Raw genomic sequence first — 56656 nt, 5'->3', positions numbered from 1 at the left:
GGGTAGCTGCCCGACGTGGTGGACAGTTTCACCCCGTTGCTCGGGTTCCAGGAGCCGAGCTGCGGAACCGAACCGACGACGTACACCTCCTGCCCCGGGTCGGTGGAGACGGTCGCGGTGAACCGGGTCGACCCGGCCGGCGGGGACGGGCTCGCGGTCGGCGTCGGCGTGGTGGTCGGCGTCGCGGTAGGCGTCGGGCTCGGGGTGACGCCGTTCAGCCGGGCCTCGACGTGTAGGGCCACCGCCTGGTCGGCCGGAATGGCGGCGCTGAAGCTGCCACCGGTGACGGTGACCGCGCCACCCGGGCAGGCCCCGGTCGACCGGTCGTACGCGCCCCGGCCCACGTTGCAGTAGCGGCCGTCCGGCAGCGAGGTGGCGAAACTGCGGCTCCAGGTGCTGCCGGTGGCGTTGAAGGCGGCGTACCCCCGGTTGCCCCGGGCGAACGCCAGCCGGCCGTTGCCCTCGGTGGTGACCGACCCGATGCCGGTGCCGGCAACCGCGTTACGGAAGCCCGGCATGCCGGCCACCCCGGGGTCGCGGTGCTCGCAGATCCACGCGTCGCTGGCGCAGTCGGTGGCCAGGGTGGTGCCGTTGGGACTGCTGGGCGGGCCCTGCCCGTGCACGGAGCCGTACGCGTAGCTCGACATCAGCTGGGGCCGGCCGTATGGGTGGGCCATCATGAACGTGTCCGCCAGGTAGTAGCGGGCGCCGCTCTTGTAGGTGAGCGTCGGGTTTTCCCGCTGCGTGTCGTGGTTGTCGATGAACACCACCGCCTGCTGTGCGGTCAGCCCGCCGTAGTTGGGCAGGTTGCCCAGCAGGGCAATGTTGCCGTCGCGGAACGCCGAGGACACGGCCCGCTGGTAGTCGAAGTTGGTCACCCCGCCGTACGGGGCGTACGCGGTGTAGGGGATGGTGCCGTCGCCGTACACCTCGTGGAACAGGTCCGGCCGGCCGCCGAAGCCGGGCACGTCCCGCAGTCGACTGATGATGTCGGCCAGGTGCGCCTCCTGTACGTGCTTGGCGGCGTCCACCCGGAACCCGGCGACCCCGAGGTCGATCACCGCGTTCATGTACTTGGCGACCTTTCGCCGCACCTCCGGGTCGGCGGTGTTGAGGTCGGCCAGGTCGAGCAGTTCGCAGTCCTGCACCTCCTGCTTGTTGCCCCAGTTGCTGATCCGCCGGTAGCAGGGCCCGAAATCGGCGTAGCCGTAGCTGTCGCCCGAGCCGTCGTTGAACAGGTTCGGGTAGCTGTACTTGCTGTAGACGGTGCCCGCGCTGCCCGGGCCGCTGCCGGCCGAGCCGGTGCCGCTCATGTGGTTGAGAACCATGTCCACATAGATCTTGACGCCCTGGGCGCGACAGCGCTGGACCATGTCGACGAACTCGGCCTTCGTGCCCCGCCGGGTCTGATCGAGCCGGTACGACACCGGCTGGTAGTCCTGCCACCACGGGTAGGTGGCGCCCTCGGCGCTGGGCAGCACCACGTGCTCCTGCGGCGGGGAGACCTGTACGCCGCCCCAGCCGTTGGGGCCGAGGTTGCGCTCGCACTCGGTGGCGACGGAGTTCCACCGCCACTGGAACAGGTGGACGATGGCGTCGCCGTTGGCGCGTACGTCGGCGGCGCTGGCCGGCCCGGTGCCGCCGGCGACGGTGGTGAGACCGACCGCGACAAGTATCGCGGCCAGGGCCGCGGGGATCGCGGCGCGGGGACGGGGGATACGCACGGTGCCCTCCTCGGGGACGGTCAGGCAGATGTCGGTGACAGCTAGGCTTCCTGCAAGATGTGCAAGAAGTTGCGGTGATTGCGTGACCGTAACAGGAGCATCGATAGTTGGAAACCTGTCTTTCGCCACCTGGTGCAAAGAGGTATCGTCTCTTGCGGCCACCTGCAAGACCTGCAAAAATTTTCGGCTCTGGTTCCGGAAGTGGCCGGCGAGCGTCCCCGAGCGCCACCGCCGGTGGCTTACCTATGCTCGACCCATGGAACTGCGGATCTTCACCGAGCCCCAGCAGGGTGCCAGCTACGACGACCTGCTCGCCGTGGCCCGGCGAGCCGAGGAGACCGGCTTCGGCGCCTTCTTTCGGTCGGACCACTACCTGAAGATGGGATCGGGCAGCGGCGAGCCCGGCCCCACCGACGCCTGGACGACGCTGGCCGGGCTGGCCCGGGACACCCGATCCATCCGGCTCGGCACGCTGATGAGCGCCGCGACGTTCCGGCTGCCCGGCCCGCTCGCGATCACCGTGGCCCAGGTCGACCAGATGAGCGGCGGGCGGGTCGAGCTGGGCATCGGCACCGGCTGGTACGACGCCGAGCACCAGGCGTACGGGATTCCCTTCCCGCCGTTGGGTGAGCGGTTCGACCGGCTGGACGAGCAGCTGGCGGTGATCACCGGTCTCTGGCGCACCCCGCCGGGCGAGACGTTCGACTTCACCGGCCGGCACTACCAGGTCAGCGACTCGCCCGCGCTGCCCAAGCCGGTCCAGCGCCCGCACCCGCCGATTCTGCTCGGTGGCAAGGGCGCGAAGCGTACGCCGCAGCTAGCCGCCCGCTACGCCGACGAGTTCAACCTGCCGTTCGTCTCGATCGACGAGACGGTGGCCCAGTTCCAGCGGGTCCGTGCCGCCTGCGTCGACATCGGCCGCGACCCGGCCCAGCTGACCTGGTCCAACGCGCTGGTGCTCTGCTGCGGCAAGGACGATGCCGAGGTGGCGCGGCGGGCCGCCGCGATCGGCCGCGAGCCGGACGAGCTGCGCGTCAACGGCCTCGCCGGCACCCCCGCCGAGGTCATCGACACCATCGGCCGGTACGCGGAGATCGGCAGCCAGCGCCTCTACCTCCAGGTGCTCGACCTGACCGACCTGGATCACCTGGACCTGGTCGCCACCGAGGTCATGCGGCAGCTCTGACCTGCCGACGCGGGAATGCCTCGCCGCGCTCCGCCCGTCGCGGTCCGGCTCCGTGTGTCGCGGCGCGGGCCCGATCGCGGGCGGGCGAGGCGGGCCGGGCGACGGGTCAGACCCGATGCTCCTCGCGCAGCACCGTGTCCAGTTGGCCGTCCCGGTCGCGGTCGAGGTAGGTGACGTCCGGTAGCCCGTCGCCGTCGAGGTCGAACTGCACCTGGTCCGCCACGCCGTCGCCGTCGAAATCGGTGACCACCTGCACCGAACCGTCCATGTGTCGGGTCACGATCGACCGGGCGCCGGTCTCGACCCGGGGCGGCGGGCCGGGGGTGGGCGGCGGTGCCGGCACCGGTTCCGGGGTGGGGCTGGGCTGCGGATCCGGCTGGCTCGCCCACGGCCCGGCGTCGGACCAGGTGACCGGGGAGCCGTCGACGGTGCCGGCGAAACCAGTGGCGGGTTCCACGCCGCTGCCGGCCGGGTCGATCTCTTCCTCGGAGGGATACACGTCGCCGCGAGGGGCGGGATCACGGTAGCTGCTCATCGGCGTAGGGTTCCCCGACGGAGCCGGCGGTAACCGCTGGCGGGCAGAGGGGGTCGGGAGTGTCGACGCACCGCAACTGGGCCGGCAACGTCGAGTACGCAGCCCGGGCGTACCACCGTCCGTCCTCGATCGACGAGCTGCGGAAGTTGGTCGCCGGCAGTGCCCGGCTCCGGGCGGTGGGCAGCGGACACTCCTTCAACCGGCTCGGCGACACCACCGGCGACCTGGTCACGCTGACCGGGCTGCCGGCCACCCCGCAACTGGACGAGCAGCGGCGGGTGGTGCACGTGCCGGCCGCGCTGCGCTACGGCGACCTGGCCACCTGGCTGCACGAGCGCGGGTACGCGCTGGCCAATCTCGCCTCGCTGCCGCACATCTCGGTGGCCGGCGCGGTCATCACCGGCACCCACGGCTCTGGCGAGACCGTCGGCAACCTGGCCACCGCCGTCGCCGGCCTGGAACTGGTCACCGCCGCCGGTGACCTGCTCACCGTGGACCGCACCGACCCCGATTTCACCGGTATGGTGGTCTCCCTCGGCGCGCTGGGCGTCGTCACCCGGCTCGCCCTGGACGTGGTGCCGACCTTCGAGGTACGCCAGTACGTCCGCCTCGACCTGCCCCGCGAGGCGCTGGACGCGGCGCTCGCCTCGGCGTACAGCGTCAGTGTCTTCACCGACTGGCGCTCGACGCGCGGTACCCAGGTCTGGCGCAAGCAGCTCGCGGACCAGCCCGCGCCCCCGGCGGGCTGGCTCGACACCACGGCCGCCGACCGGCCCTGGCATCCGGTGCCCGGCATGCCGGTGGTCAACTGCACCGAGCAGCTCGGCGAGCCCGGCCCCTGGCACGAGCGGCTGCCGCACTTCCGGCTCGGCTTCACGCCGAGCAACGGCGACGAGTTGCAGTCCGAATACCATCTGCCCCGCGCGGCGGCCGGCGCGGCGCTCGCCGCGCTGGACGAGGTGGCGCACCTGATCGCCCCGGTCGCGCAGACCAGCGAGCTGCGCACCATCGCCGCCGACGGGCTGTGGCTCAGCCCGCAGTACGACCGCGACAGCCTCGCGGTGCACTTCACCTGGATCGCCGACGCGGCGGCGGTACTGCCGGTCCTCGCCGAGGTCGAGCGGGCACTGGCCCCGTTCGCGCCCCGGCCGCACTGGGGCAAGGTCTTCACGATGCCGACCGGGACGATCGCCGCGACCTACCCCCGCTGGACCGACTTCGCCGCGTTGGTCAACCGCCTCGACCCCAAGGGAAAATTCCGCACCGAGGAACTCGACAAGCTGTTTCCCCGCTGACAACGACCCGTCGTACCGACGCGGTGCGGCCCGGTGGACGTGCCCGGACCTCGAACTAGGATCAGCCCACGTGCGCTGAGGCTGTCGGCATGCACATGCCTGCGGTCAGCGGCCGGTGGCGAGCTGGTCGCGCATGCTGCTGCGCTGGACGGCACGGCTGATGTCGCTGGGGGAGACGATGCCGACCAGGCGGCCGTCGGTGACCACCAGCGCCCGGCCGTCGGCACAGTCACTGAGTCGGGGCAGCAGGTCGGTAAGCGGCTCGTCGGGGGAGGCGAGCACCAGGTCGTCGGCACGGCAGGCCACCGCCGCCAGGGTGGTGCTGCCCCGCTCGCCGGACGGCACGCCGCGTACCCGGTCGAGGGTGACCAGCCCGACCGGCCGGCCGTCCTCGGTCAGCGGCAGCGCCGTGTGCCGGTACGCGAAGAGGTAGTTGTCCACGAAATCGGCCACCGTCAGCTCACCCGAGGCGGTCTGCGGCTGCGGGGTCATCACGTCGGCGACCCGGATGCCGCGCAGCGCGTCGCCCACCCGGGCCTGCCGCTCCTCCATGGTGGCCGCGCCGATCAGGAACCAGCCGATCAACGCCAGCCACAACCCGCCGACCCCGGTGCCGGTGAGGAACCGCCACAGGCCGAACCCGATGAGTGCCAGGCCGAGGATCCAGCCGGCTCGGGCCGCCACCACAGTGGCGCGGGTCCGGTCGCCGGTCGCCTTCCACACCGCCGCCCGCAGCAGCCGCCCGCCGTCCAGCGGTGCCGCCGGCAGAATGTTGAACACCGCCAGCAGCAGGTTGATGCCGCCGAGCCAGGCCATCACACCCAGCAGTAACCCCTCGACCCCGGCCAGGGCGAGCAGCGTCGCGATGGCGCCGAAGAATACGCCGATGATCAGACTGACCAGCGGGCCGATACCGGAGATGCGCAGCTCGGCACCGGGGGAGCGGGCCTCGCCGCGCAGCTCGGCGACGCCACCGAAGAGCCACAGGGTGATCCCCTGCACGCCCAGACCGTTGCGCTTGGCCACCACCGCGTGCGACACCTCGTGGGCGAGCAGGCCGAGAAAGAAGACCACCGCGGCGGTCAGCCCGGCCAGCAGGTACGCGACCACGGACCGGTCCGGGTACGACTCCGGGAACAGGTTGGCCGACAGCCCCCACCAGATCAGCGCGAAAATGACCAGGACACTCCAGTTGACCCCGACCGGTACGCCCGCGATCCGCCCGAGCCGGAAACTCGCCCTCATGTCTCGGTCATACCCCCGTAGCCCGTGCCCATGCCAGGGCCGGACGTCACCGATCCGCTGCCCTGACCGTTTGTCAGCAGTCTGGCTGTTATCGCCTACCCCGGTTGCTTCCACCGTTGCTTGAATGGCGGGATGGGGATCGAAACCGCTGACGTGTTGGCCGACCATGCCGACGAACTGGCGCGGTCGGAACCCTCCTCCGCGCGGGCGCTGAAGGCGGCGCGCTCCGGCAGCCCGATCACCGCACAGGAGTACGCGCTGCGCTGGTGGGGGGTGTGCCGGTCACTGAAGGTCTTCCTCTACACCGCCAGGGCCGACGATCTCGCCCAAGCGGTGATCGCGGGGCGCCGTGCGGACATCGCCGACGACCTCGATCAGATGATCCACCGGGCGACCCGGACTGTCGCGGTGTTCGAGCGGCACGCCGCCGACGGCGTCTTCGAGGCCAGCGAGCTGGCCCAGGTGCTGCGGATCGTCAGCCGACTGGGCGGTTATCCGGGTCGGTGCGAGCCGTCAGCTGGGACGGCATAGCCGAGGGTGGTAAGCGCTCGGCGAAAGTCCTGCTCCCGGTTCATGGGTACGGCCAGGTGCCGGTCACCGACCAGCCGGCACAGCGGCCGTAGCTTCCGGTCGTGGCTGATCAGCATGGCCAGGGCCGGGTCCGCACAGGCGATGAGGCGTACCGGCCCCAGGTCGGTGAGCCGCCCGGCCCGCTCGGCGATCTCATCGAACAGCGTCAGCAGCGGCCCGGGCAGGTCAGGTTGCGCGGCCCGCTCCCGCAGAAATCCGGCGAAGTCGTCCGGCTGCCGCCCGGCGTCGACGGCGACGAGCAGACTCTCCCGGCTCACTGTCCAGACGTGGTCACCGGTACGGCGGGCGTAGCTCTCCAGCACCAGCAACTCGGCTGGGGAAAGCCGGCCCACCGCCACCACGTCGAGGTTGGGCAACACCTTCACGGTACGTTCGGGTGCCTCCGGCTCCGGTGGCGTGTACTGCTTATGCACGCCGAGCACGTAGGCACCGAGGTCGTTGAGGCGGATCGCCCGCAGCCCGTCGTACCGGCTGAGGGCGTCGAGATAGTCGGCACCCCAGTTCCCGTGGTAGTCGTCGCGGGCGCCACCCGGCTTGTCGTAGGCGACGTCGATCAGGCCCAGCGTCGCCGCGTACTCGAAGAGCACCGCCAGGGTGTAACGGCCCTCCAGCAGCTCCCATTCGCCGAACCCGGCGTAGCCGAGGCTGCCGTACTGCGGATCCTCCAGGTACAGCTTCCACAGTGCCCGCTCGCTGCGCGCGACCCGCGGTGACCAGGCGGTCTGCTTCATCTGCGCGAAGAGATCGTCCACGTCGACCCACTCGCCGACAGGTTGGGCCGCGAGCGCCTCGGACACCTTCTGCCGCCGTGCCTTCGGCGCGGTCAGCACGTTGGCGGCACGCTGCCCCTTGATGTTCTCGACCCGGCTGAACTCGTCGATCAGGCCCTTGGTCAGCCACGACCGCCACAACGTCTGCACGACTGCGGCGGCCGGCTTACCGAGGGCGGCCCGGCCCTTCGCGGTCAGTTGCAGCTTCCCGCTGGTGATCTCGGCGAGACCGCCCGCCTGCACCAGCAGCGGCCAGGCGAACGCGGCGATCGGCTCGTCCGGATAGAAGTCACCCGAGGACAGCGTCTTGGCCACCTCGACCACGGTGGCCGCTGCCGGCCGCCGCGTCTTCTCGCTGCACCGCAGCCGTCCGGAATCACACAAGCGCAGCACGGCGTGCACATCGTCGGCCGCGTACCGCTCGGTCCGGCGGACGAACCCGGCCACCTGCTCGACCACCAACGTTCCTCCCCAGGTTGTCGTCAGAGCAGAGTCGGGACGACGGTGAAGTGGTAGTTGTCGCGGCCGACCGTCCGGTCGAGGGTACGCATGATCCGCTCTGGGTTGTCGTGCGGGCCTTGGTGGAAGAAGGGTTTGCCGTCGAGGCCGAAGGTGATCCGGCTCGGCGGCTCCCAGGTGCCAAGATGCGGTGCGGCGCTGTAGAAGTCACGATGCGGGTCGAAGCCGAGGTCGCGGGCGTAGTCGACAGCGCCGAAGATCAGGTGCCGGGCGAGCTCGATGGGAGCCTGGAGCGGCGGCGTGTCGTAGGCAGAGAAGAACTCGGCCACAAAATACGGCACCTCGTCGGGATCGGAGGTGACCGGTGGCAGGGCATTCTTCACGCCGAGACAGTAGGTGTCGACCAGGAAGCCGCAGGTGCTCACCGCGTCGCCATCCGCCCGGGCGACCGCCACGCTGACCAGACCGGCACCCATCGCCATCGGCGGCAGCTCGGCGTCGTCGACCCAGTCCGCCGGTCGGTCGGCCACGCGGAGGCCGTTGCTCCACTGCCGGCTGACCCAGCAGCCAAGCAGCGGCAGCTCCGCCGGATGCACCCGCCCCGGCCGTACGACATCGACGCCCCGCACCAGCCGGGTGACCACCGCACGGGTGACCCCGAGATCGCGGGCGATCTGCTTGGGCGTCTTACCGGCGGCCCGCAGTGCCTGCGCCCGTTCCTTCAACTCCTTCGATTCCACCCGCGCCATCCTGCTGTCGTCCCGCCCTACCGTCAACGCCACCACGCGGGGCGTCAGGACGGCTGCTCTGGCGAGACGGTGACGTGCTGTTGCGCCGCGACCGGGCGGTCCGGTAGCAGCAGCAGGATGGCCAGCGCCAGGTTGCCGCCGAGTGCGATCACGTTGCCGATCTGGTCCGCTGGTGGGTGGACCTGCAAGTGCAGGGAGTGCCAGAGAAAGTGCACCGCGGTGAAGATCAGCCAGGCACCGCCGGCCATCCGCAGCGCGGACGGCGTCGGTCGCCGCCAGGCCATCACGCTGAGCACGAGCAACGCCAGATGGAGGGCACCGACGTCGCGGGTCAAATGCTCGTTGTACGGCCCGAGTGCGGAGACCCGCATCCGGATCTACATGTACTCCGTAGCGGTTTGTTCCGCCTCGGCCACGAAGGCGTCGAGTTGCTCCTGCGTCAGGTTGGCTTCTTGAAGGAAGTGGGTCAGGACGATCAGCTCCGCACCGAGCGCCACGTCCGGCGCGATGTTGTCGGCTAGCTCGGCTTCGCCGAGGGCGGCACGGATCAGCCCCTCCATTTCAAGCGCGGGAAGGCTGTCCCCCTCCTCGTAGCTGGCCCGGGCGGCGGCCACGAACTGAGCGACGTCGGCGGGGGAAGCGCTCGGTCCGAAGCGTCGGTTGACAGCGATCGCGAAGGCGGCACCGATCACCTGGAGACCACCAGCCCACTTGGCGCGGTCAAGATCCGCAATGAGGGAGTCGGTCGTGTCCCAGTCACTGCGGGCCATTGCCTGGATCAACTCACCCAGCTTCGTCACGACCACGTCTCCTGATCCCGGCTGGGCGGTCAGATCGCTGTATCCGGGCCCGGATGCTAGACCCGGCTGGCGAGAGCTGCTGCCTCGGCCAAAAGTTGGTCTAACTCATCGTCGGAGACGGTGCCAGCGCCCAGGGTGTGCAGGATGGTCAAGCCCTGGATGCGGCCGGCAATAGTCGGGTCGATATCAGTGTCAATGCTCGGGTCGAGAGCGGCGCTGATCAGCTTCTCCGCGCTCATCGCGTCGGTACTGGGTCCGCCGGTCGTCGTGCTCCGCATCTCACTGACGAACCGGATCACCTCGTCCGGGCTCGCCCCATTGGGGAAGCGGCGGTTCACGGCGAAGTAGAAGACAGCACCGAGCAGCGTGCCGAAGCCGTCCCAGCCCTGGGCATCGAGCCGGGCCTCGATGCGGTCGTTCTCGGCGTGCTCGCCCTTCACCATGGTGCGGATATAGGCGATCATCTCAGGACTGATCGTCACGACGCTTCCTCTCCCGATGCTTCTTGGTCATGTTCCACAAGCCCTTGACCCCGACGACCACCGCGCCGGCTGCCATGATGACTGAGGTGACCGGGTGCTCCAACTGCGGGCGATCCGCGGGCGCGGCGGGCTTCGGCTGAGTGGTGGAAGTCGATGTGCCGCCCGGACCTCCTTTGACATCCCGGACAAATTCACGGAACGCCGTCGTCGCGGCCTGCTCGGCGTTCTGGAGGTTGCCTTCCGTCTCGTCGGCCTTCTTGACATGACGTCGGAGGAAAGCTTCGGCGCGACTGCCTCGCCCCTCCGACTCGCCGACCAAGCGCTCGCCGGACGGCGATGCGTCGCCAGCGTCCGCACGGACGGGGACGGAGCCAGGCGCGATCACGTTCGCATAGGTAGCCAGATGCCCGGCGGCATTGCTGGTCAGCCGGCCGAGCCGACCTGCCCTGTCGGCGGCCGTACGACAGTGCGTCACCGCCGCTCGGGAATCCGGCTGTTCCGTGCCCTGGCTTGCCTCCACGTATCGGCTGTGGCCCTGGTCGATCTCTTCCTGAGCGTGCGCGGCCGTCACAGCGAGCGTGTCGAGCTGCCGGATCGCCGTGGCGAGCTGGGCTACTACCTCGGCGACAAGGCTGCTCATCCGAGGGCATCCATGAACGCGATGGCGCGCTTCTTCGCGACGCCGATGTTCCGCAGCGTCAGCTCCACTTCGCGTGTTGCGGCGGCCAGCGCGCGGCGCGCCTCCTCGGCCTCCGAGTGTTGGCTGTCGTGCAGGGTGGCCAGGGTGAGGCTCTGTGCCTCGGCCAGGGTGGTTGCGATGCGCTCGACCGTCGCCTTCGCCTGGTCAAGCGACCGGGTACCGTCCCGCAGGGTCGCCTTGACGTCGCCGATGCTCACGGTCAGCCCAGGACGTTGATGTACTGCCGGGCGGCCTGGGTGCTGCCTTGAAGCGTCGTCGCTGCCTCGATCAGCCGTTGCTTGCTCTGCTCGGCGCGGGCGATGGCCTCGGCGATCGACGGATGTCCGGTGCCGGCGGCGACCGCCCGCAGCCGGGCGAGTACCTGCTCGGTGCCGTCGATGGCCGCCCGGATCTGGTGGGTGGTGGCATTGCTCTGCTCGGCTGCCTGGGCGAGCGCGGCCTTCACTTGCTCAATGCTGGCCATAGCGTCCTCCCCGACCGCTGCCGGTGCCGACGAACACCGGCCGATGTTCATGAATCCGTGGCGGGACGAACACTATCCGAGATGGAGCAGAGTCGGCAGCCCCACGCACGACCGGTCGGCTGCTGGCCGCGCAACGGCGAGCGAGACCCTGAGTCTGGACGACCCCAACCGCAGTGTCGATGTCAGTTGCTGAACGCGCCCTGCTTGACGCCCGTCACGAAGGCGCTCCAAGCCCTAGCGTTGACCGACAGAACCGGCCCGCTGGGATTCTTGCTGTCTCGCAAGCCGACTGATCCTGCGAGGTTGTCGGCGACCTCGACGCAGTTTCCGCCGTTGTTGCTGCGGCTGGACTTGCGCCAGACGGCACCGGTCTGGTCAAGCACGGGAATACTCCTCTGCGATCTGCTGGATCAGGTCCTTGGATCTTGACTCGTTCAGGGCGCGACTCGTCATGTCTGCCCAGATCATGTTGTAGGCCGCTGTCTCGTGAGGCTTGTCGAGGTAGATGGCTCCGGTCGCGGCGTCGAGATACGCCACGGGTGGCTCGATCTCCCGGTCCTGGCCGTCTCTGGGGAACTCCAGAAGTGAGAACGCTCCGGCCATCGCGCCCGCATGTAGTCCGGCAGAAAAAGCTAGAACTTGGATGGTCACGTTGGGTAGCTCCGCAGCCTTGGCGATCTGGTGGAGTTGCTCGGCCATGATCGTCGCGTTGCCCACGGGGCGGCGCAACACAGCCTCGTTGATTATCACGCTGAGTTGCGGAGGCGAGAAGCGTGTGAGGAGGCTCTGCCTTTCGACGCGGAGCTGAACAGCCCGACGCTGCTCTTGGTCGTCCGCCGCGTCGATCGCACCGCCCGGCATCGTGAAGACCTGCTCGGCGTAGGCGCGAGTTTGAAGCAGGCCCGGTACCAGTTCGGCCTCGTACTGGCGGATACTGGACGCCGCCGCTTCGAGACCGATGTAGAGCTGGAACCAGCGTGGTAGGCCCGCGCCGATGTAGTCATGCCACCAGTTCTTGTTCTCCCGCGTCGCCGCTGTCAGAGCGAGCAGGAGTTGCCGATCGTCGCTGGACGCGCCGTAGAGGTCAAGCATCTGCTGCACGTCAGCCTGGCGGAAGCGAACGTGCTCGGCGCCGTTCTCGATCCGATGCAGCGTGGCGCGTGCTCGGTCCAGCCGCTCCGCGGCCTGCTCCATAGTGAGCCCTGCTGCCTTGCGCAGCGACTCAAATTTACGGCCGATCTGACGCCTCAGCATCGTCGATCCTGTCACTGACTGTGACACTGTCGCCCTCCGGTGGCTGGGATGGTTCGACATCCTTTCGCCCAATTGAAGCCACCGAGTGTCTCACAATCAATAGACACAACACTGTAAGTAAGTTTCGATAGCGAGATCGCTCACCGAACGCCCCTATTGCGACATTGCAATTGAGTCCTCCCGGTGCTTCACTCTGTCCACGGCCACTGTGGAACCGCTGCTCAGCGGCCATGTCTGCCCTGTTGCCGTACTGCCGATGAGGGCTGCGGTGGCAGGTGCCGGGCGGGTCCGTCGGTGCGCGGCGGGCCGATGGGCCCGCCTTCCACATCGCCTACGCCAACGAGAGCGAGGTCTGTCATGCGCATCCCCTTCCGGCGTCGCCGGCACGACCCAGGGCACCGCGGGCGGCCCGAACCTAGCCATGCCGCGCGGCCCGGCAACCAGCGTGACGAGCGGCACGAAACGGGCACCTGTTACCGGGCGGCGACCTACCGGCCGTTGCGGCCGTGGCAGGTGCGGGATCGGCGGTTCCGGCTGGGGCGGCGGGGCTACGACCCGGTGGAGGTGGTCGCGTTCCTCGACCGGGTGGCCGGTGACCTGGAAGCCGCGTACCGGCAGGTGGCGGCGGCCGACCGGGAGTCGGCGCGGGTCCGGGAGGCGCTGCGGCGGTGGCAGTCCGAGCAGGCCCAGGCGCGGCAGGCTCGCCTCAACCAGCCGAGCGTGGGCCAGGCTGACCCTCATCAGCGGCCGGCGAACCAGGGACGCCACAGGTGAGCGGGCGGTGGGTGGTACACCTGCCGGTGGCCGCGTCGGATCTGCTCGCGGCGCAGCGGCTGGCCCGGGTGGTGGCCCGGTGGGCGTCGGTGCTGCCGCCGGCCGACCCGGGAGAGACCACCGTGTCGGCCGAGGACGAGCAGGGCGTACGCCATCGGGTCTTCTGTGACCTGCTGCTGTCGACCGGCCGGCGGTGCCTGTTGCGGGCCGACCACGACGGCGACTGCGCCCGGCGGTTGGGCGGTGGTCGCCGATGACGGTGGTCGACTGCGACGAGTGCTCGGGGCTGGGCTTCCTGGTGCGGCGGTGCTTCTGCACGGACGGCGGGGACCGGCTCGTGGTGGAAGGGAGCGAGCATCGGGACGAGGCGTACGCCGATTGCCAGGTCTGTGGCGGTGACGGCAGCGTCGCGGAGGCGTGCCACAGGTGCGGGCGGGGTGGGCGGCGGCGGGCGCAGCTCGTGGTGACAGTGGTCAACCTGGACACCGGGGCGGCGGCGTCGCGGCGACTGGTACCCGGCGGGGCGCTGCCGCCGGTCGACGACGAACGGGTGCGGCGGGCCCGGCCGGTCGTCGCCGAGCTGGCCGGCCCGGTCGGGGTGCGTGGGCTGCGTCCGCGCTGGGGTGGGCGGGAGTTGGACGACACGCTCGGTTGGTTGCCGAAGACGTGGCGGCCCGACCTGCCGGAACGGCAGCGGTTGGCGATGGAGGCGGCGGCCCTGGTCGGGCAGGACTTCGACCCGTGGCGGGTCTACGTGGGACGCAGCACCGAGCTGCCGCCACCGCCTGATCCGGGGCGTGAGCTAGCCCGACTCTGCGGCCTGGCCGACCTGCTGCACCTCGACCTCGTGGTGGACGCCCGTCGCCGGCACGACTGGTTGACCTGGCAGATCCGCTACGAGCTACCCGGCTCGCCGGTGCCGGACGAGGACCGGGTCATCGGGTCCGCCGACCTGGCGTCGGTGGCCGCCGCCACCACAGTGGTCAGCGCCATGCACGGGCTCGACGAGCGGGGACGGCATGCGCCCGCGTACACGGTGCTGCCGGTGCCGGCTGCCGGCGTACCCCCGGCGGTGGACCTTGGAGGGCTCTCCCGGAAGATTCTCGCGGACCTGGTCGGGGACGCACCCGGGGCCCAGGCGATCTGGCGCGACGGGCGCTGGTGGCACACCCCGCTCTGCCCGGCGGGCAGCGTCGAGAAGCTGCATGAGCGGGACACCGGCCAGATCGTCAGATACGTGCGGGAGACGGTGCGCCGGGTCACCGAGCCACCCGACCCGGCCTGGTGGGGCGAGCCGATCGAGCACCGGCCCTGCCCGGACTGCCGGCCCGGCACCCGGCTGCGCCGCTGCCACTGCCGGATCGGTGCGTCCGGGCCGGACCCGCAGTGTCCGCACTGCTCCGGGGCCGGCTTCGCGCCGTCGGGCCTGGCCTGCTTCACCTGCCACGACGGCGGCCGGATCCCGGCGGCGCTGACCGTCACCGTGACCGACCTGAGGCGGGTCAGCCACGAGACGTGGCGTCCGGTGCCGGGGGAGCCGGCTCCGGTGATCGGCCACCAGCCCAACGGCACGCCGGTGCACCAACTGGGCGGGCGCTGGCGGGTGGCCCGGCACGCCGGCACCTTCGGGGTACGTCCGGCCGACCTGACCCGCCTCGACGAGGGGCAGCCAATCGACCAGGACCTGCTCGACGGCACGGTGACAGTCTTCGATCCCGCCGTCGAGCCGGCCCGCCAGCACGTCGAGCGGATCGGCGGCGGGCTGCCCGGGGCGCGGCTGTTCGTGCTGGCCGCCGCACCGGACGTGCCGCCGCTTACCGACCTGCTGCGGCTCGCCCACGCGCTCGACCTGATCGCCGTGCTCACCTACTGCGACCACCGGCTCGACGCGGGCGACCCGACGAAGATCCAGGGCGAGCGGTGGGATGTCCGGCTGCTGGCGCGCGACGCCGAGGTGGGGGCGGAGTTTCCGTTCTGCGCCAGCGTCGAGCTGGCCGTGGCCCGGTGCGTCGAGTACCTCGACAGTCACCTGCTCGCCGCCGTGCCCCGGGAGCCGGACCGGCCGGTACCCGCACCGCAGGCGGCCCCATCACCGCCGGTGCCGGACCCGACCGTTCCGCTGCGGCGGGTCGGCCGGCACTATGCCGGGCAGCCGGTGGTGGCGTCGTTCGACCGGACGGGTTGTCGGCTCTGGCTGGCCGAGGGCGCGTCCGTTCAGCCGCTGGCCCGAGCGGCCACGCTCGACGACGCGGTCGCTGCCCTGCGGTTGTGAGTCGTCGGATGATCGAGCGGCTGTTTCCCCGACCACGGCCTCAGGCGGTGGCGGGTGGGGTGGGCAGTTCGTCGACGACCACCACCGGCGTGCCCGGACGCAGTTTCTCCAGCAGCAGGCGCTGACCGGTGGCGGTCAACCGGATGCAGCCGTTCGTGGTCTGCTGGCCCAGCTCACCGTCGTGGTACCAGGTGTGGATCCCGATGTGGGCGCCGCGCAGCCCGGCGGGCACCGAGTCCAGGTCGTCGGGGATCGAGCCGAGGGCGTAGATGTCCACCCCGCCGTAGACCGACTCCGGTGGTGGGGTGCGGCCCAGCACGAAGGTCCGGCCGAGTGGGGTTTCCTGGCCACGTTGGCCGAGGCTGATCTGCCAGGACTGTTGGGCGGTGCCGTCGCGGTACCAGGTGAGCCGGAACGGGGTGCGTTCCACCACGATCTGGTCGTGCAGCGCGACGGTGCGGAAGCCGCCGGGTGGCAGCCAGGCCAGTTTGCGGTTGGCCGAGGGAAGCAGCACCGCCGTCCAGCCGGACTCGCGGCGGGCGATCGGCACGGTCAGCTCCACCTCGCTGATCGTCGGCATCAGGAACGCCAGCGGGCGGCCACCGGGCGCGTCGTACGCGGCGATCCTCCGGGTCGGGTGCAGGCCCCGGGTCAGCGGTGTGGTGTCGAGGGCGTCCGGGTCGTCGGGGAAACCGGCAGGGGCCGGGTCGTAGTCGATCTCCGGTAGCCCGTCGGGCGCCGGTGCTGCGGGCAGCACCCGCTCGGCGTCCGCCGACGGCGGCACCTCCGCCGTCGGCGTCAGCGCCTCACCGGTGGGCCCGGCGACGGGAGTCGCCCCGGGCGTCGGCGTCAGCGCCCATCCCGTGTACGCGGCCCCACCCATCAGCGCCGCCAAGCCCACCCCGACAGCGACCCCCCGCCGCCCCCGCGACCCCAGAAACCCCAAAACCCCCACCTACCCACAATAACCCTAAACAACCCCTTCTACCCCCTTTCCCCCTCACCCCAAGCGTGATCATGAGGTTATTGCCCTTTTTGATCTCCAATCTGGGCAATAACCTCATGATCAACGCGGGCCCCCGGGCCCTCGGGAGGAGGGTGGGTGGGGTGGGTGGGGTGGGTGGGGGTTAGGGGAGGCGGGCGTTTTGGTGGAGGGCTATGGCGTCGTGGGCGGGGATGTTGGCGGCGAACCAGCCGTTGGCGTCGACGGTGACGACCGGTCCGGAGCAGGTGCCGTTGGTGAAGGTGCCGTGGATGACGTCGCAGTAGCGGCCGGCCGGGAGTCCGGTGTAGTAGGAGCGGCCGTTGATCGCGGAGCCCTCGTCGTTGATGGTGATGAAGCCCCGGCCGGTGCGGCTGAAGGCGATGTGGTTGTTGCCGTTGTCGTACCAGTTGCTGACTGCGGCGCCCTCGGTGGCGTTGCGGAAGCCGACCATGTTCGCGATCACCGGCCAGCGGTGTTCGCACTCCCAGCCGGAGTAGCAGACCGTGTTGCGCGTCTTGTTGTTGCCGTCCGAGGGTGGGCCGGCGTCGCGGCTGCTGAAGGTGTAGCTCGACATCACCGTCGGGGAGCCGTACGGCCAGGCCAGCATGAACGCGTTGGCCAGCGCGTAGATGCCCCGGTCGCGGTAGGTGAGCACGCCCCCGTCGTCGCGCTGGGTGTCGTGGTTGTCCACGAAGACCGAGGACACGCCGCTGGGCAGGTGGCCCCAGCCCTCGCCGAAGTTGCGCAGGTACGCCAGCCGCTCGGAGCGGAACACCCGGGCCAGGTCCTTGCCGTAGCGGAACTCGTGCACGTCACCGTTGCCGGTGTACTCGTTCGGTGTGATCGGCTCGCCCGCGCCGTAGATGACCTCCTGCACGATGTATGCCGACCGGTTGAGCCGGCTGCGGATGTTGGCGATGTCGGCCGCCGGCATGTGCTTGCTGGCGTCCAGCCGGAAACCGTCCACTCCGAGCGACAGCAGGTCATTGAGGTACGCGGCCAGCCGGGAGCGGACGTAGTCGGACTCCGTCTTCAGGTCCGAGAGGTTGACCAGCTCGCAGTTCTGCACCTCGTAGCGGTCGTTGTAGTTGGCGATGTCGTTGTTGCCGTTGCGCCCGCAGTAGTGGAAGTCCTGCGACTGGTAGATGCCGGGGTAGACGTGGTGCTGGTAGGTCGAGCCGGCCCAGCCGGTCCCACCGTTGTCCTGGCCGGACATGTGGTTGATGACCGCGTCGACGATCACTTTCACGCCGGCCGCGTGACAGGTGTCGACCATGGACTTGAACTGCGCGCGGGTGCCCTTGCGGGACTCGATCCGGTAGCTGACCGGCTGGTAGGCCACCCACCACTGGTTGCCGCGTACGTGCTCCTGTGGTGGTGACACCTGGACGAAGCCGTAGCCCTTCGGGCCGAGGGTGCTGTTGCACTCGCTGGCGACCGAGGGCCAGTTCCACTCGAAGAGGTTGGCGATGACCTTCTTGCCGCCACTGGGGGTGGCGGCCGCCGGGGGTGCGGTCGCCACGCCGGGGGCGAGGAGCCCGGCGATCAGGGCGAGGGCGACGATCGCCGGGCGGAGTCGACGTCGATGCATCGGGTGCTCCAGGGGTGCCGGGGGACGGGGGAAGTGGTGCGGGCTGCCCGGACCTTGCAACCGGGACTGAAAATTTCAGAAAGGTTACAAGCCGATTTCAACGTCTGTCAATGTGCTGGTGTGGACGGTCGGCGGCGGGGCCGCTATACGCGCCGGGTGGCGGGGCGGTTCGACAACTCGCCGAGATTTTTTCTTACGACACTGATCCGACTGGAGCCGCGCTGCGTACTGGAGTGGGGAACAGGGTCGGCCGGCGGTGCGCCGCCGCGAGACGATCGAGGAGCAGATGGTCCGGGCTACGCAGAACGAGAAGGCAGCTGCCGTACGTACCAGCAGCAGCAGTCGAGGGATCCGCGTCCGGTCCCGCGGCCAGATCATGGCGCTTTCCGCGTCCGGGCTCGCCGCGTTCTGGGCGTTGACGATGCTCACCGGCGCGGGTCAGCAGATGTACGCGATGGGCTTCTTCTTCACCGAGTTCTTCGCCGGCGTGATCGCGCTGGTCGCGTTGAGCCTCACGGTGATGATGGGGCTGCTCGCCACCGACCGGCTGGTGCTGCTCATCCGGCACCGGGTGCTGATGCAGTCCGCGCACCGGGCCACCGGCATCCTCGGCGTGGCCGGGCTGGCCTTCCACGTCATCACCAAGATCGCCAGCGGCCGGGCGGGGATGACCGACGCCGCCGTGCCGTTCGTCGGTGGCCGGGGCCTCTACATCGGGCTGGGCACCATCGCCGCGCTGCTCATGGTGGGTGTGCTCTGGACCGGGATCATTCGGGCCCGGTTTGCCGACGTCGGCCCGAAGTGGGTGTGGCGTGCCCTGCACTCCATGGCGTACGTCTCCTGGCCGTTCGCCATCTTCCACGGTCTGCTCGCCGGCCGCCCGCCCGCCACCTGGGTGGGGCTGAGCTACTTCGCCTGCGCGCTGCTGGTCGTGATCGCCCTGATGGTCCGGCTCTCGGTCACCCTGCAACGGCGCAGCCGCGAGCGGCAGCAGGCCGCCGTCCTGAACGAGGTGATGAGCGGGGCCAAGCCCACCGAGGAGACCCGGGGCAAGTCCCTGCTCGGCACCCTGACCGGCCGGCGCGACGAAGCCGACGACGGTCGGGAGAAGCGGGTCCGTCGCGACACCAGTTGGGCCGACAGCACCTCCGGTACCTGGGCCAGCCCCACCATCCGGCGCAACGACCCGGAACGGTTCACCGTGCCGGTGGTTCCTGAGCCGGGCACGTTGGGCGAACCGGTCCGGTCCGGCCGGGATCGTCGCGACGAGGAGTTCGAGCCGGTCGTCCGGCGCGCCTCACGCCACGAGGAGGAGGAACTGGAGCGGGTGGTGCGCCGCGAGACCGAGGTGCTGGAGCCGGTGGCGCGCCGGCGTCGTGACGCCGAGCCGGGCAGCCGACGTTCCGCCCGCCGCGGCGAGGAGCAGGAGACCACCGGGCGGCGTGCGGCGCGGGTCGAGGAGGAGCCGGTGGCCCGCCGGTCGCGACGCGACGAGGAGTCGACCGGCCGCCGGTCGCGGCGCGAGGAGGAGCGCGAGCCGGTGGGCCGTCGTGCGTCCCGTCGCGACGAGGACCTGATGGAGTACGAGGAGCCGGTGCGACGCCGCCGCCGCGACTCCGACGACGAGGAGGAGTACGGCCGTTCCCGCCGGTCCCGGACCGACAGCCGGTACTCGGCCGCCCCGCAGCGGATGGAGGACGAGCCGGAGGAGCCCTGGGACAGCCCGCGCCGGTGGGAGTCGACCGCCTCGACCTCGGCCGACCCGATCTCCGGTGCACCCATCTCCGGCTCGCCGATCTCCGCCGCGCCCCGCAGCGGTGGTGGGCGGCACAGCGCCGAGGACGACCTGCCGGAGGCGGAGGCTGACTACTGGCGTCCTCCGGCCCGGTACGCCCCGGAGGACGACGTGGCGGACGACGACACCCCCACCCTGGTCGACCTGGCCTCGCGCCGGGCCCGCCGGGCCTCGTCGGCGGAGAGCCGGCGCCGCCGCCGGGCCGACCCGGACTCGGTCGACGGCGCCTACTGGGCCGGGCTGCGGGGCGAGGCCAAGTGACGATGCGGACCGCCGTACCCCCGGTGGCCGCCGTCGGTGAGCCTCGGCTCACCGCGGGGTTCGCCGAGTTCGGCCGGCTTGACCTGCGCGCCCACGAGCTGGTGCACGGCCCGATCAGCCCGATGGAGCCCTCCGGGCTGCTGCGCCTCGCCGAAGGCATCCAGCTCAAGGGCAAGGGCGGGGCCGGCTTCCCGTTCGCCCGCAAGCTGCGGGCGGTGCTGGAGTCCTGTGAACGCCAGGATCTGCCGCCCGTGGTCGTGGTCAACGCCACCGAGGGCGAGCCGGCCAGTTGGAAGGACAAGGTCCTGCTCACCCGGGCACCGCACCTGATTCTCGACGGTGCCGCCCTGGCCGCGTTCGCGTTGGACGCCGAGGAGATCGTGCTCTGCGTGGCCGACGACCTGGTGGGCCGGGAATCCCTGTTGGAGGCCCTGGACGAGCGGCGGATGCCGGCACCGACAAGCGTCGTGACGGTGCCGCACCGGTTCATCAGCGGTGAGGGCGGCGCGCTGGTGAACGGGATCAACGGCCTGCCGCACATTCCGCCCGGCACCAAGAGGCGTTCCAGCGACTCCGGCGTCGGCGGGATGCCGACCCTGCTGTCGAACGCCGAGACGTACGCCCAGTTGGCGATCGCCGCCCGACTCGGCCCGTACGAGTACGCGGCGCTCGGCACCGACGACGAACCCGGCACTGTGCTGCTTAGCGTCACCGGCGCGGCGAAACGCCACGCGGTGGTGGAGTGCGCGGCCGGCACCCCGCTGGCCGAGATCCTCGAACTGTGCGAGGTGCCGGACGGTCCCGGCATCCTCATGGGCGGCTACCACGGCAAGTGGATCACGAGGGAGGCGGCGGAGCAGGCCGAGGTCTCCCGCAAGGGGCTCGCCGCGGTCGGCGGCACGCTCGGCGCCGGCATCATCGTCCCGCTGGCCAACGACACCTGCCCACTCGGCGAGGCGGCGCAGGTGGTCCGTTACCTGGCCGGCGAGTCGGCCGGGCAGTGCGGCCCGTGCAAGCGGGGTCTGCCCGACCTGGCCCGCGCCGTCGATCTGGCGGTTTCCGGCAGCGCGCCGGTCGAGGTCGTCCGGGCCGCCGCCGGCGACGTCAAGGGGCGCGGCGCGTGCAGCCACCCCGACGGTACGTCCCGCTTCGCGCTCTCGGCGATGGAGGTCTTCGCCGACGACCTGAAGAAGCACACCACCGGCGAGGGCTGCGGACGGCGGGTCAAGGGCATGATGGGTCTGCCCGGCGCTCCCGACCCCGACCCGCAGAAGCTGGTCCTGGACTGGTCCCGCTGCGACGGGCACGGTCTCTGCGCCCACGTGGTGCCGGACTTCATCCGGCTGGACCAGAACGGATACCCCGCCTTCCCGCCCACCCCCGTACCGACCTGGCTGCGGGAGGGCGCGGTGAAGGCGGTGAAGGTCTGCCCCGCGCTGGCGCTGCGGTTGACCGAGGCCTGAGCCGCCGACCGGGGCGGTGCGGCCGCCCGGGCGGGGGCGCGCGAACCGAAGGAGACGCGGATGGGATCGCTTTCGACGACGAGAGGGTCCGCCGGGGCGGTCACCGCCGCTCTGCTCGCAGCCGTGCTGGCCACCGCCGGATGCGGCACCGGTCCGGACGCCGAGGCGGCCCCGCAGGCGGGTGGCTCGGCGTCCGCCTCGTCCCCGTCGACCGGGTCGGTCAGCCCGGTGCCGGACACCTTGCGGTTCACCGGCACCACCCTGGACGGCGTGGCCTTCGACGCCGCCACCCTGGCCGGCCGACCGGTGGTGCTCTGGTTCTGGGCGCCGTGGTGTGCCACCTGCGCCAGCCAGGCGTGGACGATCGCCGAGATCGAGCCCGGCTTCCGGGAGACCGTGCCGATCATCGGCGTCGCCGGGCTCGGTGAACGCAAGGCGATGACCGACTTCGTCACCGAGTTCGAGCTGGGCCCGATGCCGCAGATCGAGGACCACGCGGGGGCGATCTGGCGGCGCTTCGAGGTCGTCGAGCAGAGCACCTTCGTCATCATCGACCGCGACGGCCGGATCATCCACCAGGGTTGGCTCGACGGCGAGGACCTCACCCGCCGAGTAACCGCCCTGGCCGCCTGACGCCCCGCCCCCTTGCCTGCCCCCCTTGCCCCGTCCCGTTGATCATGAGGTTAGCGGCATTATTGATCTCTGAAACTGCCGCTAACCTCATGATCAACACGAGTGGGTTAAGGGGTTAGGCGGTCGGTGTTGAGGCGGGGGCGGAGGACTTCGGGGACCAGGACCGAGCCGTCGGGCTGCTGGAACTGTTCCAGGATGGCCGGGAGGAGGCGGCTGGTGGCCAGGGCGGAGCCGTTGAGGGTGTGTACGAAGCGGGTCTGCTTGCCGCCCGGCTCACGATAGCGGATCGCCGCCCGGCGGGCCTGGTAGTCACCGCCCCAGGAGACCGACGAGACCTCCTTGTACTTGCCCGTGCTGGGCATCCACACCTCGATGTCGAGGGTCTTGCGCATCGACGCGCTGGAGTCACCGGCCGCGAGCAGGCTGCGCTGGTAGTGCAGACCCAACCCCTCGACCAGGCTCTCCGCGTGGCTGACCATCTGCTCCAGCGCCGCGGCGGCCTGCTCTGGCAGGGTGAACTGGAAGATCTCCACCTTGTTGAACTGGTGACCCCGCACGGTGCCTCGCTCGTCGGAGTGCGAGCCGGCCGCCTCGCGCCGGTAGCACGGGGTGTACGCGAACACCTTGAGCGGCAGCTTCGCGGTCTCCAGGATCTCGTCCTGGTACGCGCCGAGGATCGCCGTCTCCGCCGTGGGCAGCAGGAACTGCCCGCGCGGCGCGGACTGCTTGTCCAGGTGATAGACGTCGTCGTAGAACTTGGGGAACTGGCCGGCGGCGAAGCCGGCGCTGTCCAGCAGCAGGTGCGGCGGCAGGAGGAACTCGTACCCGGCCTCGATGTTCCGCTCGATCAGCCAGTTGATCAGCGCCCACTCCAGCCGGGCGCCCAGCCCGGTGTACATCCAGAAGCCGGAGCCGCCGAGCTTGACGCCGCGTTCGTGGTCGACCAGACCCAGCATCCGGCTCAGCTCGACATGGTCGCGGACCTTCTCGATGGCGGGTGGCGCACCGAAGGTCTTCACCACCCGGTTGGCCTCCTTGCCGCCGGGCAGCACGTCCTCGGCGGGTAGGTTGGGCAACTCGCTCATGGTGGTACGCAGCCGCGTCTGCACCTCGTCGAGTTCCGCTTCCAGCTCGGCGACCTGCTTCCGGCCGTCGTCGGAGGTGACCTGCGGTTCGACACCGGCCCGCTTCGCCTGCGCGTACGCCCGCGCCTCGGCCTTGCGGCGCTGACGCTCCCCGTCGATCTCACTGATCAGCCGGCGGCGCTCCCGGTCGAGCTGCTGGATATCGTCCAGCGCCCGGTCGACCTCGGCGGCGTCGAGCCGCTTCGCCAGCGCGGCCGCCACCGCGTCGCGATCCTTCCGGATCAACTCCATGTCGAGCATGCTGCTCCGTACGCCTCCGTCCGGGCTCGGGTGGACCTCCAGATGCTACCGTCGCGCCCGAATCGCCCCGCCTCCCGCACCCGAACCACCCCGGACCGGCGGTCTCCGACGTCCGAGCCGGACGGACGGTCGCCCCGGTCAGAGCCGGATCGGCATCAGGATGGAGAAGGCCGCCGGATCGTCGGGCCGGCGAATCGCGAGCGGGGTGACCGGGCCGTCCAGCTCCAGCACCAGGCGCCCATCGCCCGCCGCGCGCAGTGCGTCGAGCAGGTATCCCCCGTTGACGCCGACCCGCAGTTCGGCGTCGGCCCGACCGGCCGGGTCGTCGGCCAGTTCGTCCGGGCCGAGCAGACGTAGTGCGTCCCCACCGCCCAGCCCCAGCACGGTCACCGGCAGAGGGCCACCCGCATGTTCTCGGGTCACCGTCGGGGTTCCCGACCGTAGCGCGGCGACCAGCCACGGCGCGTCCACCGGCACCCGGCGGGCCGGCCCGCCGGTCGCTGCCGGCAGCAGGGGGCGGTAGTCCGGAAAGTCGTACGGCAGGGTCGTCACCCGCAGCCGACGCCCGGCTACGTCGGCGACGGCCTGTCGTCCGACCAGGGTCAGCCGCACCTCGCCGGTGGCCGCCGCGCCGGACAACCGACGCAGCCGGTCGACCGCGGCCACCGGCAGCAGCGCACGCACCGCCGGACCGCGCACCGTCGCACCGGCCGTCGCCACCGCCAGCCGGTGCCGGTCGGTCGCCACCAGCCGCACGCCCTCGTCGGTCACGTCGAGCAGCACGCCCGCCAACCCCGGCAGCGTCGGGTCGGAGCCGACCGCGAACCGGACGGCGTCCACGGCGGCGGACAGCTCATGCCCGGTCAGAGCGAGTCGAGTGGCCGACGGGGGTTGGTCGGCGGCGAGCAGGCGGCGGATCCGGTCCGCCTCGCGGCGCGCCTCGGCCAGTCCGTCGGCCAGCCGCCCCAGGTGCGCGTCGAGCAGCCGGTGCACCATCGGGGGTTCCGCGCGTACCGCTCGGGCGATCTCGGCGACCGGCAGGCCGATCCGACGTAGCCCGGCCACCAGCCGGGCCGACGCCACCTGATCCTCGGCGTACCACCGGTATCCGGTGACCGGGTCGACCAGGGCCGGGACCAGCACCCCGGCGGCGTCGTAGAACCGCAGCGCGCTCACCGTCAGCCCGCTGGCCCGAGCCAGCTCGCCGATGCTGCGCAGGTCACTGTTCACGACCCGATCCTGCCCCCTCGACCTGGTCGAGGGTCAAGCCACCGGCTCCTCCTTCAGCACCCGGAAGGTGATGCCGGCAGCGGTGAGTCGGTGCAGCAGCGCGTCGCCCATCGCGGTGACCGGCGTGACCTGACCGGCGGTGGCCGGCAGGTCGTCGCAGGCCAGACAGAGCGCCGACTCGGCGAGCATCTTCGCGGTCTCGTCGTAGCCGGGGTCGCCACCGGCCACCTCCGTCACCACGCGACGGCCGTCGCCGACGCCGACGAAACGAACCGTGAACCACGACTTCGTCCGCTGCTCGGCGCTGGGGCCCTGCCCGGAGGCGAGCCGGCCGAGCAGCCAGCGCCGGGTCGGCGGCAGCTTCACCAGCCCGACCACGGCACCGAGCCCCGCACCGGCGGCCAGCACCGTCGGCAGCCGCCGTACGGCCGCAAAGTGCCGGTACCGGAAATCCGGACCATACTCGGGGCGGGCCGCCGCCGAGCGGCGGACCACCTGCGGGTCGATGGTCGGCAGCGGCACCGCCCAGACCGGCAGGTCCCGCGATCGGGCCAGCCTGCCCGGCACGGCCCGGACCCGCCGGTCGGTCGGGCGAGGCTCGGCGGCGCGGCGTTCGCGGGCCGCCCGCGACGCCTCGGCGGTACGCGAGAAGGCGGTCAGCGCCGAGTGGTACGTGCCGGCGGAGAACCGGCCGCCCGCCCGCACGTACCCGTCCACGGTGATCGCGGCGTCGGCGGGCAGTTGCTTGATCGTGAACCAGACACCGAGGTCGTGCGGGATCGAGTCGAAGCCGCAGGCGTGCACGAGCCGGGCGCCGGTGCGCACCGCCTCGGCGTGATGGCGCAGATACATCCGGTCGACGAACTCCGGTTCGCCGGTGATGTCGAGGTAGTCGGTGCCGGCGGCGGCGCAGGCGGCCACCAGCGGTTCGCCGTGGTGCACGTACGGACCCACGGTGCTGGCCACCACCCGGGCGTCGGCGGCCACCGCACGCAACGAGGCAGGGTCGGTGACGTCGGCGGTGAGCAGCGGCAACCCGGCCAGCGCCGGATCGATGGTGGCCACCTGGTCGCGGACCGCGGCCAGCTTGTCGGGGTTGCGGCCGGCGATCGCCCAGCTCAGCCCCGGCGGCGCGTGCCGGGCCAGGTAGCGGGCGGTGAGCCCACCGGTGAACCCGGTCGCCCCGAACAACACCACGTCGTACGACCGTTGGGCAGCCATCCCGCGATCATGCCACCGCCACCGCCGATCCGCCCGTTGCCGGTCAGTGCGGAGTGAACACGGCGCGGAGGCACTCCTCGGGCCGGTCCCGGAACAGGGCGTAACCCTCTGCGGCCCGCTCCAGCGGGAAGTGGTGCGTGGCCAGGTGCTCGGTACGCAGCTCGTCGCGGGCCATCCGGTCCAGCAGCATCGGGATGTGCCGCTGGCCGTGCTGGCGTCCCCCGCGCACGGTCAGTCCCTTGTGCACGACGACGCCGGCCGGAAAGGCGTCGACATGCCGGACGCCGCCGTTGAGGACGAAGACGCTGCCACCCTTGCGGCAGGCGTACACTGCCTCCCGGACCGCCTCCGGCACCCGAGCGCGGCCGGTGAACCGGTCGGCGAGTGAGCGGTGTTCCCCCGCCGGGCCGCCGACCGCCTCGACGCACACGTCGGGTCCCCGCCCACCACTGAACTCCCGCAACTGCTCCGCGACATCGGTGTCCCGCCGGTCGATGGTCTCTGCGCCGACGTGCTGGCGCGCCAGCAGCAGCCGCGTGGGGTGCCGGTCGACGATGACCACCCGCTCGGCGCCGAGCAGCCAGGCGGCCCGGGCGGCCAGCTGACCGACCGCACCCGCGCCCCACACCGCCACCACGTCACCGGGCTGCACCTCGCCTCCCTCGGCACCCAGCCAGCCGGCCGGTGCGGCGTCCGAGGCGAACACGGCCCGGTCGTCGCCGACGGACTCCGGCACCGGAAACGCCCCGACGTCGGCGTACGGCACCCGGACGTACTCGGCGTGGCTGCCGGCGAAACCACCTGCGGCCCGGGGCTGGCCGAAGCAACCCGCCACCGGGTGCCCCCACTCCGCCTCGCTCGCGGTCGGGTCGCTGCTGCCGTTGTCGCAGCACGAGGGGAGCCCGTGCCGGCAGTACCAGCAGGCGCCGCAGGCCACCGACGCGCCTACCACCACCCGGTCGCCGATCCGGTGCCGGCGTACGCCGGGGCCGGCCTCGACCACGTCGCCGAGGAACTCGTGGCCGAGCACGTCACCTGCGGCCAGGCCCGGCGCCTGCCCGGTGAGCAGCGGCAGGTCGGCACCGCAGGTGGCGCTGCGCCGCACCCGGACGATCACGTCGTGGTCGTTACGCAGCTCCGGATCGGGCACCTGGCGGACGGCCAACTCGCCACCGGTGGTCCAGCACAGCGCTCTCACCGTGGCGGCCCGTCCGTTCGCGACGGGAAGCTGTGGGTCGACGCCACCGGCCCGCGCTCGCCGGGTGTCCGGTCGACGCGCAGCACCTCGCCGGTCTCGGCGAGCTGTTTGACCTGCCACAACGCCTGCCGTACCAGCAGGCCGGGATCGTCGCCGAGCAGGTGCGCGGCGAGCCCGGGCCAGGCCGCGTGCGGCCGTGGCCGGGCCGCCAGTTCGGTACCCCGGCCACCCGGCGCGCGCGCCACCGCGACCTCGACGGCACCGTCGAGGCGGCGGAGCGGCACCGGCCAGGCCCCGGTGGGCAGCACCTGCTCCGGCGGCCGGTCGACCGTCACCACCTGCCAACCTCCCGGGTATCGAGCGTGCCGGGTCCGCCGCCGGGTGACAGCGGTGCGTGCGGCCCTGGCAACCGTCACGCCGAGGGCGCCGGCCACCGCGACAACAGTCCCGACCTGTCCCACTCGTACCTCCGCTCCCGCTTGCGCACCGGGTGTTCCGTCCCGCCGAACGGCGTCGGTGGGTGCGGATTCGCGACGCGTCTGCCCAGCTCATCGCCAGCCTCGCCGCGGGCCGGGTGAACCCGGTTCCCCCAGAAGGGGTGAACCGGCGAGGGCCGGGTAACCGCCCGCCGCAGGACCGGGGGAGGGAGCACGCGTCCGTGGGGGTGGGCCGGATGCCGGATGACCGCAGCACCGTCCGGGCCGACGTGGCGGTCCGCGCACCGGGCGGCCCACCCCTGCTGGCTTCCCGCCTCGCGCCCGCCGCGCCGGGAGAAGCGATGGTGCTGCGGCCCCGGCTGGCCCGGTTGCTCGACGAGGCGGTGACCCGCCCGGTCACTCTGCTGCGGGCCCCCGCCGGCTGGGGTAAGACCACGCTGTTGGCCACCTGGCGACGGACGCGGCAGGAGGCCGAACCGCAGGCCCCGGCGCCGGCCTGGGTGTCGGTCGAGGCGGGTGACGACCCGGACCGCCTCTGGTCGTATCTGGGTGCCGCGTTGCGCGCGGTCGTGGATCCGGCGCAGACACCGCTGCCCGACCGGGCACCGCGACCGGACGAGTTGGAGATCGTCGCCGCCGCCCTCGCCGCCCGGGAACGGCCGGTGGTGCTGATCGTGGACGACCTGCACCGGATCACCGAACCGGCGGCGCTGGCCGGTCTGGAGTTCCTGCTGCGCCACAGCGAGCAGCGGCTACGGCTGGTGGCGGCCGGACGGACCGGTCCGCCGCTGGCGGTGCACCGGCTGCGACTGGCCGGGGAGTTGACCGACATCGGCCCGGACGACCTGGCGTTCACCGGCGACGAGACCGCCGACCTGCTCACCGCGCACGGGGTGGCGGTGCCGGCCGCCGCGGTGGCCCGGCTGCGGCAGCTGACCGGGGGATGGGCGGCCGTGCTGCGGATCGCCGCCCTCGCCCTGCGCGACCAGCCGGATCCGGAACGCTGGATCGGCGAACTCGGCGCCGACCAGCCGGAGATCGCCGGCTACCTGCGAGCGGAGCCGCTGGCCGGGCTGGAGTCGACGGACCGTGAGTTGCTGCGCCGTGCGGCGGTCGTCGATGCCGTCTGCGCCGGCCTGGCCGCCGCGCTCAGTGGGGACGCGGACGCCGAGGAGCGCCTGCGCGCTATCGCCCACGACAACGGTCTGCTCCACCACGACGGCAGCCGGCCGGTGTGGTATCGGTGCCATCCGCTGCTGGCCGACCTGCTGCACCGCGAACTGGTCCGGCTGCCCCCGGCGGAGCTGCGCGACCTGCACCTGCGGGCGGCCGGATGGTACGCCGGCAACGGCCGACCGGCGGCCGCGTTGCGTCACGCGCTCGCCGCCGGTGACTGGACCTCCGCCACCGATCTGTTCGTGGTCCGGTGGCCGGAACTGGTGCCCTACGAGCGACCGGCCGGCGGCGGGCCGGTGCCCGCGCCACCCCCGCCGGAGGCGGTGGAACGCGACCCGGAACTCGCGCTGGCCTGCGCCGCCGAACGGGCCCTCGGCGGCGACACCGGGGCGGCCGAGGCTTTCCTGCGGCTGGCCGGCGGGCACACCCGCCGGCTGCCGCAACCGCGTCGGTCCCGGTTCGACCGGCTGGTCGCCGCGGTCGAACTCACCCTGGCCCGACTGGCCGGCGACCCGCAGCCCGTACGCGACGCCGCCGCCCGCCTGCTCGCCACGGACGGTGGACACCCGACCGGCGACCCACGGGCCGCCCACGCCGGTGAGGACGCCGACGTGCGGGCCGTGGCCGGCACCGCGCTCGCCCTACTGGTGTTCGACGACGGCGACCTGACCGGGGCGGCGAGCGGCTTCGCCGAAGCGCTGGCGGCCGCCCGGGAGGCGGCACGTCCGCGCACCGAACTGGTCTGCGCCAGCCGGTGGTCCCTGGTGGCGGCGCTGCGTGGACAGCTGCGCGCCGCCGAGGAAATGGCCCGGGCGGCGTTGGCTCTGCCGTCCGGTCAGGGCTGGGCGGCGTTGCTCGACTGCGGGTACGCGCATCTGGCGCTGGCCGTCGTGGCGCTGCACCGGAACCAGCCGGCGGAGGCCGAGGCGCACCTGGGCCTGGCCGCGCCGGCTGGAGCGGAACCGGTGCCCGTCGCGGTGGCCGGTTGGTGCCGCGCCTACCTGCGCCTCGACGAAGGGGAGCCGAGTGTCGGCCACCGGCTGCTGGTGGAGGCCCGCACCGGGTGGGGTACACGCGGCGGTGAGCTGGGTTCGTGGCTGCGCGCCGCCGAACTGGATCTGCACAGCGCGCGGGGCGATGTGCAGACCGCCCGGGAACTGGCCGGTGAGCCGTCGTCCGGTCCGACGACAGGTGCGGCGGCGGCGGCGCTGGCCGTCGCGGCGGCCCGGACCGAACTGCGGGCCGGTGACCCACCTGCCGCCGACCGTCTGCTGCCGGACTGGACCGCCGCACCGGCGGCCGACTGGCCGCTGCCGGTACGCCTCGACGCCGCGCTGCTGGCCACGGTGCTGGCCATCCGCGCCGGTGACGACCGTCGGGCGGGCCGGCTGCTGGAGCAGGCGCTCGACCTGGCCGCACCGGAGGATTACCGTCGCCCGTTCCGGCAGGCCGAGCCGGGACTGCGGGAACTGCTCACCGCCCACCTCGACTCCGGCACTGCCCACTGGCCACTGGTGAGTGACCTGGTACGCGCGGTCGACGCACCGCCCGGTGCGGTCGCCACGGGCACTCCCGACGCGGCGGTGCCGCCGTTGGACGAGCCGCTCACCGAGCGGGAGCTGACGATCCTGCGCTACCTCCAGAGCATCCTGTCCAACGTGGAGATCGCCGCCGAACTGTCGGTCTCCGTCAACACGGTCAAGACCCATGTCCGCAACATCTACCGCAAGCTCGACGCCACCCGCCGTCGCGACGCCGTCCGCCGCGCCCGCCAACTCCACCTAATCTGACCAGCCCACCCCCACCCGCCCTCCTTCGCGTTGATCATGAAGTTGTTGTCGCGCCACCCCGCGGCGGGGCACAACAACTTCATGATCAACGAGGGCTCAGGGGTTGGCGGTGTCGATGGCGGTGAGGAGGGTGGGTGGGGCGAAGTCGCCGTTGTGGCGGATGTCGTTGATGAAGAGGGTCGGGGTGGCGTCGACCCCGCTGCGGATGGCGCCGACGAAGTCGTGTCGGATCCGGTCGCCGTGGGCGTGCCGTCCGATCTCCGCCTCCACCTCGTGGACCGGCAGGCCGAGCTGTTCGACACCGAGCGTCAGGTGCACCGGATCCAACTGGTCCTGGTGCTCGTAGAGCCAGTCGTGCATCTCCCAGAACTGACCCCGCCGCCCGGCGGCCTCCGCGGCCTCGGCGGCCCGTTCGGCGTACGGGTGGATGTTGGTGATTGGGAAGTGACGGTAGACGTGGCGGACGGTGTCGGCGCGCTGCCGCAGCGCCTCCGTCAGATTGGCGTGGGCGAGGCCGCAGAAGGGGCACTGGAAGTCGCCGTACTCGACGATCGTCACCGGCGCGTCCAGCGGACCACGGATGTGGTCGTGCTCGGTGACGGGTGTACGGAGTCGCGCAGTGACCTGTAGGGGTGTGGTCAGCTGATCGGTCATACCCCCCAGCCTCGGACCGGGTCGGGTGAGCGCGACTCACCCGACCCGGGTGGTTCCGGCGACTCAGCGGAGCACCGGGGCGACCGCGATGTGGTTCTGCACCTCACGGATGCCGGGGGCGGACCAGACGACCCGCTCCACCTCGGCGCGTTCGGGCATCGAGTGCACCAGTCCGCCGAGCAGCACCGTGTCGCCGTGTACGCGTACCGTCACCTGTTCCGCGTCGGTGGCCCGGTTTCGGGCCAGCGCGTCGACGATGCGCCGGGCCAGCAGGGCGCCGTCCGGGCGTACCGACGGCCGGACGCTCATGCCGTTGCTGACCCCGAGTACGCCCTTCAGTTGGCCGACGGCCTGTTCGGCGGCGCGGCGCTGGTACTCCCACTCGACCTCGCCGTGCAGGGTGACCCAGCCCTGGGAAACCGTGACGTCGAGCGCGTCGACCGGCACGAACGCCTGCCACTGGAGGGCGTGCTGGACCGCGGCGGCGATCTCCGGGTCGGTGCGTTCGGCGCCGGTCACCAGTCGCACCGCCAGGTCGTTGGCCACCGCCCGCACCTGAGCGACCCGGTGCGCGGCGCGCTCGGCCGCCCACTTCTTGGCGTAGCTGTCCACCCGCCCGGTCAGCGTGACCACGCCCTCGGTGACGGTCACCCCGATCTCGTGCGGCCGGACCCGGGGCTCCCAGTCGAGTTCGTCCAGCACCGCGGACTGGATGTCCTGGTCGGTGCGGTTGATCGTCGAGATGCTGGCCATCGGTCGCTCCCTTCTCACCGTGCTGGCGCGGACCGGCGAGCCGGCACGCTAGGTGCCGGTCGGCGGGTCCGGCACGCCAGGTCCGCCGCGACCGAGCCTGGTGACCATCCGGGTGAATTGGCCTCACCCGGATCGGACGAGGTCGGCAGCCCTGACCGGCGCTGCTCGGAAGGTGCCGGCGGGTGCAAGGGTGACCGCGACGACGGGCCCCGCCCGACCGCCTCGGTCGGTGGGGCCCGTCGTCGCGGAGACCGTCAGCTGACGGGATCGGTCGGGTCGGCGGGGGAGTCGGGTCGGTTCACGTCGACGAACTCGATGTCCTCCAGTGCCCGGTCACGGCTGCCGGCGGCGCGTGCGGCGGTACCGGCGGCCCAACCGACCGCGGCACCGACCAGGGCGGCGCCGATCAGCAACGTCCACGGCAGCGCCGGGCGGCGTCCGGCGAGTGCGTCGAAGGCGCGGCTGGCCCGGTGACGCGCCTCCTCGGCGGCCGACTCGACCAGGTCACCGGCGTCGCCGGCGAAACCGGCGGAGCTGTGGCGGGCGGTACGGGCGGAGTCGCGGATGCTGTCGCCGGCGTTGTTCACCGCCGAGACGAGGTGTTGCCACGCCTGGTCCGCGATCCGCTCCGGCTTGCTGCGGCGCTCCAGCAGATGTGTTCCGAACATGTGGTTCCCTCCTCGACAGTGCCGGAGCCGGTGCACGCATCAGCTGTCGGCGGCGTTGTCCGGCCGGTGGCGGTTCGCATCGAGAGGCTGTGCCCACACCGACCCGGACGCAAACCATCGAACCACCCGCCCCGACCGGAAGGGCAGGTGCGTCCCCGGGCGTGGTTCAGGCCGCGCCCGGTTCGCCGCACCGGGTGGGGTCAGCGGACGACGACCGCCACCACCGCGGCGCGGGCGAAGTCGTCGTCATCGTCATCGTCGTCGTCACCGTCACCGCCGCCGAACCCGCAGGCCAGTACGAGGGCTAGTAGGGCACTGACACCGGCGAGCGCGGCGAGTCTGCGGAGCATGATGTCGTCCTCCCGTCATAGGGGTCACCCGTGATGCTAGGCACACCGTGCCACCGTCGCGCGTCCAGCGCAGGTCAGGGCCGGTGCTCGTGGGCACGCCGGCAGTGCTGGAAAACGACGGGGATGGCGTCGGCCCGCTACGCTGGTTCGGCGGCGTCGGCGGCAGCCGAACGCTGAGTGATAAGGCCAATAAAGTTCGGATGTGGGTGATTTGTCGTGCCCGGATCCGTGAATTGCTCATCCCGAGGGGTGGCGACCGAGGTGCTTGAAGGAATACTGTCGGTCGCGGCCCGCGTACTGATGAGGCGCCCGTCGTACGGGCGAGTGGAGGTGCTCGCGTGAGCCTGTCGATCCTGCAGACGGTTCGGCCCGGTGGTGTCATCGAGATCGTCCCTCGGGGCGAGATCGACGTCGACACCGCGTACGAGGTGAAAGAGGCAATCGCCGAGGTGCTGGCCAAGGGGCGGCCGGCCCGGATCGAGCTCAACATGCGGCTGGTCACCTTCATCGACTCGGTGGGCATCAGCGCGATGGTCGCCGGATTCCAGACCGCCGAGGTCAGCGGGGTGAAGCTGGTCGTCACCGAGCCGAGCCGGTTCGTGCACCGGCAACTCTGGGTGACCGGCCTGCTCGGTCTCTTCGGCGCGCCCGAGCCCTACTACGCCGGGGCGGCCACGGCGCCCGAAGTGCTCCCGGGCGCCTGACCGCCGCGACGACCGCAGGGCCCTGGTCACTCCCCGTCGAGGCCGGACAGATCCACGTCGGCCGCCTCGGTGACCGCCCGCACCGCGGTCACCGAGGCATAGCCGTCGGCGAGCAGAGCCAGATCTGTGCCGGGCTGTACCGCCTGTCCCGGCTCCTCCAACGAGGTGCGCACGAAGCCGTGCCCGGACTCGGCCACGGTCATCTGCACCTGGCCGAAAGTCGCCAGGGTGGCCTGGCGTACCCCGCGCAGCCGACCCAGCGGTAGATCCGGCGCGTTGACGTTGAGCACGCTCTCCGTCGGTGCGGCGGTCAGCCGGGGCAGCAGATCCAGGGCGACGCGGGCGGCGGTGGCCCAGTTCCGTTCGGCGTCGCGTACCCGGGCGGCAGCCGCCACCGCGGCACCTCCGCTGGCCGCGGTGGCCTCACCGGCCGAGAGCACGTCCAGCGACACCGCCATCGCCCGGCAGCCGTTCGCCGCGGCGGTGAAGGCGGCCCCGACCGTGCCGGAGTGCAGCACCGCGCGCCCCGCGTTGGCGCCCCGGTTGATTCCCGACAGCAGCACCGACGGCGGCGGTCCGAAAGCGCCGTGTACGGCGATGAGCGCGATGAACCCGGGCGAGCCACCGACGCCGAACGCCGGCACCCCGTCGAGTTCCGGCAACGGATGCTCGCGGACCACCACGTGCCCGTCCTGCTCCACGGCGCTCATCGCGGCGCTGGTGCCGCTCGCCTCCTCCAGCGGGGCAGCCACCACCACATCCAGGCCCCGGTCGACGGCGGCCCGGGCCAGCGCCTGGATGCCCGGCGCGGCGATCCCGTCGTCGTTGGTGATCAGCACCCGTAGCGTCATCAGCCACCCGCCCGTTGTGCCAGTTCGTCGGGGGTGGTCCGCTCCTGGGGACGGCCGCCCGCCGGTTCCAACCGGACCCGGTCGACGAGGCCGTTGATCGAGTCGAGGCGGCCGGTGCCGAGGCCGTGTCGGGTGACGTTGAGCGCGCCGGCCGCCGCGCCGGTTCGGATCGCCGTGCGGACATCGCCGCCCTGGGCCACCACGGCGGCCACCCCGGCGGTCATCGAGTCGCCCGCCCCGCGCGGATCGGCGGCCTCCAGTCGTGGCATCCGCACCTCGAACACCTCGCCGTCTACCAGCGCCAACGCGGGCTTGTCGGCCCGGCTGACCACCACGTTCTCGGCACCGGAGGCGTGCAGGTCGTACATCGCGCGGGTGAGTTGTTCCTCGTCGTCGCCGTCGGCCCGCCGGTCGGCGATCAGCTCCTCGTGGCTCACCTTGAGGAAGAAGACGCCGCTCTCCAGGACGGCCGCGAGGTGCTCGCCGCAGAGGTCCACCACCACCCGGCCACCGTTGGCGCCGAGATCGGCGGCGAAGCGCCGGTAGAGGTCCGCGGGGACCAGGGACGGATGGTTCGGCCCGCTCAACACGCTCACCGGCGCGCGGAGGCCCTCACCGAGCGCGAGGTTGTACAACTCGTCCAGCTCGTGCCGGCTCAACGGCTGGCCGATGACGTCTACGATCTCCCGACGGGTCCCCTCGCGGCGGTCGTGCACGTACCCGCCGGTGCCGCCGGAGTCGCGGGCCACCACCTTGAGGTCGACTCCCTCGCTGACCAGCAACGGTTCCAGGACCTGCCCGACCTCGCCGCCGAGCGCCGCGCAGAGCACCACGTCCACGCCGAGGGACAGCACCATCCTGGCCTGCCACACACCCTGCCCGCCCGGGTGCAGGTGCAGTTCAGGCGCGTCGCTCGGCTGGTCGATGGTCACGGTCAGCAGCGGGGTCGGTGCGAAAATCATGACGCGGCCGGTCACGACCGCACCCCGTTGTCCGTACCGCCGCCGGGTCTGGCGATTCGCTCGTTCATGGCGTTCCTCCCGTTAGCGGACAAATACCGCTTCCTGGTACGACGGTAACCAAGGAGACGCGTCGATGCGCGCCGAAGGGACGGTGCCCCGCCGGCCGACGGGAAAACGCAATGCCGGGTGAACCGCTCGTGAAGAGCGGTTCACCCGGCGCGACGAGGAGGTCAGTACACCGACAGGTGCACGTGGTTGGTGTGGTCGCTGGACGGGTCACCCCGGGCGCCGCTGTAGGATTTCCAACCGCTGCTGGGCAGCCAGATCTGCCGGTACCAGATCACGTAGAGCACCGCGAGCCGGTCGGCGTTCTTGACGAAGTACGCCGCCAGGTTGTTGCCGTAGGTCCGGTCGCCGCCGGTCGCGTCCCCGCCGAAGCCGTTCTTCTGGGCCGCGAAGTCGCAGGCTCGGCCCTTCGGGTGCTCGCCTGAGCCGCCGGAGCGGTAGCAGGAGACGTACCGGGTGAAGCCGGCCGACTTGGCCTGCTTCAGCGCGTGCAGGGTGCGTGGGGTGATGCAGCCGTTGGCCGGGGTCGGGTCGTTGACGCTGCACGACTCCGAGGGCCACGATCCGTCGGAGTTGCGGGGGGCGGGCTCGGCGGTGGGGCTCGACCCGCTGCTGCGCGACGGTGACCGGGCGGCCCGCTCGGCGGCCCTGGCCCGTTCGGCCGCCTCGTCCCGCTCGATGGCCACGGTCAACGCCCGCTCGGCCTGATCCTTGCGCTTGGCCATCACGGCCACCTGCTTGCGTTGCTCCTGGATCTCGACGTCCAGGGCCTGCTTGGTGGCGCTGACCTCGTCCCGGGCCGCCTGGAGCTCGCGCAGCGCGCGGTCGGAGTTGGCGGCCACCGCGTCCAGGGCCGCCGCCCGGTCCATGAAGCCGGCCGGTGACCCGCTGTTGAGCAGCGCCGACGCGGCGCCCAGCCGCCCGTTGCGGTACGCCTGCGCGGCGATCTCGGCGACCTTGGTACCCCGCTCGGCGACCTGGCTCTCGGTCGTCTTGAGTTGCTCGGCGAGCGTCTTCTGGCGTTTCACCGAGCGGTCGAGCGCGGTCCTGGCGTCGAGGTAGCCCTTGCTGGCGGCCTCCAGTTGGGCCCGCAGTGCCGGGGTGCCGCCCTCGTCGTCCACGTCGCCCGGTGCTGCCGCCCGCAACGGCTGCGGTGCCGCGGCGGCGGGGGTGAAGGGGGCCAGCGCGACGCCGAGGGTGAGGGCGAGCGCGGCGGCGATCAGGGCCGCCGTACGGGCGGCCGGTCTTACCGTTGCCACTGCTGGCATGCACATGTCCTTCCGTCAGCCGCCGACCGGGTTAGCTGACGGGTTCGGGACGGAAGATCCCTACCGCTGGCGCGGATACACCCCAGGAACATGGTTCCCCGGTTCGCCCCTGGCGGGCGATTAGGCGGCGGTCGCCGCCGGCACCGGTGGGTGCCGCCTGGCGGAGGCCGGGTCCGAGCCTACCGGTGCCCAGGTGACCGGTGCAGCTGCTGTTACTGCTGGTGTTCGGTTGTTGACTAGTAGAACAGAACAAAAGCGGACAAAAGGCCCTTTTTCGATTCTTCCGGTCACCACTCTGCCGCCCCGCAGTGCCCCGGATCCGATCGCGGCTCGATCTGGAGGGTCGCGTGCTCGATCTGGAAGTCCTCGTGCAGCGCCGCGCGGGCCGCCGCCAGCACGGCGCCGACGTCGGCGCCCGGTCGCACGGTCAGGTGCGCCGAGGCGACCTCCATGCCGGAGGTCAACGTCCAGACGTGCAGGTCGTGGACGCCGGCCACGCCCGGGACCGCGGCCAGCCGGTCGTACACCGCGGTGACCTGAAGGTGTTCCGGAGCGGCCTGGACCAGGATGCGTACCGCGGCCCGGCCCAGGCGCCAGGTCCTGGGCAGGATGAACGTGGCGATCGCGACGGCCACCAGCGGATCGGCCCACCACCAGTCGGTGACGGCGATCAGCGCGGCGGCCGTGATCACGCCGAGCGACCCGAGCAGGTCCCCCAGCACCTCCAGGTACGCCCCGCGCAGGTTGATGCTCTCCCGTGCCCCGGGACGCAGGAGGGCGAACGCGGCGACGTTGGCGAGCAGGCCGAGTGCCGCCACCACCAGGACCGGGCCGGCGAGCACCTCGGGCGGATCGCCGAATCGGCGTACCGCCTCGACCAGCACGTACACCGCCACGCCGGAGAGCAGGACGGCGTTGCCCAGGGCCGCGAGCACCTCCAGTCGGTAGAGCCCGAAGGTGCGTTGTGGGTCCGTGTCGGCCCGCCGGGTGGCGGCTACGGCCGCGAGGGCCATCCCGATGCCCAGCACGTCGGTGAACATGTGCCCGGCGTCGGAGAGCAGGGCCAGCGAGCCGGTCCGCAAGGCGGTGACCGCCTCAACCACCATCAGCGTGCTGAGCAGGGCGAACGCCGCCCACAGTCGGCCGGAGTGGCGATGCGCGGCGTTCGACACCGCAGCATGATGGTGGTCTTGGCCGGCGCCCACCCGAACACCTTGCGTGGTCCGGCGGGCCGGGGACGCAACTATGCCAACATCGCTATAAGTGCAATCGTCGGGCTCGCGATCTCAACCGGTCGGGTCGACGGTGGTCAACCGCTGGGTGGCCCGGGACAGCGCGACGTAGAGGGTACGGACACCGGAGCCGGGCTCCGCGCGGATCTCCGTCGGGGCGACCAGCACCACACCGTCGTACTCCATGCCCTTGGCCTCCAGGCTGGTCACCACCTGCAACCGCTGCCCGCCCAGCGCCCCCAACCAGGCCGCGACCTGGTTCCGCCGGGGCACCGGAGTGATCACGCCGACGGTCCCCTCGACCTCGCCGAGCAGGGCGCTGCTGGCCGTCACGACGGTGGTCTCCAGCTCGGATGCCGGCACCTTGAGCTGGAGCGGGTCGATCCCGGTGGAACGGACCGCGGTGGGCAACGCGAGATCCGGGTACGCCCGCCGGATCTCGGCCGCCGCCACCGCGAAGATCTCCGCCGAGTTGCGGTAGTTCGTGGTGAGCGTGAACCGGTGCCGGCGGCGGCGTCCCAGCGCCTGGTCGCGGGCCCGGGCCAACTCCTGTGGATCTCCCGTCCACGCGGTCTGCGCCGGGTCACCCACCACCGTCCAGGACGCCAGCCGCCCGCGTCGGCCCACCATCCGCCACTGCATCGGTGAGACGTCCTGGGACTCGTCGACCACCAGATGGGCGTAGTCGCGGTAGTCCTCGGGACGTTCCCGGGCGGCCTGCCGGGCGGCCCGCTGCCGGTCGGCGTGGGTGCTCAGCTCACGTACCCCACCGGCCAGCTGGAACGGGTCGCGCTTCGGGCGGGCGGGACGCATCGGCTTGCCGAGCAGCGCGTCCAACTCGTCCAGCAGCGCGACGTCGGCGACGGTCGGGCCGGCCGTGTCCAGCCCCCGGTACGCCGTACCGAGCAGCCGGATCTCGGCACCGGAGAGCAGGCCGCCGGTGTAGCGACGCAGTCGCTGCGGATCGGCCAGCCAGGCGAGCACGTGCCGTGGGTGCAGCCGGGGCCACCACGCCTTGAGGAACTCGCGGAAGTCCGTCCGGTCGATCAGCTCGTCCTCGAAGGCACGCTGTTCCGGCAACCCGGCGATGCCCAGCCGGCGAGCCTGCGCCCAGAGCGCGGCGAGCACGCCGTCGAAGCCGGCCCGACGCACCTCGTTGCGCCGGGCGCCGCGAGGCAGCGCGCGGTCCCGGATGGCGTTCAGCTCGGTCCGCTCCAACCGCAGCAGCGCGCCCCGGTACAGCAGGCGCAGCTCGGTCGGCGAGTCGGGGACCGCGTCCCGGGCCGCCCGTTCCAGCACCCGGCGCATTCGCAGCGAACCCTTGATCGCCGCCACCTCCGGCGGGTCGGTGCGGGTGGCCGCCAGCCCGGGGAACAGGCTGCCCAGGGAGCGCAGGGTGGCGGTGTCCTCGCCCAGCGACGGCAGCACCGAGGCGATGTACTCGACGAAGACCGAGGAGGGGCCGATCACCAGGATGCCGCCGCCGGCGTACCGGCTGCGGTCGGCGTAGAGCAGGTACGCCGCGCGGTGCAGCGCCACCGCCGTCTTGCCGGTGCCCGGACCACCGGAGACGAGGGTCACTCCCGAGCCGGGGGAGCGGATCGCCTCGTCCTGCTCGCGCTGGATGGTGGCCACGATGTCCCGCATGCCCCGACCGGTGGTCCGGGACAGGGTGGCCAGCAGCGCACCGTCGCCGACCACCGGCATGTCCGGTGGGGCCGCGTCCGGGTCCAGCAGGTCGTCCTCGATCCGGGTGACCCGCTCACCGCTGGACTGGATGGTGCGGCGCCGGACGACGCCCAGCGGCTCGGCCGGGGTCGCCCGGTAGAAGGCGGCGGCGGCCGGGGCCCGCCAGTCCACCACGAGTGTGGTGGCGTCCTCGTCGCGGATACCGAGTCGCCCGACGTACAGGGTCTGCCCGTCACGCAGGTCTAGTCGGCCGAAGACCAGCCCCTCGTACTCGGCGTCGAGCAGGTGACGTCGCTGCGCGGCGTGGAAGACCATGGCGTCCCGCTCGACCAGCGCACCGAAGTTGCCGACCCGGGCCAGTCGGTAGCCCTCCCGTTCCGCGCGGACCGCGGATCGGCGCAGCTCGGCCAGTCGCGCGTACACCCGGTCGAGATGCCGTTGCTCGGCGGCGATCTCCTGATCCAGGGTGCTCTGGTCCACCGCTCGCTCTCCTCGTGACGCCGCCCGGCCAACCGCACGAGATTACGCCCCGCGCCCGACCTGGCCGGAACGGCACTGGGCGGGGCACCGTCAGGGGCGGACGTGCTGTCGGGCCGGGAGGTCATCCAGGACCCGGCGCAACACGCCGGCCAGGGCGGCGTTGACCTCCTCGGGCCGCTCCATCATCAGCATGTGCCCGGCACCGGGACAGACGGTCAGCTCGGTGGCGGGCAACGCGGCGGCGATCGACTCCGCGCACGGCGGCGGGGTGAGCCGGTCCCGGTCGCCGACCAGCGCCGCCGCCGGCAGGTGAGCCAGCGCGGTGAGCGTGGCCAGCCGGTGCTGGGTGCCGATGGAGGCGCGGAACCCGCCGATCGACCGCAGCGAGGCCCGGGCCACCGCCGAGGTGACCAGCCGGATGTCCGTGGCGTCGCAACGGTCCCCGAACAGCATCCACCGGATGCTCGGGCGGAGCGCGCGCAGCAGGGCTCGGGGCGGTCGCCAGGCGCCACAGCGGGCGAGAACCCCGGCGCCGGTGGTTTCCGCAAGTCGGATGATCCGGGCGATTCGGGGAGAGAGGCCGTAGACGGTGTGGGTGTGCCCCTCGGCCGTGGTGGAGACGAAGACCAGACCGGCGGTGCGTCGGGAGAAGTGGTCCGGGTGGCGGTGCGCGTACTCCATGATCGTCATGCCGCCCATCGAGTGACCGACCAACACCACCGGACCGGTGGGCGCCACCGCGTCCAGCACCGCGGCCAGGTCGTCGCCCAACTGGGCCAGCGTGGCCGTGGGCAGCGCCATGCAGCTGGACCGGCCGTGTCCACGCGCGTCGTAGGTGACCACCCGGACCGAACCGAACGTCTCGCGGAGGGCGGTCAGCTGCCGGTGCCAACTGCGCCCGTCCAGGGTCCAGCCGTGCAGCAGCACGGCGGTCACCTCGGCGTCGGTCGGGCCGGCGGTCTCCACGTGCAGGCGTACGTCGTCGCCCAGCCGTACCTCGGTCGGCTCCGGCATCGCCACCTCCCCACGGCGCACGGATGCGTAACACCGGGGATACCCGGTGGTAACACCGGCTACCCGTCATGACAACACGCCAACCGGGGTGTTGAGAAGATCTCGTCGATCGGCTCCGCCCGGGCGACGGCCCGGCCAGGCTGAGGACATGGCAACCACGGAGGGCGTACCCGCCGGCTCCGCGCTGGCCGGTCAGGCCCGTGCGGGCACGCCACGCGCGGCTCTGGCCGAGTTGCTCGCCGGCAACCGGCGCTTCGTCAGCGGACAGCCGGTGCACGGTCACGACGTGACCGCGGCGGCCGCGACCGCCTCCGGCGACCAGCAGCCGTACGCCGTGGTGCTGGGCTGCATCGACTCGCGGGTGCCGTTGGAGGCGATCTTCGACCAGACCTTCGGCTCGATCTGTGTCATCCGCACGGCAGGGCAGGTGCTGGACCGGGCGGTGCTGGGCTCGATCGAGTACGTGGTCGAGGTGTTGGGCGTGCCGCTGGTGATGGTGCTGGGCCACGAGCGGTGTGGCGCGGTGCAGGCGACCGCGGAGTCGCTGCGTACCGGCCGGCGTCCGGGTGGCGCGTTGGCCCATCTGGTCGACCGGATCGCGCCGGCGGTCACCGAGGCGGGGCTGGACGAACCGAACCTGCTGCCCCTCGCGGTCCGCCGGCACGTGGTCCGTACCGTGGCCGCGCTGCGCGCCGACCCGAGGCTGGCGCCGCCGGTCGCCACCGGCCGGGTCGCCGTCACCGGCGCCGTCTACGACCTTGGCACCGGCGAGGTCGCCCTGCTGGACCCGCCGGAACGGGCGTGAGACGGCGAACGCCCGCCGGGCGAGACCCGACGGGCGTTCACAGGTGGTACGGAGAGGGCACCGTGGCCCTCGGCCGATCAGGCCTCGAAGACGCCGGCCTCGACCAGGCGCTTCTCGGTGGCGTCCCAGCCGTCGCCCGGGTGGGCGGCGTTGAGACCGTTGAGCTCGGCGCGGATCTTGGCGGCGTGACCGGCGGCGGCCAGCACCCGGATCTCCTCGACGAAAGCCTCGGAGTCGGTGCGCAGGTGCGCCGTCTTGCCGTTGGTGAGGTTCCGCACGTAGGCGTGCTTGCCGCCGTTGAGCGGGATGACGTACTTGAACTCGCCCAGCACGCTGAGGGCGCCACCCTGGCCAGCCTGGCCGGCCCGGACTGACGCGCGCGCGGTCTTAGAGGTGTTGCTCGCCACGGAGGTACTCCTTGCAAGACGTACGGAGGACGGAACGTCCGGGGGCTGTTGCGGGCGCCGTGGAAGGCGAGACCCGCGGAGGCTTACGCGGCACAGGCCGCCGATGGAACTGTACACGACCCACGATGCCGGCTGGTCATCGCGGCGTCACGAGGTGGAACCCCGATCACCTGTCCGGGTATTCCGGGCGGCGGATTTTCCGATTCCCTGGCGTACCATCCGTCACAGCAGTCATCATGTGTTCCACAAGCCCGGATCGGGCGAGGTCGTAGGGGAAGACGCACCTCGCACTCCGGGAGGTCACCGTGCCAACGCGTGGCGTCGTATACGTCCACTCGACCCCGCTCGCCGTGTGCTCGCACGTCGAGTGGGCGATCGCGCGCGTCCTCGCCGCGCCGGTCAACCTGCAGTGGACGGCTCAGCCCGTCGATCCCGGCGCCCGCCGGGCCGAGTGCGGGTGGTCCGGTAGCCCGGGAACGGGCGCCGAGTTGGCCGCTGCCCTCCGGCAGTGGCCCATGATCCGTTTCGAGGTCACCGAGGAGCCCAGTCCCGGGGTCGACGGCGAGCGCTTCATGCACGTGCCGGGCCGGGGCCTGTTCCGGGCGACCGTGGGCGCCGCCGGGGACATTCAGCTCGGCGAGGATCGGCTGCGCAGCATCATGGCCGGCGCACGGGCGCCGGAGGCCCTGGCGCACGCCCTCGACAAGGCGCTCGGCACCGCGTGGGACGCCGAACTGGAGCCGTACCGCCACGCCGGGGACGGCGCACCGGTGACCCTGCTCACCCGGGTCGGCTGACCGGGCGCGTGGGCAGAGGTCAAGTTGCCCGGTACGCGGTGAACTGGTGGGATGGTCCGCGTGTCGACTACCCCTCGGCGCGTCGCCACCGCGCTCGTCCTGGTGACCGCGCTGCTAGTCGCCGGCTGTTCCGAGGCCGGCCAACGCCCCTCGGCGGGCCCCGCCTCGACCCCGGTCACGGAGCCCGCGCCGCCGTCGAGCGCCCCACCCGAGGACCCGGCCACCCGGGCCGCCGCCCTCGTCGCCGAACTCGCCGACGAGGACCTGGTCGGCCAGGTGCTGATGCCGTACGCGTACGGCGACCACGCGACGAAGGTGTCGACCGGTTCGGCGGCCGGTAACCGGGCGCTGGCCGGAGTGGACACACCCGCCGACATGGTCGAGAAGTACCGCCTGGGCGGGCTGATCCTGGTGGGCTTCAGCGCGGACGATCCCACCCAGGGCAACCAGGAGACCACGAACGTCGACAACCCGAAGCAGGTCCGCAGGCTCACCACCGGGCTGCGCGAGGCCGCCGGGCGGCTGCCTGCCGGCGCGGCACCCTTCCTGATCGGCACCGACCAGGAGTACGGAGTGGTCACCCGGATCACCGACGGGGTCACCATGTTGCCGAGCGCGCTCGGCGCCGGCGCCGCCGGTGACCCGGACCTGACCGAGGCCGCGTGGCGGGCCGCCGGCACCGAGCTGACCGCCATGGGCATCAACGTCGACTTCGCGCCGGTGGCCGACGTGCTGGTGACCCGCAGCACCGTGATCGGGTCCCGCTCGTTCGGCGCGGATCCCCAGCAGGCGGCCGACCAGGTCGGCGGCGCGGTACGCGGGTTGCAGAGCGCCGGAGTGGCCGCGACCCTCAAGCACTTTCCGGGCCACGGCCACAGCGCCGTCGACTCGCACAAGGATCTGCCCCAACTGGCCCAGTCCCGCAGCAAGCTGGCAGCCGAGGCGTGGCCGCCGTTCACCGCCGGCATCGAGGCCGGCGCGCTCGCCGTGATGTCCGCCCACCTCGACGTGCGCTCGATCGACCCGGGGGTGGCCGCCACGTTCTCGTACAAGCTGCTCACCGAGGTGCTGCGTGGGGAACTCGGCTTCCAGGGTGTGGTGATCACCGATGGGATGAACATGCCGCCGGCCCGGCGCTTTCCGCCCGGTGAGGCGGCGGTGCGGGCGCTGAAGGCCGGCAACGACCTGATCCTCATGCCGCCGCACGTCGGCCAGGCGTACGAGGGGCTGCTGACCGCGTTGCGCGACGGCACGCTGCCCCGCAGCCGGCTGGTCGAGGCGGCCACCCGCGTGCTGACCATGAAGTTCACCCTGGGCGACCGATCCGCACCGGAGTTGTCCGTGCTGAGCGCACCGGCGCACCGCGAGGCGGTCGACGCGCTGGCCGCCGGCGCGGTGTCCGTGCTGCGCGGCCGGTGCGACACCACCGGCGTCGGTGGTCCGGTGACCGTCACCTCGTCGGGCGGGCGGGCGCACACCCGGGCGGTGTTGACCGAGGCGCTGACCTCGGCCGGCGTGAAGGTGGTGCCCAGCGGTGGCACCGTCGTGCATCTGGTCGGCTACGGCGACGGCTCGCAGGACCTGCGGGCCGACGCGGCGGTCACGGTCGCTATGGACACCCCGTACGTGCTGGCCAAGGCGAAGTCGGCCACGCTGCTGGCCACCTACTCGTCGAGCCGAGCCTCGATGACCGCGCTGGCCGAGGTGCTTGCCGGCAAGGCCCGCCCGACGGGCCGCTCCCCGGTCAAGGTCCCCGGCCTACCCCCCACCACCTGCCCAGCCTGACCCCACCCGCGCTCCTGCACAGTTGATCATGAGGTTAGCGGCAATAGTTGATCTTCAAACTGCCGCTAACCTCATGATCAGCAAGGGCTGAGGGGGGTGAGGGGGGCGGCTCAGGGGCGGGTGAAGACGAGTGCCACGTTGTGACCGCCGAAGCCGAACGAGTTGTTCAGCGCGGCGGGCACGTCCATGTGCCGTGCCTTGTTGGCCGCCACCTCCAGGGTGAGACCGTCGTCCGGGTCGTCCAGGTTGATCGTCGGCGGCACCACGCTGTCGCGGATCGTCAGGATGGTGGCGATCGACTCCAGCGCGCCGGCCGCGCCGAGCAGGTGACCGGACATGGACTTGGTGGCGGTGAGCACCGGGTGGTCGCCCAACGCGGTCCGCAACGCGGTGATTTCCGCCAGGTCGCCCACCGGGGTCGAGGTGGCGTGCGCGTTGACGTGGACGATGTCGGACTTCGCCACGTCCGCGTCGGAGATCGCCTTCGCGATCGCCCGGATCGCGCCGGCACCCTCCGGGTGCGGCTGGACGATGTCGAAGCCGTCGGAGGTGATGCCAGCCCCGGCGAGCCTCGCGTACACCCGGGCACCCCGGGCGGCGGCGTGGTCGGCGCGCTCCAGCACGACGACGCCCGCGCCCTCGCCGAGCACGAAGCCGTCGCGGCCCTTGTCCCACGGTCGGGAGGCCCGCTCCGGCTCGTCGTTGCGGGTCGACATCGCCCGCATCGAGGAGAAGCCGGCGATCGGCAGCGGGTGGATGACCGCCTCGGTGCCGCCGGCCACCACCACGTCGGCGCGGCCGGCACGGATCATGTCCAGGCCGAGCGCGATCGCCTCCGCGCCGGTGGCGCAGGCGCTGGCCACCGAGTGCACGCCCGCACGGGCGCCCAACTCCAGGCCGACCCAGGCGGCCGGGCCGTTCGGCATCAGCATCGGGATGGTGTGCGGGGAGACCCGCCGTGGACCGGACGCCTCCAGGATGTCGTCCTGGGCGAGCAGGGTCAGCGCCCCACCGATGCCCGAGCCGACGCTCACCCCGAGCCGCTCCGGGTCGAGCCCGGAGTCGGCCAGGCCGGAGTCCGACCATGCCTGATGGGCGGCGATCAGCGCGATCGCCTCGGAACGGTCCAACCGGCGCAGCTTCACCCGGTCCAACAGGCCGGCCGGATCGACCGCGAGTTGGGCGGCGATCCGGACCGGCAGTTGCGCGGCCCACTCCTGGGCGAGCGGACTCACCCCGGAGCGGCCGGCGAGCATGGCGTCCCAGGTCGACGCGACGTCCCCGCCCAGCGGGGTGGTCGCGCCGAGCCCGGTGACGACGACGTCGATGCGACTCATGATCAGGACTGCGCCTCGATGTAGCTCACGGCGTCCCCGACGGTCTTGAGGTTCTGCACCTCGTTGTCAGGGATCTTGACGCCGAACTTCTCCTCGGCGGCGACCACGACCTCCACCATGGAGAGCGAGTCGACGTCCAGGTCGTCGGTGAAGGACTTCCCCTCGGCCACGTCGTCCGGGTTCACCCCGGCAACCTCTTCGAGGATCTCGGCGAGGCCGGCGGTGATCTCGTCACGGGTCATTGCGGTTGGTTCCTCTCATCGGGTTCTCTCGACGGGGCGGCGACGCCACCCGTCGCTCCTCGGCGCCGCGCGCCGTGGGGGTATCAGGGGCAGCGGACAACCTGACCGGCGTAGGTCAGGCCGCCACCGAAGCCGAACAGCAGCACCGGTGCGCCCGAGGGCACCTCGCGACGCTCCACCAGCTTGGACAGGGCCAGCGGAATGCTGGCCGCGGAGGTGTTGCCGGATTCGACGATGTCCTTCGCGATGATCGCCTGGCCGATGTTCAGCCGCTTCGCGATGCCGTCGATGATCCGTGCGTTGGCCTGATGCGGGACGAAGGCGGCCAGCTCCGACGGGTCGACACCGGCCCGTTCGCACGCCTGTAGGGCGAGCGGTGCCAGCGCCGTGGTGGCCCAGCGGAAGACCGTCTGACCCTCCTGGGCGACGTACGGCCGCCAACCCTCGATGCGTACCGCGTCGCCGCGCTCCGGCACCGAGCCCCACACCACCGGGCCGACCCCCGCCGGCTCGTCCTCGGGGGCGGCGGTGACCACGGCCGCGCCCGCGCCGTCGCCGAAGATGATGCAGGTGGATCGGTCGGTCCAGTCGGTGAAGTCGGACAGCTTCTCCGCGCCGATCACCAGGGCGTTGCGGGACGCGCCCGCGCGGATCGCGTGGTCGACCGTGCCCAGCGCGTACGCGAAGCCGGAGCAGGCGGTGTTCACGTCGTACGCCCCGGGAACGTTGATCCCCAGTTTGGCGGCCACCCGACAGGCCACGTTCGGGCTGCGGTCGATCGAGGTGCAGGTGGCGACCACGATTAGGTCGATGTCGGCGGCGGTCAGGCCGGAGTTCGCCAGGGCCTTGTCCGCCGCGGCGGCGGCCATGTCGGCGACCGTCTCGTCACCGGCGATCCGGCGGGTCGCGATGCCGACCCGGTCCCGGATCCACTCGTCGCTGGTCTCCACCAGTTGGGCGATCTCGTCGTTGGTCACCACCCGGGACGGCTGGTAGTGCCCGAGGGACAGGATCCGGCTGCCCGTCATGACGAGGCCTCCCCAGCGTCGGTGTTGTCGCGAGACGTGTGCGGACTGGTTCCGTTGACCGTGCCGTGCCGGGCGATGAGCTCCTGGGCGGCGGGCAGGTCGTCCGGGGTCTTCAAGGTGACGATCTCCGGCGCGCCGGCACCGGCAAGCTCGCGCTTGACCAGGCCGGCGAGCGTGCCGGCGGGCGGCAGCTCGATCACGCCGGTCACGCCGAGACCGGCGAGAGTGGCCATGCACAGGTCCCAGCGGACCGGGGCGGTGACCTGGCGGACCAGCCGTTCGAGCAGCTCGCGGCCGTTGTCGACAGCTGTCCCGTCGAGGTTGGACAGCAGGATGCGGTCCGGATCGCTCGGGGTGATCCCGGCGGCGACGGTGGCCAGCGCCGCCTCCGCCGGAGCCATGTACGGGGTGTGGAACGCGCCGGCCACCTGCAACCGGACGACCCGGACCCGCTCCGGTGGCTCCGCGGCCAGCTTCTCCAGCCCGTCGAGCGCGCCGGCGGCGACGACCTGGCCCTTGCCGTTGCGGTTGGCGGGGTGCAGCCCGTGCGCGCTGATCGCGGCGGTCACCTCGTCGGCGTCGCCACCGAGCACGGCGACCATGCCGGTCGGCTCCAGCGCGCAGGCGGCGGCCATCTCCCGGCCGCGTACGCCGGCGAGGGTGATCGCCGCCTCCGCCGGTAGCGCCCCGGCCAGCGCAGCCGCGCCGAGTTCACCGACGCTGTGCCCGGCGGTCACCGCGACCTGGCGCATCGGCAGCTGCGCGGCGGCGAGTAGCGCGGCGGCGACCAGCAGCGGCTGGGTGCGCGCGGTGTCCCGGATCTCGTCGGCGTCGGCGGTGGTGCCGAGGTGCACCAGATCGACGCCGGCCAGCTCGGACCAGGAGCGCAGTCGAGCCTCGGCGTCGGGCAGGTCGAGCCAGGGGGTCAGAAAGCCGGGTTTCTGGGAACCCTGGCCGGGGCAGAGTACGGCGAGCACGTCTATGACTCTCCTGGATACCCATGGGTTGCGCTGTGCCGGCTGGCACCAAACCGCACTAGGTCAGTTGGAGGGATCCTACAAAGACTGACGCTGGTCATCACCATGCTGTGATCTTTTACTGACTGGTGGGGCCAATGTCTGGGTCGGTACCACCGGATCGAGCCGGCCGACCGTCAGCGCGACCCGCAACGCGAAGGCGTCCCGGGGCGCCAGGGGGCTGAAACCGGTCACCTCGGAGATCCGCCGCAGCCGGTAGCGCACCGTGTTCGGGTGCACGTACAGCGCCCGGGCAGCGCTCTCCAGCGTGCCACCGGCGGCGAAGAAGGCGTCCAACGTCTCCAGCAGCTCACCGCCCGCGCGGACCAGCACCGCGTACACGTCGTGGCGCAGCCGCCGACGGGCCTCGGCGTCGCCCGCCAGGGCCCGCTCGGGCAGCAAATCACCGGCGTGCACCGGGCGCGGCGCCGCCGGCCAGGCCGGGGCGGCCCGGTATCCGGCCAACGCCGCCCGGGCCGACTCGGTCGCCTCGTCCAGGCTCGGCACCGCCGGACCGACCACCACCGGTCCGTCGCCGAAGGCGGTGAGCAGCTTGCCGGTCGCCGCGACCGGGTCCGCCGCCCCGCCGAGCACGATCACCAGGCGGTCGCCGTGCACGCCGCCGATCACCTCGACCCCGATCCGTCGAGCCTGCCGATAGACGGTGTGCAGAACCGCGGCGACCTCGCCGCCGGGGGAGGGACCGACCGCGACCGCCACCGGTGGCGCGTCGGTCCAGCCGAGCGCGGCGGCGCGGCTGGCCAGCACGTCCGGCGAGTCGCCGCGCAGCAGCGCGTCCACCAACAGGGCCTGCAACCGGGCGTCCCAGGAACCGCGCGACTCGGCGGCCCGGGCGTAGACCCGGGCGGCGGCGAAGGCGATCTCCCGGGAATACCGCAGCACCGCCTCCCGTAACTGCGGCTCCTCGCCCGGGGCGGCGAGGTCGCTGACCTGCTCCTCGACCACGTCGATGGTCACCTTGATCAGGGCGACGGTCTGCTGGAGGGTGATCGAGCGGGCCAGCGCCTGCGGCGCGGTGGCGAACACCTCGTCGGAAACCTCCTGGGTGCCCTCGGCGGCCCCGCCGCCGGAGCGCAACCACTGGACCAGTGAGCGGGCGCCGGCCTGGGCCACCAGCATCACCCAGGAGCGCTGATCGGCCGGTAGTTCCCGGAACCAGGGCAGGGTCTCGTCCATCCGGACCACGCTCGCGGTGGCCAGCGCACCGGCCGCCCGCTCGATCCGGCGCAGCGTGGCTGACAGGTCCGTGCCCCCCGACTCGCTCACCCGCCTAGCCTGACATGCGCTGACCTGGCCCTCGACGGCAGGCGTCGGCAACGGCACCGCCGGCGGGTCAACCGGTACGCGCTGCGCGGCCGGTCAGAACCGGCCAGTACGGTGACAGGGCACGTCGGGTGGGCGCCGGCGGGTGAGGGCGAGCGTGAGGAGACGCCGATGGCGTACGGGGAGGCCGACCACGGCTGTGCCCAGGGGGAGCCGTGCCGACCGGGCCCGCACGAGCAGCCGGCCCTCGCCAAGCACCACCGTCGGCAGCCCGGCCTGGCGCATCCGGTCGAGCCGGGCACCGGTCGGATGGCGGAACGTCCCGAGGACGATCCGGCCGCCGGCCGGCGCGGTGGCGAGCCACCGGTGCCCCGCCAGCGCGCCATCGAGCCGTCCACGGCCGCGCAGAGTGACCCGACCGCTGGCGGGTGCCGCAGTGACCTGCCCGGCTGGGCCGGTGCGCACCGGCACGGTCCGGTTCGCCCAGCCCACCGCAGCCTGCGGCGGGAACGCCCGCCGGGTCGTTGGTGCTGAGCGGCCGGGTAGGCAAGCCAGGCTGCTGCGGCGCGTCCGCCCGGCGGACCACGAGCCCGCGCCGGGAGGTGGCGTCAGCGGGTGCGGCGACGGATCAGTAGGGCGATCCCGGCGAGCCCGAGGGTGATCACCAGCACCACCGCGACGTTGAGCAGGAGCAGGCGGCGCAGCTCGCTGAACGCCTCGTTGATGTCCTGCGCGGGGTTGAGCGCGTCCTCCGGAATGATGCGCTCACCCCCGCCGGCACCCCCGCTGACCGCCTCGTAGGTCCGTTCCAGCGGCACACCGGCGGTGCGCAACGTCTCGGACATGCTGACCCGTCCGAGGTACCAGGCCGCGCTGACCTTCCGGTCGGGCTGCTTCGCCGGGCGGTACACGCGCGGCCCGCCGACCGCCTTCGGGTACAGGTCGTAGGTCTGCTTCGGAGCGTCACCGGCCAGCACCAGGACCGTGTACTTCGGACCGAGGTCGTCCTTCTTCGGGCCGCCGGACTGGCGGACCAGGCCCTTGTGGTTGACCTGCTCGATGACGGCGACGACATGGCTGGGGTGGGTGTCGGCGCGCAGGCGCAACGGCTCGGCCAGCCCGTGCCCGGTGATGTCCACCCCGGCCGGTGGCGTCTTCGGTGCCGCCCCGGCCGCCTCGGCAGAGGTGAGCGACAGCAGCAGCGCCGCCACCGCACCTGCCGTCGCCCCGGCCAGTCGCCTCATCCGTCGGACCATGCCGCCTCCTCGCCCCGTTCGATGGGTGGCCGTGCTGCAGGGGTCACACACGTTGGAAGGCCGACGGTGGTGACCGTGCCCACAGGACAGGTACCCACTCAAAGACTCCGCGGAACGCCGATCGGTTGCAGCTGATGGAACACTAATTGGAACTATCTGCGATTGCGACTCGATGAACGACCAGCCGCGACGCAGTGGGCGGATTTTAGCTTTGCGGAGGCCATGATGGGGGGCAGGGTAGCGCGTTCGACACGTTCCTGGGCAGTGGTGTTGGGCGTGGCGTTCGGCGTGTCTGAGCGCGGACGGCCCGGCGGGTCCGCCGCGAGTCAGACCAGGCGGACCCGGGCCGCGCGCATCCGGGTCAGGGCGCGCTCGCGCCCGAGCACCTCCAACGACTCGAACAGCGGCAAGCCGACGGTACGGCCGGTGACCGCGACGCGCACCGGCGCCTGGGCCTTGCCGAGCTTGAGGCCGCGCTCCGCGCCGACCGCCTCCAGCGTCGCCTTGAGCGTCTCCGCGTCCCACGAATCGACCGCCTCGAAGGCGGCGATGGCCGCGTCGAGCAGCTCCGCCGACCCCTCCTTCATCGCCTTCGTCCAGGCCGCCTCGTCGATCAACGGGGACTCGACGAAGAGGAAGTCGACGTTCGGCACGATCTCGCTGAGCACCGCGATGCGGGTCTGCGCCAACGGGGCGACCGCGGCGAACACAGCCGGGTCGAACTCGGCCGGCTGCCAGGGCGGCGGCGCGATGGTGCCGGTGCCGGTCAGCCAGGGCTGGCACGCCTCGACGAACTCCGCCACGGGCAGCGCCCGGATGTACTCGCCGTTGAACGCGCGCAGCTTCTTCTCGTCGAAGAACGCGGGAGACGGGTTGACCTCCGTCAGCCGGAACTCGTCCTCGATGACCGACCAGGGCACGATCTCCCGGTCACCGGAGGGTGCCCAACCGAGCAGCATCAGGTAGTTGCGCATGGCCTCGGCGAGGTACCCCTCGTCGCGGTACGCCTCCAGGGCGACCTTGTCACGGCGCTTGGAGAGCTTCTGCCGCTTCTCGTTGACCACCACCGGCACGTGCGCCCAGATCGGTGGCTTCACCCCGAGCGCGTCCCAGAGCAACTGCTGTTTCGGGGTGTTCGGCAGGTGCTCCTCGGCCCGGATCACGTGCGTGATCCCCATCGTCATGTCGTCCACGACGTTGGCCAGCAGGAAGACCGGAGAGCCGTCCCCCCGGGCGATGACGAAGTCCTCGATGAGCTTGTTCTCGAAGGTCGGCTCGCCCCGGATCAGGTCGGTCACCACCGTGGCGCCCTCGTCGGGGGTGCGGAAGCGCAGCGCCCGGCCCTCACCGGGCGACAGCGCCCGGTCGCGGCAGTAGCCGTCGTAACCGGTGTACTGGTTGCCGGTGCGGGCCTGCACGGCCTCGCGGGTGCAGTCGCAGTAGTACGCCCGACCCGCCTCGTACAGCCGCCGCGCGGCGGCCCGGTGCTCACCGGCGTACGACGACTGGAAGTAGGGCCCCTCGTAGCTGCCCCGTTCGATGCCGATCCAGTCCAGCGCGGAGAGGATGCCCTCGGTCCACTCCGGCTTGTTGCGGGCTGCGTCGGTGTCCTCGATGCGCAGCACGAACACCCCGCCCTGCTGCCTGGCGTAGATCCAGTTCTGGAGTGCCGAACGGGCACCGCCGACATGGAACATACCGGTCGGGGAAGGGGCGAAGCGCACACGTACCGTCACGACCTCCAGCCTACGGCGACGCGCTACCGCATTCGGCCAAGGGGTACGCCTCAGGGCACCGAGCGGATCCTCAGGACCAGGACGCTGCCGAGCAGGGTCACCGCGGCGGTGGTCGCGTAGAGCGCCGGATATCCGCCCAGGTGCACCACGATCGGGGCGGAGACGGCCGGACCGAGCACCTGGGGCGCGGAGTTGGCAATGTTGATCACACCGAGATCCTTGGCCCGGTCGGTGGCCCTCGGTAGCACCTGGGTGATCAGCGCGGCGTCGACCGACAGGTACACCCCGTAGCCGGCGCCGAGGACCAGCGCGGCGACCACCGCCACCGGCCAGGTGGGGGCGGCGGCCAGCAGCAGCGCCGCCGCGGCCATCACCACGCCCGCGGCGATCACGAAGACCTTCCGCCGGCCGGAGCGGTCCGAAAGCCGTCCGGCGATGACGGTGGTGGTCATCAACCCGGCGGTGTAGAGCAGGATCAGCACCAGCAACCCGCCCTCGGGGTCGGCGATGCGGACCTCGTCGGTGAGGAAGTAGAGCAGGTAGAGGGTGCCGAAGGCGTTGCCGAGCTGGACCAGGAACCGGGTGATCCAGGCCCAGCCGAAGTCCGGGTACCGGCGCGGTGAGACCCACATCCCGGCGAGCAGGCCGCGCAGCGCCGGCCGGTGCGTGCGGGGCAGCGGGTCGTCGGTGGTGCGCAGCGCGAACGGCAGGGCGAGCAGCAGGACGGCGGCGGCGACGGCCAGGTAGCCGGCGGTGTTGCCGGTGACCAGGACGGTGACCAGGACGACGCCGAGGACCAGCCCCAGCGCCTGCGGGATGCCGACCCAGCCGGAGACGCCGCCCCGCTGCGCGACCGGAACCCGGTCCGGCACCGCGGCGGTCAGGCTGGCCAGCATCGCGTTGAAGCAGACCTGCGCGGCCACCCAGCCGACGGTCACCCCGAGCACGGTGCGGGCCTGAGCCAGCAGGGCCAGCGCCAGCGCGCCGAGCACCGCCCCGCCGAGGGTCCAGACGTGCCGACGGCCGAACTCCCACCGGCCCAGTCGCAGGCAGGTGCGGTCCGACAGGGCACCGGCGAGCGGATTGGCTAGCACCGCCGCGAGGGCGCCGAAGCCGGTGACCACGGCCAGCATGGTCTCCTTCTCCGTCGGTGCGATCTGCCCGATCTGCTGCGGCAGCAGCACCTGGATCGGGGTGAAAAAGGCCATCCAGACGCCGAGGTTGGCGGCGAACAGTAACGCGATCCATCCGCGTCGGACCGGCACGGTCGGCTCGGCGAGCGCGGCCGGCAGCGAGGCCGGCGTGGGGTCGACGGTGGTCACCGAGGTTCCCGCCGGGCGGTCGCGATGACCTCGCGCAGCCAGGCGTACGAGGATTTGGGCGTGCGCTGCCCGGTGTCGAAGTCCACGTGCACCAGGCCGAATCGCTTGGTGAAGCCCTCGGCCCACTCCCAGTTGTCCAGCAGCGACCAGACGAAGTAGCCGGTCACGTCGACCCCGTCGTCGATGGCGGCTCGGACGGCCCGCAGGTGGCCGTCCAGGTAGGTGATCCGGTCCGGGTCGGGCACCTGCCCGTCGGCGTCGGGCGCGTCGTCGTAGGCGCAGCCACTCTCGGTGACCTGGATCGGCGGCAGCGCCAGGCCGTAGCGGTCACGCAGCCAGCCGAGCAGCTCACGCAGTCCCTCCGGGACCACCGGCCAGTCGAAGGCGGTACGCGGATAGCCGGTGAGCGGCACCAGCTCGAAGGGCAGCGGCGATCCCTCCTCGGGGGCGCGTACCGCGGTGGGGTTGTAGTAGTTGACGCCGAGCACGTCGATCGGCGCGGCGATCACGTCCAGGTCGCCGTCACGGACCACGGCGGTGTCGAAGTCCAGTTCCGCCGGGTACCCGCGACCGAGCAGCGGGTCGGTGAAGAGCCGGTTGTGCAGGGCGTCGTAGGTCGCTGCCGCGGCGGCGTCGGCGCGGCTGCCCCCGACGACGCGCACCGGGGAGTAGTTGTTGGCGATGGCCACCGGGCTGGTGCTGCGGGCACGCAACGCGGCGACCGCGAGCCCGTGGCCGAGCAACTGGTGGTGGGCGACCGGGAAGGCGTCGAAGAGCAGCATCCGACCGGGGGCGTGGACGCCGGTGGCGTGCCCGAGGCTCATGTGGATGAAGGGTTCGTTGAGGGTGATCCAGAGTCGGACCCGGTCGCCGAGGCGGGCGGCCACCACGTCCGCGTACTCGGCGAACCGGTGCGCGGTGTCCCGGTTCAGCCAACCCCCGGCGTCCTCCAACGGCTGGGGCAGGTCCCAGTGGAACAGGGTGGCGACCGGATCGATGCCGTGCGCGAGCAACTCGTCGACCAGCCGCTCGTAGAAGTCCAGCCCCGCGGGATTGACCGGGCCGGTGCCGCTGGGCAGCACCCGGGGCCAGGCGATCGAGAAGCGGTACGCGCCGACCCCCAGCCCGGCCATCAGGGCGACATCCTCGGCGTACCGGTGGTAGTGGTCGCAGGCCACGTCGCCGCTGCTGCCGTCGATGATCCGGCCGGCGGTGTGGGCGAAGGAGTCCCAGATGGACGGTCCACGTCCGTCGGTGCCGGTGGCGCCCTCGATCTGGTACGCGGAGGTGGAGACGCCCCAGCGGAAGCCGGCGGGGAACTCGGGAATCGGTGCGGTCAGCATGCGCCCTCCCGGTAAATGCGAGATGTGCTCGGAACTCTAGGGGGCGGCCGGACCGGACGCCATAGGTCTCCGGGCGGCGAAGAGCAATACCTTTCGGCGTGTCTTTTACGAACCCGTCCATATACGTCCGTTTTTGCGCATAGAGTGCCGAATATTGTGGGATGTCCTCACTGGAGGAAGACGGAAATGATCCTCGTGGAACGCAGCGCGCACGTGGCGGCGCCGGTGGAAGCGGTCTGGGACGTGGTGCAGCGGGCCGAGCAGTTGCCGGCCTGGCTGGCCGGGGTCCGTGCGGCCGAGGTCCTCTCGGGGGAGGGCTTCGGTCGGCGGCAGCTGGTCCAGGCCGGACGCGGTGCCGCGCATGAGGCCGAGGTGATCGCCTATCAGGAGCCGACCCTGATCGGCTGGCGCGAACGCGCCAAGGGCGCCGGTGCCCGAGCGGAGGCGCGCACCGAGATATACGTCCAGCTCACACCCGACGAACAGGAGGGCGGCACGGTCGTGCGGCTCATCGTCGTACGCTGGCCGGCCGGCCCGGTCAAGGCCGCCCTGCTCCGGCTCGGCCTGCGTCGGGTCGGCGCCGACCTGGAGGACTCGCTGGCCCGGCTGACCGATCTGGCCGCCGTCGGCTGACGGGCCGCGTCCCGGCGTCACCCGCGAAGGTGGCGGCCCCGGTGTCCCCTCCAGGGGCACCCGGGCCGCCACCGCTCGTCGGTGCCGAGCGCGACTCACACGGTGACGGTGAACGCGGCGACGCGTACCTCGTCGAGGTGCCGGAACTCGAAGAACAGCCGATAGGTGCCGGCCGACGGCACGGTGACGCCGAACGCCACCACCGAGCTGGGCTGGCTGGCCGCCGCCGGATGCACGTGCAGGTAGGCCAGATCGCCCTGGCGTAGCGCCACCAGGTGCCCGTACGCGCCCAGGTGCCGTTGCAGGTCGTCGACCGGCCGCCCGTCGTGCCCGAGCCACACGAGCACCTGGTTGGACTCGCCCGCCCGCAGCCCACCGTCGAGGGTGACCGTGTAGCCGTCCACCAGGATCGTCTCCTCGGGTGGGGCCAGCGGACCGGCGGCGTACCGGCCGGGAACCGGCACGTCGACACCGAGCGTGACGCCCGCCGGTGCCCCCTGCGGCCAGAAG

At 72.0% G+C, this 56656-nt stretch carries 57 protein-coding genes and 1 riboswitch (2 of these 58 running past the window's edge); of the genes, 16 read left to right on the top strand and 41 right to left on the bottom strand.

All coding sequences use genetic code 11. The features are described from left to right. Positions 1-1724, bottom strand: the 5' portion of a protein-coding gene (locus O7601_RS28600) for a carbohydrate-binding module family 20 domain-containing protein (protein WP_281564139.1). Its footprint begins 451 nt before the window's first position; the window shows 1724 of its 2175 coding nt (coding positions 1-1724); it begins with the start codon at positions 1722-1724; the stop codon falls past the left edge of the window. 256 nt (positions 1725-1980) lie between these two features. On the opposite strand from O7601_RS28600, the gene O7601_RS28595 reads away from it, so the two are divergent. Then, positions 1981-2910 carry an LLM class F420-dependent oxidoreductase gene (locus tag O7601_RS28595; protein WP_281564138.1) on the top strand — a complete coding sequence of 310 codons (930 nt, stop codon included), beginning with the start codon at positions 1981-1983 and terminating at the stop codon, positions 2908-2910. A 106-nt stretch (positions 2911-3016) separates the two neighbouring features. Here the strand turns inward: O7601_RS28595 and O7601_RS28590 are convergent, their stop codons facing one another. After that, complete coding sequence (locus O7601_RS28590; protein WP_281564137.1) at positions 3017-3445, bottom strand: hypothetical protein; 429 nt, start codon at positions 3443-3445, stop codon at positions 3017-3019. A gap of 59 nt (positions 3446-3504) precedes the next feature. On the opposite strand from O7601_RS28590, the gene O7601_RS28585 reads away from it, so the two are divergent. Then, the gene (locus tag O7601_RS28585) at positions 3505-4740 is read left to right on the top strand and encodes a D-arabinono-1,4-lactone oxidase (protein WP_281564136.1); all 1236 of its coding nucleotides are present in this window, start codon (positions 3505-3507) and stop codon (positions 4738-4740) included. A 105-nt stretch (positions 4741-4845) separates the two neighbouring features. Here the strand turns inward: O7601_RS28585 and O7601_RS28580 are convergent, their stop codons facing one another. Beyond that, entirely contained in the window at positions 4846-5985 is a 1140-nt protein-coding gene (locus O7601_RS28580) for a site-2 protease family protein (RefSeq protein WP_281564135.1), read from the bottom strand. A gap of 132 nt (positions 5986-6117) precedes the next feature. On the opposite strand from O7601_RS28580, the gene O7601_RS28575 reads away from it, so the two are divergent. After that, complete coding sequence (locus O7601_RS28575; RefSeq protein ID WP_281564134.1) at positions 6118-6516, top strand: hypothetical protein; 399 nt, start codon at positions 6118-6120, stop codon at positions 6514-6516. On the opposite strand, the gene O7601_RS28570 is transcribed toward O7601_RS28575, so the two are convergent. The 10 genes from O7601_RS28570 to O7601_RS28525 all read right to left on the bottom strand — a co-directional run bounded on the left by O7601_RS28570 (position 6477) and on the right by O7601_RS28525 (position 12253). Next, entirely contained in the window at positions 6477-7805 is a 1329-nt protein-coding gene (locus tag O7601_RS28570) for a helicase-associated domain-containing protein (RefSeq protein ID WP_281564133.1), read from the bottom strand. The two genes, O7601_RS28575 and O7601_RS28570, sit on opposite strands and share 40 nt — an antisense overlap. A 23-nt stretch (positions 7806-7828) precedes the next feature. Further along, positions 7829-8545: a hypothetical protein gene (locus O7601_RS28565; protein ID WP_281564132.1), complete on the bottom strand. Its 717-nt coding sequence runs from the start codon at positions 8543-8545 to the stop codon at positions 7829-7831. Between the two features lie 53 nt (positions 8546-8598). Beyond that, positions 8599-8925 carry a hypothetical protein gene (locus O7601_RS28560; protein WP_281564131.1) on the bottom strand — a complete coding sequence of 109 codons (327 nt, stop codon included), beginning with the start codon at positions 8923-8925 and terminating at the stop codon, positions 8599-8601. Between the two features lie 6 nt (positions 8926-8931). Then, entirely contained in the window at positions 8932-9354 is a 423-nt protein-coding gene (locus O7601_RS28555; protein ID WP_281564130.1) for a hypothetical protein, read from the bottom strand. Positions 9355-9410: 56 nt separating this feature from the next. After that, positions 9411-9818 (bottom strand): hypothetical protein, encoded by a 408-nt coding sequence (locus O7601_RS28550; protein WP_348650279.1) that lies wholly within the window; start codon positions 9816-9818, stop codon positions 9411-9413. A 1-nt stretch (position 9819) separates the two neighbouring features. Beyond that, positions 9820-10476, bottom strand: coding sequence for a hypothetical protein (locus O7601_RS28545; protein ID WP_281564128.1), 657 nt, complete (start codon positions 10474-10476; stop codon positions 9820-9822). Continuing rightward, the gene (locus tag O7601_RS28540; protein WP_281564127.1) at positions 10473-10733 is read right to left on the bottom strand and encodes a hypothetical protein; all 261 of its coding nucleotides are present in this window, start codon (positions 10731-10733) and stop codon (positions 10473-10475) included. The genes O7601_RS28545 and O7601_RS28540 overlap by 4 nt, the downstream gene beginning before the upstream one ends. Positions 10734-10735: 2 nt before the next feature. Then, complete coding sequence (locus O7601_RS28535) at positions 10736-10999, bottom strand: hypothetical protein (protein ID WP_281564126.1); 264 nt, start codon at positions 10997-10999, stop codon at positions 10736-10738. Between the two features lie 182 nt (positions 11000-11181). Continuing rightward, complete coding sequence (locus O7601_RS28530; protein WP_281564125.1) at positions 11182-11382, bottom strand: DUF397 domain-containing protein; 201 nt, start codon at positions 11380-11382, stop codon at positions 11182-11184. Then, the gene (locus O7601_RS28525) at positions 11375-12253 is read right to left on the bottom strand and encodes a helix-turn-helix transcriptional regulator (protein ID WP_281564124.1); all 879 of its coding nucleotides are present in this window, start codon (positions 12251-12253) and stop codon (positions 11375-11377) included. The genes O7601_RS28530 and O7601_RS28525 overlap by 8 nt, the downstream gene beginning before the upstream one ends. Before the next feature lie 357 nt (positions 12254-12610). Here O7601_RS28525 and O7601_RS28520 point away from each other — a divergent pair, with 357 nt between their 5' ends. Genes O7601_RS28520 through O7601_RS28510 form a run of 3 tightly spaced genes read left to right on the top strand, consistent with a single transcriptional unit; the run spans position 12611 to position 15299 of the window. Next, positions 12611-13027 (top strand): DivIVA domain-containing protein, encoded by a 417-nt coding sequence (locus tag O7601_RS28520; protein ID WP_281564123.1) that lies wholly within the window; start codon positions 12611-12613, stop codon positions 13025-13027. After that, positions 13024-13284: a hypothetical protein gene (locus tag O7601_RS28515; protein WP_281564122.1), complete on the top strand. Its 261-nt coding sequence runs from the start codon at positions 13024-13026 to the stop codon at positions 13282-13284. The genes O7601_RS28520 and O7601_RS28515 overlap by 4 nt, the downstream gene beginning before the upstream one ends. Further along, positions 13281-15299 carry a hypothetical protein gene (locus O7601_RS28510; RefSeq protein ID WP_281564121.1) on the top strand — a complete coding sequence of 673 codons (2019 nt, stop codon included), beginning with the start codon at positions 13281-13283 and terminating at the stop codon, positions 15297-15299. The genes O7601_RS28515 and O7601_RS28510 overlap by 4 nt, the downstream gene beginning before the upstream one ends. Before the next feature lie 40 nt (positions 15300-15339). On the opposite strand, the gene O7601_RS28505 is transcribed toward O7601_RS28510, so the two are convergent. Further along, positions 15340-16254: a L,D-transpeptidase family protein gene (locus O7601_RS28505; RefSeq protein WP_281564120.1), complete on the bottom strand. Its 915-nt coding sequence runs from the start codon at positions 16252-16254 to the stop codon at positions 15340-15342. Between the two features lie 172 nt (positions 16255-16426). Further along, positions 16427-17875, bottom strand: coding sequence for an alpha-amylase family protein (locus tag O7601_RS28500; protein WP_281564119.1), 1449 nt, complete (start codon positions 17873-17875; stop codon positions 16427-16429). Positions 17876-18131: 256 nt separating this feature from the next. Here O7601_RS28500 and O7601_RS28495 point away from each other — a divergent pair, with 256 nt between their 5' ends. Genes O7601_RS28495 through O7601_RS28485 form a run of 3 tightly spaced genes read left to right on the top strand, consistent with a single transcriptional unit; the run spans position 18132 to position 22027 of the window. After that, positions 18132-19931: a ferric reductase-like transmembrane domain-containing protein gene (locus O7601_RS28495; RefSeq protein ID WP_281564118.1), complete on the top strand. Its 1800-nt coding sequence runs from the start codon at positions 18132-18134 to the stop codon at positions 19929-19931. Positions 19932-19933: 2 nt separating this feature from the next. Next, positions 19934-21394 (top strand): NADH-quinone oxidoreductase subunit NuoF family protein, encoded by a 1461-nt coding sequence (locus O7601_RS28490; RefSeq protein WP_281567083.1) that lies wholly within the window; start codon positions 19934-19936, stop codon positions 21392-21394. 60 nt (positions 21395-21454) lie between these two features. Continuing rightward, positions 21455-22027 (top strand): redoxin family protein, encoded by a 573-nt coding sequence (locus O7601_RS28485; RefSeq protein ID WP_281564117.1) that lies wholly within the window; start codon positions 21455-21457, stop codon positions 22025-22027. A gap of 107 nt (positions 22028-22134) precedes the next feature. Here the strand turns inward: O7601_RS28485 and serS are convergent, their stop codons facing one another. From serS to O7601_RS28460, 5 genes are all read right to left on the bottom strand, one after another. Then, a complete protein-coding gene (serS, locus tag O7601_RS28480) occupies positions 22135-23412 on the bottom strand; it encodes a serine--tRNA ligase (protein ID WP_281564116.1) in 1278 nt (425 codons plus the stop codon). Between the two features lie 138 nt (positions 23413-23550). Further along, entirely contained in the window at positions 23551-24630 is a 1080-nt protein-coding gene (locus tag O7601_RS28475; protein WP_281567082.1) for a MerR family transcriptional regulator, read from the bottom strand. A 45-nt stretch (positions 24631-24675) separates the two neighbouring features. Beyond that, positions 24676-25863 carry a saccharopine dehydrogenase NADP-binding domain-containing protein gene (locus O7601_RS28470; protein WP_281564115.1) on the bottom strand — a complete coding sequence of 396 codons (1188 nt, stop codon included), beginning with the start codon at positions 25861-25863 and terminating at the stop codon, positions 24676-24678. A 43-nt stretch (positions 25864-25906) separates the two neighbouring features. Further along, positions 25907-27061 (bottom strand): alcohol dehydrogenase catalytic domain-containing protein, encoded by a 1155-nt coding sequence (locus tag O7601_RS28465; RefSeq protein ID WP_281564114.1) that lies wholly within the window; start codon positions 27059-27061, stop codon positions 25907-25909. Beyond that, positions 27058-27495: a hypothetical protein gene (locus O7601_RS28460; protein ID WP_281567081.1), complete on the bottom strand. Its 438-nt coding sequence runs from the start codon at positions 27493-27495 to the stop codon at positions 27058-27060. The genes O7601_RS28465 and O7601_RS28460 overlap by 4 nt, the downstream gene beginning before the upstream one ends. Before the next feature lie 239 nt (positions 27496-27734). Here O7601_RS28460 and O7601_RS28455 point away from each other — a divergent pair, with 239 nt between their 5' ends. Beyond that, positions 27735-30464 (top strand): LuxR C-terminal-related transcriptional regulator, encoded by a 2730-nt coding sequence (locus O7601_RS28455; RefSeq protein WP_281564113.1) that lies wholly within the window; start codon positions 27735-27737, stop codon positions 30462-30464. Between the two features lie 96 nt (positions 30465-30560). Here the strand turns inward: O7601_RS28455 and O7601_RS28450 are convergent, their stop codons facing one another. The 4 genes from O7601_RS28450 to O7601_RS28435 all read right to left on the bottom strand — a co-directional run bounded on the left by O7601_RS28450 (position 30561) and on the right by O7601_RS28435 (position 32889). Further along, complete coding sequence (locus tag O7601_RS28450; RefSeq protein WP_281567080.1) at positions 30561-31106, bottom strand: DsbA family protein; 546 nt, start codon at positions 31104-31106, stop codon at positions 30561-30563. Positions 31107-31181: 75 nt separating this feature from the next. Continuing rightward, positions 31182-31871 (bottom strand): BON domain-containing protein, encoded by a 690-nt coding sequence (locus O7601_RS28445; protein ID WP_281564112.1) that lies wholly within the window; start codon positions 31869-31871, stop codon positions 31182-31184. Positions 31872-32125: 254 nt separating this feature from the next. Further along, the gene (locus O7601_RS28440) at positions 32126-32539 is read right to left on the bottom strand and encodes a hypothetical protein (RefSeq protein WP_281564111.1); all 414 of its coding nucleotides are present in this window, start codon (positions 32537-32539) and stop codon (positions 32126-32128) included. Between the two features lie 200 nt (positions 32540-32739). Beyond that, on the bottom strand, positions 32740-32889 hold the full coding sequence (locus O7601_RS28435) for a hypothetical protein (RefSeq protein ID WP_281564110.1): 150 nt from the start codon (positions 32887-32889) through the stop codon (positions 32740-32742). Between the two features lie 338 nt (positions 32890-33227). On the opposite strand from O7601_RS28435, the gene O7601_RS28430 reads away from it, so the two are divergent. After that, positions 33228-33593, top strand: coding sequence for an STAS domain-containing protein (locus O7601_RS28430; protein ID WP_281564109.1), 366 nt, complete (start codon positions 33228-33230; stop codon positions 33591-33593). Between the two features lie 26 nt (positions 33594-33619). Here the strand turns inward: O7601_RS28430 and O7601_RS28425 are convergent, their stop codons facing one another. The 6 genes from O7601_RS28425 to O7601_RS28400 all read right to left on the bottom strand — a co-directional run bounded on the left by O7601_RS28425 (position 33620) and on the right by O7601_RS28400 (position 41155). After that, positions 33620-34444, bottom strand: coding sequence for a 5'/3'-nucleotidase SurE (locus O7601_RS28425; RefSeq protein ID WP_281564108.1), 825 nt, complete (start codon positions 34442-34444; stop codon positions 33620-33622). Beyond that, entirely contained in the window at positions 34444-35421 is a 978-nt protein-coding gene (locus O7601_RS28420; RefSeq protein ID WP_281564107.1) for a PfkB family carbohydrate kinase, read from the bottom strand. The genes O7601_RS28425 and O7601_RS28420 overlap by 1 nt, the downstream gene beginning before the upstream one ends. Positions 35422-35636: 215 nt before the next feature. Next, on the bottom strand, positions 35637-36740 hold the full coding sequence (locus O7601_RS28415; RefSeq protein WP_281564106.1) for a hypothetical protein: 1104 nt from the start codon (positions 36738-36740) through the stop codon (positions 35637-35639). Positions 36741-36744: 4 nt separating this feature from the next. Further along, positions 36745-36877, bottom strand: a riboswitch (cyclic di-AMP (ydaO/yuaA leader). Positions 36878-37027: 150 nt separating this feature from the next. Continuing rightward, positions 37028-37945 carry a cation diffusion facilitator family transporter gene (locus tag O7601_RS28410; RefSeq protein WP_281564105.1) on the bottom strand — a complete coding sequence of 306 codons (918 nt, stop codon included), beginning with the start codon at positions 37943-37945 and terminating at the stop codon, positions 37028-37030. An 81-nt stretch (positions 37946-38026) separates the two neighbouring features. Then, complete coding sequence (locus O7601_RS28405) at positions 38027-40141, bottom strand: AAA family ATPase (RefSeq protein WP_281564104.1); 2115 nt, start codon at positions 40139-40141, stop codon at positions 38027-38029. A gap of 90 nt (positions 40142-40231) precedes the next feature. Then, positions 40232-41155, bottom strand: a complete 924-nt coding sequence (locus O7601_RS28400) for an alpha/beta hydrolase (protein WP_281564103.1) — start codon at positions 41153-41155, stop codon at positions 40232-40234. 148 nt (positions 41156-41303) lie between these two features. Between O7601_RS28400 and O7601_RS28395 the strand changes: the two genes are divergently transcribed. After that, entirely contained in the window at positions 41304-41960 is a 657-nt protein-coding gene (locus tag O7601_RS28395) for a carbonic anhydrase (protein WP_281564102.1), read from the top strand. A gap of 77 nt (positions 41961-42037) precedes the next feature. Here O7601_RS28395 and O7601_RS28390 read toward each other — a convergent pair whose 3' ends face one another. Continuing rightward, on the bottom strand, positions 42038-42367 hold the full coding sequence (locus O7601_RS28390) for a hypothetical protein (RefSeq protein ID WP_281564101.1): 330 nt from the start codon (positions 42365-42367) through the stop codon (positions 42038-42040). A 305-nt stretch (positions 42368-42672) separates the two neighbouring features. Here O7601_RS28390 and O7601_RS28385 point away from each other — a divergent pair, with 305 nt between their 5' ends. Continuing rightward, positions 42673-43164, top strand: a complete 492-nt coding sequence (locus tag O7601_RS28385) for a DUF3145 domain-containing protein (RefSeq protein ID WP_210940138.1) — start codon at positions 42673-42675, stop codon at positions 43162-43164. Positions 43165-43215: 51 nt separating this feature from the next. Further along, positions 43216-44949 carry a glycoside hydrolase family 3 N-terminal domain-containing protein gene (locus O7601_RS28380; protein WP_281564100.1) on the top strand — a complete coding sequence of 578 codons (1734 nt, stop codon included), beginning with the start codon at positions 43216-43218 and terminating at the stop codon, positions 44947-44949. 110 nt (positions 44950-45059) lie between these two features. Here the strand turns inward: O7601_RS28380 and fabF are convergent, their stop codons facing one another. From fabF to O7601_RS28355, 5 genes are all read right to left on the bottom strand, one after another. Further along, positions 45060-46286: a beta-ketoacyl-ACP synthase II gene (fabF, locus tag O7601_RS28375; RefSeq protein WP_281564099.1), complete on the bottom strand. Its 1227-nt coding sequence runs from the start codon at positions 46284-46286 to the stop codon at positions 45060-45062. Between the two features lie 2 nt (positions 46287-46288). Continuing rightward, complete coding sequence (locus tag O7601_RS28370; RefSeq protein WP_007072348.1) at positions 46289-46528, bottom strand: acyl carrier protein; 240 nt, start codon at positions 46526-46528, stop codon at positions 46289-46291. 83 nt (positions 46529-46611) lie between these two features. Then, positions 46612-47556, bottom strand: coding sequence for a beta-ketoacyl-ACP synthase III (locus O7601_RS28365; RefSeq protein WP_281564098.1), 945 nt, complete (start codon positions 47554-47556; stop codon positions 46612-46614). Next, on the bottom strand, positions 47553-48533 hold the full coding sequence (locus O7601_RS28360; RefSeq protein ID WP_281564097.1) for an ACP S-malonyltransferase: 981 nt from the start codon (positions 48531-48533) through the stop codon (positions 47553-47555). The genes O7601_RS28365 and O7601_RS28360 overlap by 4 nt, the downstream gene beginning before the upstream one ends. A gap of 78 nt (positions 48534-48611) precedes the next feature. Next, positions 48612-49916, bottom strand: coding sequence for a helix-turn-helix domain-containing protein (locus tag O7601_RS28355; protein WP_281564096.1), 1305 nt, complete (start codon positions 49914-49916; stop codon positions 48612-48614). Between the two features lie 111 nt (positions 49917-50027). On the opposite strand from O7601_RS28355, the gene O7601_RS28350 reads away from it, so the two are divergent. Beyond that, entirely contained in the window at positions 50028-50390 is a 363-nt protein-coding gene (locus O7601_RS28350) for a hypothetical protein (protein ID WP_281564095.1), read from the top strand. Between the two features lie 74 nt (positions 50391-50464). Here O7601_RS28350 and O7601_RS28345 read toward each other — a convergent pair whose 3' ends face one another. The 4 genes from O7601_RS28345 to O7601_RS28330 form a co-directional block, all read right to left on the bottom strand. Beyond that, entirely contained in the window at positions 50465-51112 is a 648-nt protein-coding gene (locus O7601_RS28345; protein ID WP_281564094.1) for a hypothetical protein, read from the bottom strand. A 326-nt stretch (positions 51113-51438) separates the two neighbouring features. Then, complete coding sequence (gene gltX, locus O7601_RS28340) at positions 51439-52848, bottom strand: glutamate--tRNA ligase (RefSeq protein ID WP_281564093.1); 1410 nt, start codon at positions 52846-52848, stop codon at positions 51439-51441. Positions 52849-52898: 50 nt separating this feature from the next. Then, positions 52899-54170 carry an MFS transporter gene (locus O7601_RS28335; protein ID WP_281564092.1) on the bottom strand — a complete coding sequence of 424 codons (1272 nt, stop codon included), beginning with the start codon at positions 54168-54170 and terminating at the stop codon, positions 52899-52901. Further along, a complete protein-coding gene (locus O7601_RS28330) occupies positions 54167-55513 on the bottom strand; it encodes a GH1 family beta-glucosidase (protein ID WP_281564091.1) in 1347 nt (448 codons plus the stop codon). Before O7601_RS28330 ends, O7601_RS28335 begins: the two co-directional genes overlap by 4 nt. A gap of 186 nt (positions 55514-55699) precedes the next feature. On the opposite strand from O7601_RS28330, the gene O7601_RS28325 reads away from it, so the two are divergent. Further along, positions 55700-56146, top strand: coding sequence for an SRPBCC family protein (locus O7601_RS28325; protein WP_093401307.1), 447 nt, complete (start codon positions 55700-55702; stop codon positions 56144-56146). A gap of 95 nt (positions 56147-56241) precedes the next feature. Here O7601_RS28325 and O7601_RS28320 read toward each other — a convergent pair whose 3' ends face one another. Then, on the bottom strand, positions 56242-56656 hold the 3' end of the coding sequence (locus O7601_RS28320; RefSeq protein WP_281564090.1) for a hypothetical protein. The gene runs 512 nt beyond the window's last position; the window shows 415 of its 927 coding nt (coding positions 513-927); its start codon lies off the right edge, out of view; its stop codon occupies positions 56242-56244.

The organism is Verrucosispora sp. WMMD573, from assembly GCF_027497175.1.
Taxonomy (GTDB): Bacteria; Actinomycetota; Actinomycetes; order Mycobacteriales; family Micromonosporaceae; genus Micromonospora.
Note: the sequence above shows the minus strand (reverse complement) of the source record. Positions and strands in the feature narration are given on the sequence as shown.

Excerpts from the sequence above, each read along its gene's own strand:
- O7601_RS28595 (WP_281564138.1), top strand. The coding sequence starts at position 1,981 with ATGGAACTGCGGATCTTCACCGAGCCCCAGCAGGGTGCCAGCTACGAC.
- O7601_RS28590 (WP_281564137.1), bottom strand. The coding sequence starts at position 3,445 with ATGAGCAGCTACCGTGATCCCGCCCCTCGCGGCGACGTGTATCCCTCC.
- O7601_RS28580 (WP_281564135.1), bottom strand. The coding sequence starts at position 5,985 with ATGAGGGCGAGTTTCCGGCTCGGGCGGATCGCGGGCGTACCGGTCGGG.
- O7601_RS28575 (WP_281564134.1), top strand. The coding sequence starts at position 6,118 with ATGGGGATCGAAACCGCTGACGTGTTGGCCGACCATGCCGACGAACTG.
- O7601_RS28560 (WP_281564131.1), bottom strand. The coding sequence starts at position 8,925 with ATGCGGGTCTCCGCACTCGGGCCGTACAACGAGCATTTGACCCGCGAC.
- O7601_RS28550 (WP_348650279.1), bottom strand. The coding sequence starts at position 9,818 with ATGATCGCCTATATCCGCACCATGGTGAAGGGCGAGCACGCCGAGAAC.
- O7601_RS28545 (WP_281564128.1), bottom strand. The coding sequence starts at position 10,476 with ATGAGCAGCCTTGTCGCCGAGGTAGTAGCCCAGCTCGCCACGGCGATC.
- O7601_RS28535 (WP_281564126.1), bottom strand. The coding sequence starts at position 10,999 with ATGGCCAGCATTGAGCAAGTGAAGGCCGCGCTCGCCCAGGCAGCCGAG.
- O7601_RS28525 (WP_281564124.1), bottom strand. The coding sequence starts at position 12,253 with ATGCTGAGGCGTCAGATCGGCCGTAAATTTGAGTCGCTGCGCAAGGCA.
- O7601_RS28520 (WP_281564123.1), top strand. The coding sequence starts at position 12,611 with ATGCGCATCCCCTTCCGGCGTCGCCGGCACGACCCAGGGCACCGCGGG.
- O7601_RS28510 (WP_281564121.1), top strand. The coding sequence starts at position 13,281 with ATGACGGTGGTCGACTGCGACGAGTGCTCGGGGCTGGGCTTCCTGGTG.
- O7601_RS28500 (WP_281564119.1), bottom strand. The coding sequence starts at position 17,875 with ATGCATCGACGTCGACTCCGCCCGGCGATCGTCGCCCTCGCCCTGATC.
- O7601_RS28490 (WP_281567083.1), top strand. The coding sequence starts at position 19,934 with ATGCGGACCGCCGTACCCCCGGTGGCCGCCGTCGGTGAGCCTCGGCTC.
- O7601_RS28485 (WP_281564117.1), top strand. The coding sequence starts at position 21,455 with ATGGGATCGCTTTCGACGACGAGAGGGTCCGCCGGGGCGGTCACCGCC.
- serS (WP_281564116.1), bottom strand. The coding sequence starts at position 23,412 with ATGCTCGACATGGAGTTGATCCGGAAGGATCGCGACGCGGTGGCGGCC.
- O7601_RS28470 (WP_281564115.1), bottom strand. The coding sequence starts at position 25,863 with ATGGCTGCCCAACGGTCGTACGACGTGGTGTTGTTCGGGGCGACCGGG.
- O7601_RS28455 (WP_281564113.1), top strand. The coding sequence starts at position 27,735 with ATGCCGGATGACCGCAGCACCGTCCGGGCCGACGTGGCGGTCCGCGCA.
- O7601_RS28445 (WP_281564112.1), bottom strand. The coding sequence starts at position 31,871 with ATGGCCAGCATCTCGACGATCAACCGCACCGACCAGGACATCCAGTCC.
- O7601_RS28440 (WP_281564111.1), bottom strand. The coding sequence starts at position 32,539 with ATGTTCGGAACACATCTGCTGGAGCGCCGCAGCAAGCCGGAGCGGATC.
- O7601_RS28435 (WP_281564110.1), bottom strand. The coding sequence starts at position 32,889 with ATGCTCCGCAGACTCGCCGCGCTCGCCGGTGTCAGTGCCCTACTAGCC.
- O7601_RS28425 (WP_281564108.1), bottom strand. The coding sequence starts at position 34,444 with ATGACGCTACGGGTGCTGATCACCAACGACGACGGGATCGCCGCGCCG.
- O7601_RS28415 (WP_281564106.1), bottom strand. The coding sequence starts at position 36,740 with ATGCCAGCAGTGGCAACGGTAAGACCGGCCGCCCGTACGGCGGCCCTG.
- O7601_RS28400 (WP_281564103.1), bottom strand. The coding sequence starts at position 41,155 with ATGCCGGAGCCGACCGAGGTACGGCTGGGCGACGACGTACGCCTGCAC.
- O7601_RS28395 (WP_281564102.1), top strand. The coding sequence starts at position 41,304 with ATGGCAACCACGGAGGGCGTACCCGCCGGCTCCGCGCTGGCCGGTCAG.
- O7601_RS28380 (WP_281564100.1), top strand. The coding sequence starts at position 43,216 with ATGGTCCGCGTGTCGACTACCCCTCGGCGCGTCGCCACCGCGCTCGTC.
- fabF (WP_281564099.1), bottom strand. The coding sequence starts at position 46,286 with ATGAGTCGCATCGACGTCGTCGTCACCGGGCTCGGCGCGACCACCCCG.
- O7601_RS28370 (WP_007072348.1), bottom strand. The coding sequence starts at position 46,528 with ATGACCCGTGACGAGATCACCGCCGGCCTCGCCGAGATCCTCGAAGAG.
- O7601_RS28365 (WP_281564098.1), bottom strand. The coding sequence starts at position 47,556 with ATGACGGGCAGCCGGATCCTGTCCCTCGGGCACTACCAGCCGTCCCGG.
- O7601_RS28350 (WP_281564095.1), top strand. The coding sequence starts at position 50,028 with ATGGCGTACGGGGAGGCCGACCACGGCTGTGCCCAGGGGGAGCCGTGC.
- O7601_RS28345 (WP_281564094.1), bottom strand. The coding sequence starts at position 51,112 with ATGGTCCGACGGATGAGGCGACTGGCCGGGGCGACGGCAGGTGCGGTG.
- O7601_RS28330 (WP_281564091.1), bottom strand. The coding sequence starts at position 55,513 with ATGCTGACCGCACCGATTCCCGAGTTCCCCGCCGGCTTCCGCTGGGGC.
- O7601_RS28325 (WP_093401307.1), top strand. The coding sequence starts at position 55,700 with ATGATCCTCGTGGAACGCAGCGCGCACGTGGCGGCGCCGGTGGAAGCG.